Origin of the sequence: Microcoleus sp. B4-D4, assembly GCF_036705185.1 — a bacterium.
In the GTDB taxonomy this organism is placed as follows: Bacteria; Cyanobacteriota; Cyanobacteriia; order Cyanobacteriales; family Microcoleaceae; genus Microcoleus.
In genome coordinates this window covers 1-46,234 of the sequence record NZ_JAUBTX010000051.1, presented here as the reverse complement: position 1 = coordinate 46,234, position 46,234 = coordinate 1, and the positions used below count along the sequence as shown (strand labels likewise).

Annotated in this window: 41 protein-coding genes and 3 pseudogenes; 18 read left to right on the top strand and 26 right to left on the bottom strand. The window is 46.1% G+C overall.

What is annotated here, in order from left to right:
* Positions 1–368: 368 nt before the first annotated feature.
* On the bottom strand, positions 369–1,409 hold the full coding sequence (locus QUB13_RS25800; protein WP_333386628.1) for a glucokinase: 1,041 nt from the start codon (positions 1,407–1,409) through the stop codon (positions 369–371).
* A gap of 443 nt (positions 1,410–1,852) precedes the next feature.
* On the opposite strand from QUB13_RS25800, the gene QUB13_RS25795 reads away from it, so the two are divergent.
* Positions 1,853–3,064, top strand: a complete 1,212-nt coding sequence (locus tag QUB13_RS25795; RefSeq protein ID WP_333386624.1) for an RNA-guided endonuclease InsQ/TnpB family protein — start codon at positions 1,853–1,855, stop codon at positions 3,062–3,064.
* Between the two features lies 1 nt (position 3,065).
* Here QUB13_RS25795 and QUB13_RS25790 read toward each other — a convergent pair whose 3' ends face one another.
* The gene (locus tag QUB13_RS25790) at positions 3,066–5,132 is read right to left on the bottom strand and encodes an amylo-alpha-1,6-glucosidase (RefSeq protein ID WP_333386622.1); all 2,067 of its coding nucleotides are present in this window, start codon (positions 5,130–5,132) and stop codon (positions 3,066–3,068) included.
* A 441-nt stretch (positions 5,133–5,573) separates the two neighbouring features.
* Here QUB13_RS25790 and treZ point away from each other — a divergent pair, with 441 nt between their 5' ends.
* Positions 5,574–7,400 carry a malto-oligosyltrehalose trehalohydrolase gene (treZ, locus tag QUB13_RS25785; RefSeq protein ID WP_333386619.1) on the top strand — a complete coding sequence of 609 codons (1,827 nt, stop codon included), beginning with the start codon at positions 5,574–5,576 and terminating at the stop codon, positions 7,398–7,400.
* A 54-nt stretch (positions 7,401–7,454) separates the two neighbouring features.
* Here the strand turns inward: treZ and QUB13_RS25780 are convergent, their stop codons facing one another.
* Positions 7,455–7,580: a hypothetical protein gene (locus tag QUB13_RS25780; protein WP_333386616.1), complete on the bottom strand. Its 126-nt coding sequence runs from the start codon at positions 7,578–7,580 to the stop codon at positions 7,455–7,457.
* A gap of 274 nt (positions 7,581–7,854) precedes the next feature.
* Between QUB13_RS25780 and treY the strand changes: the two genes are divergently transcribed.
* The 4 genes from treY (at position 7,855) to QUB13_RS25760 (ending at position 14,566) form a co-directional block, all read left to right on the top strand.
* Positions 7,855–10,647: a malto-oligosyltrehalose synthase gene (gene treY, locus QUB13_RS25775; RefSeq protein ID WP_333386613.1), complete on the top strand. Its 2,793-nt coding sequence runs from the start codon at positions 7,855–7,857 to the stop codon at positions 10,645–10,647.
* Positions 10,648–11,196: 549 nt separating this feature from the next.
* Positions 11,197–11,382, top strand: a complete 186-nt coding sequence (locus tag QUB13_RS25770; RefSeq protein WP_333218102.1) for a hypothetical protein — start codon at positions 11,197–11,199, stop codon at positions 11,380–11,382.
* 334 nt (positions 11,383–11,716) lie between these two features.
* On the top strand, positions 11,717–13,615 hold the full coding sequence (gene dnaK / locus QUB13_RS25765; protein WP_333093349.1) for a molecular chaperone DnaK: 1,899 nt from the start codon (positions 11,717–11,719) through the stop codon (positions 13,613–13,615).
* Between the two features lie 438 nt (positions 13,616–14,053).
* Positions 14,054–14,566: a DUF4112 domain-containing protein gene (locus QUB13_RS25760; RefSeq protein ID WP_333386608.1), complete on the top strand. Its 513-nt coding sequence runs from the start codon at positions 14,054–14,056 to the stop codon at positions 14,564–14,566.
* 236 nt (positions 14,567–14,802) lie between these two features.
* Here QUB13_RS25760 and QUB13_RS25755 read toward each other — a convergent pair whose 3' ends face one another.
* Together QUB13_RS25755 and tmk are read right to left on the bottom strand one after the other, a co-directional pair.
* A complete protein-coding gene (locus QUB13_RS25755) occupies positions 14,803–15,768 on the bottom strand; it encodes a DNA polymerase III subunit delta' (protein WP_333093347.1) in 966 nt (321 codons plus the stop codon).
* A gap of 218 nt (positions 15,769–15,986) precedes the next feature.
* Positions 15,987–16,655, bottom strand: coding sequence for a dTMP kinase (gene tmk, locus QUB13_RS25750; RefSeq protein WP_333386604.1), 669 nt, complete (start codon positions 16,653–16,655; stop codon positions 15,987–15,989).
* Positions 16,656–16,760: 105 nt separating this feature from the next.
* Between tmk and QUB13_RS25745 the strand changes: the two genes are divergently transcribed.
* Positions 16,761–17,108, top strand: coding sequence for a hypothetical protein (locus tag QUB13_RS25745; RefSeq protein WP_194012637.1), 348 nt, complete (start codon positions 16,761–16,763; stop codon positions 17,106–17,108).
* A gap of 211 nt (positions 17,109–17,319) precedes the next feature.
* On the opposite strand, the gene QUB13_RS25740 is transcribed toward QUB13_RS25745, so the two are convergent.
* Positions 17,320–19,851, bottom strand: coding sequence for a heavy metal translocating P-type ATPase (locus QUB13_RS25740; RefSeq protein ID WP_333386602.1), 2,532 nt, complete (start codon positions 19,849–19,851; stop codon positions 17,320–17,322).
* 222 nt (positions 19,852–20,073) lie between these two features.
* On the opposite strand from QUB13_RS25740, the gene QUB13_RS25735 reads away from it, so the two are divergent.
* On the top strand, positions 20,074–20,301 hold the full coding sequence (locus QUB13_RS25735) for a DDE transposase family protein (protein ID WP_333386599.1): 228 nt from the start codon (positions 20,074–20,076) through the stop codon (positions 20,299–20,301).
* Between the two features lie 93 nt (positions 20,302–20,394).
* Here the strand turns inward: QUB13_RS25735 and ctpC are convergent, their stop codons facing one another.
* Positions 20,395–21,750: a carboxyl-terminal processing protease CtpC gene (gene ctpC / locus QUB13_RS25730; RefSeq protein WP_333386596.1), complete on the bottom strand. Its 1,356-nt coding sequence runs from the start codon at positions 21,748–21,750 to the stop codon at positions 20,395–20,397.
* Positions 21,751–22,179: 429 nt separating this feature from the next.
* A complete protein-coding gene (ispG, locus tag QUB13_RS25725) occupies positions 22,180–23,403 on the bottom strand; it encodes a (E)-4-hydroxy-3-methylbut-2-enyl-diphosphate synthase (protein WP_333386593.1) in 1,224 nt (407 codons plus the stop codon).
* 79 nt (positions 23,404–23,482) lie between these two features.
* Here ispG and QUB13_RS25720 point away from each other — a divergent pair, with 79 nt between their 5' ends.
* Positions 23,483–23,623 (top strand): hypothetical protein, encoded by a 141-nt coding sequence (locus tag QUB13_RS25720; protein WP_333386590.1) that lies wholly within the window; start codon positions 23,483–23,485, stop codon positions 23,621–23,623.
* 74 nt (positions 23,624–23,697) lie between these two features.
* Entirely contained in the window at positions 23,698–25,086 is a 1,389-nt protein-coding gene (locus QUB13_RS25715) for a serine/threonine-protein kinase (RefSeq protein ID WP_333386587.1), read from the top strand.
* A 103-nt stretch (positions 25,087–25,189) separates the two neighbouring features.
* Here QUB13_RS25715 and QUB13_RS25710 read toward each other — a convergent pair.
* Both QUB13_RS25710 and QUB13_RS25705 read right to left on the bottom strand, forming a co-directional pair.
* Positions 25,190–25,459, bottom strand: a pseudogene (locus tag QUB13_RS25710) (type II toxin-antitoxin system VapC family toxin); the annotation flags it as partial.
* A 77-nt stretch (positions 25,460–25,536) separates the two neighbouring features.
* Positions 25,537–25,809, bottom strand: a complete 273-nt coding sequence (locus QUB13_RS25705) for a type II toxin-antitoxin system Phd/YefM family antitoxin (protein ID WP_333386584.1) — start codon at positions 25,807–25,809, stop codon at positions 25,537–25,539.
* Positions 25,810–26,961: 1,152 nt separating this feature from the next.
* On the opposite strand from QUB13_RS25705, the gene QUB13_RS25700 reads away from it, so the two are divergent.
* On the top strand, positions 26,962–27,849 hold the full coding sequence (locus tag QUB13_RS25700; protein ID WP_333386581.1) for a metallophosphoesterase: 888 nt from the start codon (positions 26,962–26,964) through the stop codon (positions 27,847–27,849).
* A 115-nt stretch (positions 27,850–27,964) separates the two neighbouring features.
* Here QUB13_RS25700 and rppA read toward each other — a convergent pair whose 3' ends face one another.
* From rppA to QUB13_RS25685, 3 genes are all read right to left on the bottom strand, one after another.
* The gene (rppA, locus tag QUB13_RS25695) at positions 27,965–28,651 is read right to left on the bottom strand and encodes a two-component system response regulator RppA (protein ID WP_333093613.1); all 687 of its coding nucleotides are present in this window, start codon (positions 28,649–28,651) and stop codon (positions 27,965–27,967) included.
* Between the two features lie 179 nt (positions 28,652–28,830).
* Positions 28,831–29,481 carry a glutathione S-transferase family protein gene (locus QUB13_RS25690; RefSeq protein WP_333093612.1) on the bottom strand — a complete coding sequence of 217 codons (651 nt, stop codon included), beginning with the start codon at positions 29,479–29,481 and terminating at the stop codon, positions 28,831–28,833.
* A 107-nt stretch (positions 29,482–29,588) separates the two neighbouring features.
* Positions 29,589–29,858 carry a hypothetical protein gene (locus QUB13_RS25685; protein WP_333093611.1) on the bottom strand — a complete coding sequence of 90 codons (270 nt, stop codon included), beginning with the start codon at positions 29,856–29,858 and terminating at the stop codon, positions 29,589–29,591.
* A gap of 197 nt (positions 29,859–30,055) precedes the next feature.
* Between QUB13_RS25685 and hisG the strand changes: the two genes are divergently transcribed.
* Entirely contained in the window at positions 30,056–30,700 is a 645-nt protein-coding gene (hisG, locus tag QUB13_RS25680; protein ID WP_333093610.1) for an ATP phosphoribosyltransferase, read from the top strand.
* A gap of 99 nt (positions 30,701–30,799) precedes the next feature.
* Here the strand turns inward: hisG and QUB13_RS25675 are convergent, their stop codons facing one another.
* From QUB13_RS25675 to QUB13_RS25665, 3 genes are all read right to left on the bottom strand, one after another.
* Positions 30,800–32,266 carry a response regulator gene (locus QUB13_RS25675; RefSeq protein WP_333093609.1) on the bottom strand — a complete coding sequence of 489 codons (1,467 nt, stop codon included), beginning with the start codon at positions 32,264–32,266 and terminating at the stop codon, positions 30,800–30,802.
* A gap of 539 nt (positions 32,267–32,805) precedes the next feature.
* Positions 32,806–35,019 carry an ATP-binding protein gene (locus tag QUB13_RS25670; protein ID WP_333386575.1) on the bottom strand — a complete coding sequence of 738 codons (2,214 nt, stop codon included), beginning with the start codon at positions 35,017–35,019 and terminating at the stop codon, positions 32,806–32,808.
* Between the two features lie 275 nt (positions 35,020–35,294).
* Positions 35,295–35,462: a transposase gene (locus QUB13_RS25665; RefSeq protein ID WP_373534591.1), complete on the bottom strand. Its 168-nt coding sequence runs from the start codon at positions 35,460–35,462 to the stop codon at positions 35,295–35,297.
* Positions 35,463–35,543: 81 nt separating this feature from the next.
* On the opposite strand from QUB13_RS25665, the pseudogene QUB13_RS25660 reads away from it, so the two are divergent.
* Positions 35,544–35,941: pseudogene (locus QUB13_RS25660) on the top strand (transposase); the annotation flags it as partial.
* Between the two features lie 138 nt (positions 35,942–36,079).
* On the opposite strand, the gene QUB13_RS25655 reads toward QUB13_RS25660, so the two are convergent.
* From QUB13_RS25655 to psbN, 9 genes are all read right to left on the bottom strand, one after another.
* Positions 36,080–36,724, bottom strand: a complete 645-nt coding sequence (locus QUB13_RS25655) for a hypothetical protein (RefSeq protein WP_333386572.1) — start codon at positions 36,722–36,724, stop codon at positions 36,080–36,082.
* Entirely contained in the window at positions 36,717–37,271 is a 555-nt protein-coding gene (locus QUB13_RS25650; protein WP_194010078.1) for an Npun_F5560 family protein, read from the bottom strand. The genes QUB13_RS25655 and QUB13_RS25650 overlap by 8 nt, the downstream gene beginning before the upstream one ends.
* Positions 37,272–37,549: 278 nt before the next feature.
* A complete protein-coding gene (locus QUB13_RS25645) occupies positions 37,550–38,155 on the bottom strand; it encodes a class II aldolase/adducin family protein (protein ID WP_333386569.1) in 606 nt (201 codons plus the stop codon).
* Between the two features lie 570 nt (positions 38,156–38,725).
* On the bottom strand, positions 38,726–39,721 hold the full coding sequence (locus QUB13_RS25640) for a hypothetical protein (RefSeq protein WP_333386566.1): 996 nt from the start codon (positions 39,719–39,721) through the stop codon (positions 38,726–38,728).
* Between the two features lie 368 nt (positions 39,722–40,089).
* On the bottom strand, positions 40,090–40,323 hold the full coding sequence (locus tag QUB13_RS25635; RefSeq protein ID WP_333386563.1) for a hypothetical protein: 234 nt from the start codon (positions 40,321–40,323) through the stop codon (positions 40,090–40,092).
* A 170-nt stretch (positions 40,324–40,493) separates the two neighbouring features.
* Complete coding sequence (locus QUB13_RS25630; protein WP_194010074.1) at positions 40,494–41,405, bottom strand: MBL fold metallo-hydrolase; 912 nt, start codon at positions 41,403–41,405, stop codon at positions 40,494–40,496.
* Position 41,406: 1 nt separating this feature from the next.
* Positions 41,407–42,507, bottom strand: coding sequence for a chorismate synthase (aroC, locus tag QUB13_RS25625; RefSeq protein ID WP_333386561.1), 1,101 nt, complete (start codon positions 42,505–42,507; stop codon positions 41,407–41,409).
* Positions 42,508–42,572: 65 nt separating this feature from the next.
* Positions 42,573–42,800, bottom strand: coding sequence for a hypothetical protein (locus QUB13_RS25620; protein WP_333386558.1), 228 nt, complete (start codon positions 42,798–42,800; stop codon positions 42,573–42,575).
* Positions 42,781–42,924 (bottom strand): photosystem II reaction center protein PsbN, encoded by a 144-nt coding sequence (psbN, locus tag QUB13_RS25615; protein WP_442922027.1) that lies wholly within the window; start codon positions 42,922–42,924, stop codon positions 42,781–42,783. Before psbN ends, QUB13_RS25620 begins: the two co-directional genes overlap by 20 nt.
* A gap of 222 nt (positions 42,925–43,146) precedes the next feature.
* Between psbN and psbH the strand changes: the two genes are divergently transcribed.
* The 4 genes from psbH (at position 43,147) to QUB13_RS25595 (ending at position 44,681) form a co-directional block, all read left to right on the top strand.
* A complete protein-coding gene (gene psbH / locus QUB13_RS25610) occupies positions 43,147–43,350 on the top strand; it encodes a photosystem II reaction center phosphoprotein PsbH (protein WP_006633692.1) in 204 nt (67 codons plus the stop codon).
* A gap of 150 nt (positions 43,351–43,500) precedes the next feature.
* Positions 43,501–43,755 carry a TatA/E family twin arginine-targeting protein translocase gene (locus QUB13_RS25605; RefSeq protein ID WP_194010071.1) on the top strand — a complete coding sequence of 85 codons (255 nt, stop codon included), beginning with the start codon at positions 43,501–43,503 and terminating at the stop codon, positions 43,753–43,755.
* On the top strand, positions 43,756–44,418 hold the full coding sequence (gene pth, locus QUB13_RS25600) for an aminoacyl-tRNA hydrolase (RefSeq protein ID WP_333386555.1): 663 nt from the start codon (positions 43,756–43,758) through the stop codon (positions 44,416–44,418). It abuts the gene before it with no gap.
* On the top strand, positions 44,415–44,681 hold the full coding sequence (locus tag QUB13_RS25595; RefSeq protein WP_194010069.1) for a DUF3146 family protein: 267 nt from the start codon (positions 44,415–44,417) through the stop codon (positions 44,679–44,681). Before pth ends, QUB13_RS25595 begins: the two co-directional genes overlap by 4 nt.
* Before the next feature lie 267 nt (positions 44,682–44,948).
* Here the strand turns inward: QUB13_RS25595 and QUB13_RS25590 are convergent, their stop codons facing one another.
* Positions 44,949–45,146 carry a hypothetical protein gene (locus QUB13_RS25590; RefSeq protein ID WP_333386552.1) on the bottom strand — a complete coding sequence of 66 codons (198 nt, stop codon included), beginning with the start codon at positions 45,144–45,146 and terminating at the stop codon, positions 44,949–44,951.
* 140 nt (positions 45,147–45,286) lie between these two features.
* Here QUB13_RS25590 and QUB13_RS25585 point away from each other — a divergent pair.
* Positions 45,287–46,234 (top strand): annotated as a pseudogene (locus tag QUB13_RS25585) (hypothetical protein); the annotation flags it as partial.

Genomic DNA, 46,234 nt, shown 5'->3' with positions numbered 1-46,234 from the left:
ATAGTCTTACCCGATGGTAATATCTGATTGCCTCTTCTATGATACATTATTGCGTTGACAATTAATCCACCCTGCTTCTTAAGGGGGTTTTAGGGGGATCTCCGGGGCATAAATATGTTAAGTGAACCGTATTGGGCGATAATTGGATTTTTGGGTAGATTCGGGCGATCTAATACCCGGCGGTTGGAAACCGCGTCTACACAAACGATGTCCGCCTCTGCGGACGAAGAGGGTATTCACCAGATGTGAAAAATCATCGGGTGAAATCTTCAACCCGCGCAGGCGCGTGAGTGTCTTTGTAGACGCGGTTTTAACCGCCGGGGTTTTTGGGTTTCGACTCGACAGGATAGCTTTCTCAGTTTCAATCCCTAAAGACCGGCCGCACAAACTGCAGCTCCCACTAACCCTACATTGTCATCCAAAACCAATCGCACCGGAATCATTTCTAACAGTGAATCCATCCGACCTTTGTGGGTAAAAGCTCGCATAAAACCGCCTTCTAAAATCAGCGGCAAAATCTTAGCAGCAATGCCGCCCGCTACGTACAAACCGCCGTAAGGTAAAAGTGAAACAGCCATATTTCCCGCCACCGCCCCGTAAGCTTCTACAAACATTTGCATTGTTTGTTCCGAAAGCCGATCGCACTTTTTGAGTGCCGCCTGAGCAATTGTCGCCCCCGGATCGACAGTCTTCTCGCTTTTACCAATTTCTGATTCCCATTGAGCGATCGCAGCCCCTACATCCGCAGATTCAGCAGCAAACTTGCGATCGCGCAAAAACTGGTAAATTGAAGCAATCCCCTGTCCCGAAACTACACGCTCGATCGATATTCGGGGAATATCATGTTTTGCTAACAAATATTTCAGCAAATCAAACTCCAACTCCGAGCGAGGTGCAAAATCAGCGTGTCCCCCTTCCGAAGAAAAAACCCTAATACCATTTGCTTCGGGAATTGCAAAACAATTTCCCAAACCAGTACCCGCACCAATCACAGCAATTGGATCGTTTTGGCAGGGTTTTCCAACTTGCAAAACGTGCAAATCTCGATCGTCCAAACCCCACACGCCGTAACCAACCGCAACAAAATCATTAATTAAACTAACGCGGGATATTCCTAAATCCTGTTCCAAGCGCTTTGCATCCAGTCGCCAAGGTAAATTAGTCAATTTTGCGGTGTTGTTGACTACCGGGCCCGCGATCGCAAAACAAGCTTTTTCAGGCTCAGGTACAAAATCCAGTTTTGCAGCAGCCTCCGTCAAAAACTGCCGTACAATCGGCACTAAATCGGGAAACTCCCCGCTCGGATAGCGAAACTCGTAAAGAGCATTCATTTCACCCTTAACAGTCCTTTCCACCAAGCGCAAAATCGTCTTAGTCCCGCCAATATCGCCCGCTAACAATAATGCCATAAACCTCCTATTCAATCAAAGATGGGGAGCATCTGTGTTTTGCATTATTATAGTGCGAGCGTCCCCGAAGAGCGTATTGTACTCGCGAGCGATCAACCTCGCGAGCGGGGACGCTCGCACTCTAGCAATCCTAAATCATTATCAAGACTATAGCAGTCCGTTCATTAGTGTAATTCTTGTAGGGGCAACCCCCCGTGGTTGCCCTCTTTACTTCCGATCACATTCCCCATTTAACTAGACAGGCGGGAATTCCCCCCACCATAGCGTTACTCCGCTTGGTGGTGGGATGAAAGACGAGCGAAGCGACGATCTATCGCCTATCCCACGAAACTCGACATCTTGATGATCGAGGGAAATGGGATAGGCGTGACCAGACGAGCAAATTCCTGGGATTTTCCGGCGTATCCTTGGTACCATATTATCAGAGATGTCGATCGCCAATAATGTATCAAGCCTATAAATTCAGAATCTATCCTACTGCCCAACAGCAAACGTACTTTGCGGGTGCTTTCGGCTGTTGTCGTTGGTTTTGGAATTATAGTTTGAATCTGTGTCAGCAAACCTACAAAGATACTGGTAAAGGGCTGAGTAGAAGTGCGATTCAAGGATTACTCCCAAATCTAAAAAAGGAATATCCTTGGTTGAAAAATGCTTATTCTCAATCACTTCAAGTAGTCGCATTGAACCTGTCTACTGCTTATAAAAATTTCTTTGATAAACGTGGCGGTTTTCCTAGCTTCAAGTCGAAGCATGGAAAACAATCTATTAGTTATCCTCAGAATGTTAAAGTAGGTGATAACTCGATCAAATTGCCGATAATCGGTGAAGTGCATTGCATAATTCATCGAACACTCAATGGCCAGGTTAAAACTGTTACTATTTCCCAAAATACTGATGGTAAACACTATGCTTCGATCTTGGTTAATGATGGACGAGAGACACCGGAAAAAGATGCTAACGGCAAAGCTATCGGCTTAGATGTTGGGTTAATTGACTTTGTTGTAACCAGTGATGGCAGCAAGTATGCAAACCCTAAGCATCTCAGGAAACACAGTCGCAATCTCAAGCGTAAGCAGCAAAAACTAAGTCGCAAACAGAAAGGGAGCAATACTAGGCATAAGGCTAAAAGATTAGTAGCCAGAGTTCATTCGAGAATCAAAAGAGTCCGGGTCGATTTTCTGCACAAGCTATCCCGCAAGATAGTAGACGAAAACCAAGTTATTGCAGTAGAAAATCTAAATATCAAAGGTATGGTGCGTAACCATTGTCTAGCTAAAGCGATTAGCGATGCTGGATGGGGGATGTTTGGGACAATGCTCAAGTACAAAGCAGAAAAAAGTGGAAAAACCTATGTAGAGGTTGACCGATTTTTCCCTAGCTCTAAGACTTGTAATAATTGTCTTCACAAAGTATCAGAAATGCCTTTGAACCTGCGTTATTGGGATTGCCCTAAGTGTCACAGCCGTAATGATAGAGATATCAATGCCGCGAAAAATATTAGGGATGAAGCCTTGCGGTTTTTGGCATTAGGAACGAGTGCTGCAGCCAGTGGAGGGAGTGTAAGTCAACCTGGAAAGATTTCGGTCTTGATAGATGCGATTCCCCTTGAAACTGGAAGCCCCCGTCATAGCGGTACTCCGCTTGACGGTGGGTAGTTCACACACCCACAGTATTAATTGCCAACCAAGCCCGCAGCACCTCAGCCACAGTCCAAGCTTGAGCAGTGCAGCCCCTAGGCGAGTGAGGAGCGTCGCCCTCAAAAATCTCGCTGAGACTTCCAACCCCTGCGCTTTTTATATGATGTGCCATCGGTGCTAGGAATTCGCGAGCTTGTGCTGGGTCTTTGTATACGTGCAAGTGAGCCAAGACAAAGGGGCCCATCAGCCAGCCCCAAACCGTGCCTTGGTGGTAGGCGCTATCGCGCTGCAATTGGTCGCCTGCATAGACTCCACAATACTGCGGGTGCTGCGGTGAGAGGCTTCGCAGGCCGTGGGAAGTCAGAAGCCCTTGAGCGCAAGCGTCCACTACGCAGCGCCGCTGGATTGGTGTGAGTAACGGTGTATAGCGGGGAGTTTCCTTGCCCCGCACCCCCGGTAACAAGGAGGTGGCGGAGCGAGGCCCAATCGAGTCTAGGGGCAGGGAAACGGCGAATATTTGGTTGGGCCGCAGGGATCTGTCGTTGCCGTCCGGCCCGTCTAAAACGTCGTAGCAGTAACTGGTTGAGTCGTTCCAGAAGCGGGTGAATCCGGCGCTGGTGCGATCGCCCAACCGATCGTATTCGTGGTGAGACTTGCCCAATCTGCGAGCAAAACTTGCCATAGCTTGCAGGGCGTTGTACCAAAGGGCGCTGAGTTCGATCGGCTTACCAATCCGAGGAGTCACCACCCAATCGCCGATTTTCGCATCCATCCAAGTTAGTTGGACGCCGGTTTCGCCCGCGTAGACTAAACCGTCATCGGGATCGACGCGGATGTTATACCGAGTTCCCCAAATGTGCCAGTCCACAATCTCACATAGTGTCGGCCAGAGTTCGGTCAAAAGTTCGTCGTCTCCGGTGCAGTCGCAGTAAGCGCGAATTGCCTCAAAGTACCACAGCGTCGCGTCTGCAGTGTTGTATTCCGGTGCGCCGCCGGCATCCGGGAAGCGGTTCGGGAGCATTCCCCGATCGACATACCGCGCAAAAGTCCGCAAAATCGATCGGGCAATGTCCCACCGCCCGGTACAGATTGTGAGGCCGGGCAGGGCGATCGTGGTATCGCGCCCCCAGTCGCTAAACCAGGGATATCCGGCGATAATCGTTTTACCTTCGGGTTCCTCCGGTAGCGGGCGGTTGACGATAAATTGGTCTGCTGCTAGCACTAGGCGATCGATCCAGTCGGGAGATTCTCTGGCGGGCGAGAAGTTTTGCAGCAATTGTCGATCGTAAGTGCGACGCATTTCTAAAGCTTTAGCGCCGTTGAGTTCGGGATTTTTCTCGGTACTCGCTATCAATGTGACAGAATTTCCCGGTGCGATCGTCAAGTGAAAAGTCGCCGCGTGCAAGTGATCCTCACAATACTCCAATCCGCGCCGTTTTTCGGCAGCGAGGTCAAATCCGTAGTACCAATTGTATAAAGGAGCGGAGACTCGGAATTGAGCCTCTGGTTCGGCATCTGTCAGCAGATAAAGCGGTGCGGCTCCCTTAAAAGCCGTGACGCAAACCCCCTCTCTCAAGGTTTCTAGCCTCACCTGCCAGTCGCCCGCCCTTGTCGTGTGGTGGTAGTCGCGGTAGTTGACTAGGGCTTTGACAGCGAGGGAGACTGGCTTTGAGGCGCGGTGCAAGCGATATTGAATATATGTTGTGTTAGCACCTTGCTGCATCCAAATCCGCTTGGACAAAATAGCGTCGCCTAGGGCAAACCTCCAAACAGGCGTAGTTTCTTGGAGGTAGAAGCTTTCGATGAAGTTGTAGCCGTGGGGTTCGATCGTACTGTCGGCCCAGCGGTTTGTATAAAGCGGATAAGGGCGATCGGCATACACCGCCGTCTCGTCGAGCTTGGCGAGCATCAAAGTGCGTGCCAGCGGGGGTTTGAGGGCGGCTACCAGCAGCCCGTGATAGCGCCTGGTGAGGAGATTGGCGATCGTCCCGCTAGCGTAACCGCCGATCCCGTTTGTGACCAACCACTCGCGAGACTCCGCCGAGTCAAGATTGCAGCAAATTTCCCGTCCAAAATCAATAACCATAAAACAAACACTCGCGCTAATTTGTAATCTATCTTTAGGTATATTTCAAACCAATTTTTAACAACAAATATTAACCTGTTGTGCATTTAAATTGTATATTTCCACGCTATCTCAAAAATCCTCTCCCCCCCTCTCCCCCTCTCCCCCTCTCCCCCTCTCCCTCTCTCTCCCTCTCTCTCCCTCTCCCCATCAATCACCACAGACAATTGGGATGAACAACAGCTTAGCAGATTCATGCTTTAATTTAAATATAACCAACCGCTACTTTTACTTTTTCCCAGTCGCGACTCTAGCCTTTAATCGCTCTGTCTAAGGTTAGTTGTTTCTTATTTTAAGCCATATTACCCTCTAAATAGAGATCGAACAGTCACGACAAAGAATTTGAGATCGCCCCTAGGGATATCGCACCACCAACCTATTTTATAAGGAGAACAACTAAAAGTGAAGATAGGAGCCAATTACCTCGGCAACAATCAATGTGAATTTACAGTTTGGGCCCCCACAATCAAACAAATATCCCTCCAAATCATTTCCCCAAACAAACGCCAAATCCCCATGCAGCAATCCGCAGAAGGTTACTGGCAAACCACAGCTACAGACATCCAACCAGGAACCCTTTACACTTACAAACTCGCAGAAAAAACCGACCTACCAGACCCAGCCTCAAAATATCAACCCCAAGGAGTCCACGCCCCATCCCAAGTAATAGATGAAAACTCCTTTACTTGGACAGACACAAATTGGCAAGGCGTGCCAATAGCCGAAATGATTATCTACGAACTGCACGTAGGCACATTCACCCAAGCCGGAACCTTTGCAGCCATAATTCCCCAACTCAAACAACTTCAAGAACTCGGAATCAACGCCATCGAAATCATGCCAGTCGCCCAATTCCCAGGCGACAGAAACTGGGGATACGACGGCGTATATCCCTACGCCGTCCAAAACTCCTACGGCGGCCCCGAAGAGTTCAAAAAACTCGTCAACGCCTGCCACGAATACGGCATTTCAGTAATTCTTGATGTCGTTTACAACCACCTAGGCCCCGAAGGAAACTACCTCCCCGAATTCGGCCCCTACTTCACATCAAAATACCGACCTATTTGGGGAGAAGCCCTCAACTTCGACGACGCTTACAGCGATGGAGTCCGCAATTACTTTGTTGAAAACGCCCTCTACTGGTTTCGAGACTATCACATCGACGCTTTGAGACTAGACGCAATTCAAGCAATATTTGAAGTGGGTGCCAGACCGTTTTTGCAACAACTATCCGATGCCACAGCGGATTTTTCCGAAGAGGTAGGAAGGAAAATTTATTTAATCGCAGAAAGTGACTTAAACGATGTCCGCACTACACGCCCCAAAGAACTAGGTGGCATGGGATTAGATGCCCAGTGGTGCGACGATTTCCACCACGCACTCCACGCCTTGCTTACCGGAGAAAATGACCGATATTACCAAGACTTCGGCAAGTGCGAACATTTAGAAAAATCCTTCAAAGAAAGCTTTGTTTACTCAGGCCAGTACGCCCCCCACAGAAAGCGAAAACACGGCAGTTCTGTCAAAGATGAACCGGGCGAAAAATTTGTAGTATTTTCCCAAACCCACGACCAAATCGGCAACCGCATTTTGGGAGACAGACTGTCGCAAATAGTTGACTTTGAAGCACTGAAACTCGCAGCAGGTACGGTTTTTATTTCTCCTTATATTCCCTTCTTATTTATGGGAGAAGAATACGCAGAAACAGCACCGTTTTTGTACTTTGTTTCCCACTCAGATACTGACTTAATTGAAGCTATTCGCAAAGACAAACAACAAGAATTTAAGATTTTTGAAGGTCGAGGCGAGTTTCAAGACCCCCAGAGTCCTGAAAGCTTCCAAAAGTGCAAATTAAACTGGGAAAAACAAACAGAAGGGAAACACAAAATCCTCTGGGAATGGCACCAACACTTGATTCAACTGCGGCGGACAATACCGGCACTTAAAAAACTCGACAAAAACAATCTAGAAGTGTCCAGCATTGAAGCCGATAAAATATTATTTCTACGTCGCTGGACAGATGACAGCGATATCTACTGCATTTTAAACTTCAACAAGCAAGAGGTCGCTTTTACTGCTGCACTTCCCGCAGGCAAAGGTCACAAAATTTTAGACTCTACTGATGTAAAATGGATGGGTTCGGGTTCTAGCTTGCCTGACAATATCGAATCAGAGCAAGAATTGATTGTTAAACCGCAGAGTTTCGCACTCTACGAATTAGTGAAATAGTAGGTTGGTTTGGGCGATCGCTCATTGGTGTCAAAAACCAAATCAAACTTAGTATCAGTCTAGTGTTTGATGTCCTAGTTTTCGCGATCGCCCCGTAATGAGGGCGGCACGCACCATCCACCGCCCCGTAATGAGGGCGGGCACGCACCATCCACCGCCCCTACTTGTCATTATCCACATTTTTGATTTTTCGTTTACCGACTAGCCAGCCTTCGGTTAAAACAAACTCAAACAACCATAAACTGGGTTAGTTTTAACCGACTTACACGCATTAGTCAAGGAATTAATTCCCTGGCGGCTCGCAGCGGATTGAGGATTTCACCAGATATGGGTAATGACAAATAGTTGTTAGGCTATTGTCGAGCCGAATGCGCTACCGCTAAACCCAACCCACTATTTCTAATTTTAAACAAAAAACCCGACAAACTAATTAAATAGGACTCAAATTAACATAATGAGAATTCCCACAGCAACTTATCGGATTCAATTTCATGGAGGTTTTAAATTTGAAGCCGCCAAACAAATTGTGAGTTATTTGGAAGAATTAGGCATTACCGACCTTTACGCATCACCGATATTTAAAGCCAGAAAAGGCAGCACTCACGGCTACGATGTCGTTGACTCAAATCTGCTCAATCCCGAATTGGGAAACTCAGAAGATTTTGAATCGCTTACCTACGAAATCAAACAGCGAAAAATGGGATGGCTGCAAGATATTGTCCCGAACCACATGGCCTACGACACTCAAAACTTGTTGCTGTCAGACGTATTAGAAAACGGGCCAGATTCCGACTATTTCGATTACTTTGATATTGAATGGAATCACGCTTACGAAAATCTCAGGGGTCGAGTTTTGGCTCCGCTGCTGGGCAATTTTTATGGAGAGTGTCTGGAAAATGGCGAGATTCAACTTCAATACAGGGAAAAAGGGCTTACTATCAATTACTACGATTTAAAATTGCCCGTCAAAATTGACTCTTACGGTAAGTTTATTACTCATAATTTAGGACATTTAGGCAGGGAATTAGGCAGGCGACATCCAGATTTCATTAAACTTTTAGGAATAATTTACCTAATCAAAAATACCTCTTCCGAAGTTAAAGGTAAGGCCCGATACGATCAGATAGCTTTTGTCAAAGGATTGCTGTGGGAACTCTACAATCAAAATCCCGTAGTGCATGAATTTATAGATGAAAATATCAATGTTTTTAACGGAGAAAAGGGTAATGCTGAAAGCTTTAATTTGCTGGACGATTTGCTTTCCGATCAGTTTTACCGCCTATCTTTCTGGAAAGTGGGAGCTGAAGAAATTAACTACCGCAGGTTTTTTACAGTCAACGAACTGATGTCGGTAAAAGTTGAAGAAATTAAAGTTTTTCACAAAAACCATGCTTTGATATTCGACATGGTTGAAGAGGGAAAGTTTACCGGATTGAGAATCGACCACATCGACGGACTTTACGATCCAACCGAATATTTGAAACGGCTGCGGGAAAAAATCGGAGAAACTTACCTTACTGTTGAAAAAATTCTGGAACACGAAGAAGATTTGCCACCATATTGGCCGATAGAGGGGACGAGCGGCTACGAGTTTTTGAATTATCTAAACGGCGTTTTTTGTCGGTGCGATCGCGAAGAGCAATTTAGCGAAATCTATCACAGATTTACTCGACTGACCGTTCCCTACGAACAGTTGTTTTTAGAGAAAAAAGGGCTCATAGTTGAGAAAAATTTGGCGGGAGATGTTGACAATCTGGCTCAACTTTTGAAAAATATTTCCGGTCACTCCAGACAGGGAAATGACTTTACTCGTTCCGGTTTGGAAAAAGCACTGTCAGCAGTTTTAACAGTTTTTCCGGTGTACCGAACTTACATAAATCAAGAGGGTTTGCGAGAGTCCGATCGCACTTACGTAAAATATGCGATCGCCCATGCGAAAGAACTGGTACCGCGACTCCTCAAAGAACTTAAATTTATCGAAACGCTGCTGCTGCTGGAAGAAGAAGAAACTCTCACAGTCGAACAAAAAGAGGAGCGGCGCCACTTTGTCATGAAACTGCAGCAATTGACAGGCCCTTTGATGGCGAAAGGAGTTGAAGACACGCTTTTATACGTCTACTACCGGCTTTTATCCCTCAACGAAGTAGGAGGAAACCCCAGTCAGTTCGGTGTTTCGCTGGCAGATTTTCACGACTTCAACAAACAGCAGCAAATAGCTTGGCCGCACAAAATGAATGCTACAGCTACCCACGATACCAAACGGGGCGAAGATGTGCGAGCCAGAATTAACGTTTTGTCAGAAATTCCCGAAGAATGGGAACAGCAAGTCAGGTCGTGGAGAGAGCTAAATTCTTCTAAAAAAATCAACTTTGTGAATCGAATGGTTCCCGATACTAACGACGAATACTTCTTGTACCAAACTATTCTCGGCAGTTTTCCCTTTGAAGGAATTGAAAACACCGATTATGTCGATCGCCTCAAAGATTATGCAATCAAAGCCGTCCGGGAAGCTAAAGTTTATACGGCTTGGCTGAGAGCCGACAACGACTACGAAACTGGTTTTATGACATTTATCGAGAGCGTTCTCGAAAATTCAGAAAACAATCAATTTTTGAAGAACTTTCTGCCTTTCTGGAAAAAAGTAGCTGATTACGGAATTTTCAATTCTTTATCTCAAACGCTGCTAAAAATCACCGCTCCTGGTGTTCCCGACATTTATCAAGGAACAGAATTCTGGGATTTAAGCCACGTCGATCCCGACAACCGCCGTCCGGTTGATTTTGACCGCAGAATTCAAGTTTTGCAGGAAATTAAACAGCAAGCTAAGACAGATATTTTGCAACTGGTAGAAGATTTGATTGCGACGCGGGAAGATGCTAGAATCAAGCTGTTTTTGACGGCAAGATTGCTAGAAGCGAGAAAAGAATACTTGGAAGTGTTTAAGTCGGGCGACTATCAATCATTGCAAGTAGTTGGCACGTTTAAGGATAATGTGGTTGCCTTTGCGCGAAGCTTTGGAGATACTACAGTTATTGTCGTTGCTCCTCGGTTTTTGACGGGAGTTGTCAAACCGGCAGAAATACCGATCGGCAAACAAGTCTGGAAAGATACTAATCTGGTATTGTCCGAGCAAATGCCGTCGGTTTGGAAGGATGCGATTACCAACCAGCTAGTAGAAAGTAACGGTACGCTGGAAATTGGTGATGCTCTCGGTTATTTTCCCGCAGCTTTGCTGATTAGTCAGTAGTCATTGGTCAGTAGTCATTAGTCATTGGTTAGTAGTTAGTAGTTAGTAGTCATTTTGCCCGATCGCGACTTGTCGGCTGGCGAAGCCGAAGCAAGTCGAAGGGTAGTCGGTAGTCATATCGTGTATCGTGTGCGATCGATTGATAACGATCAAATCAATACGGTTCACTTAACATATTTATGCCCCGGAGATCCCCCTCGCATCCCCCTTAAAAAGGGGAGTAGGGGGGGACTTTGAGGGGATTCTTGTTCCCCCCTTTTTAAGGGGTGTGCCAGGGAGATCGTCTTAAGTAAACCGTATTGACGATCAAATTGGTTCGTAGTACGGACTAAATTCCGCACTACGAGCCATTTTTGTTAGGGTAATCGACTGGACGTGGTATCATATCAAATGCGGTAGCATTGGAATTATATAGTGCGAGTTTCCCTGCTCGCGAAGTCGATCGCTCTTCGGGGAAGCTCGCACTATCAATGATTAAAATATATAATTTCGATGCTATCGGAAACGATATCAGTAGGCGAAGACGAACTGGTTTTTTGTAGTGGCAAAATGATACATGACAGGGATATTAATGCGGCGGCGAGCAATATCAGAGATGAAGGTTTACAACTTTTGGCAGGAGGGCATCTCGCTACCGCTTCTGGAGAAAAAGTCAGACCCAGTAAAGGCACTGTTTTTGCAAGGTGTTTTTATTTGAAGGAAGAATGCCCGTGCGTGATAGCTGGGGAGTTGTAAAATACATAAGACGGCAAATACAACACAACATATACGGTTTGCCACAATGCCACTAGCGATCGCACGCCGTACATTAGGAAGAGTAAACAAAAGCAGTCAGCAACTGTAGCGGTGCAAGCCTCACGGATGCAACCGTCCCTCAACAGGTTCGGTAAATACCCCTTCATCGCAAGGTCTACCGCCCGCAGTATAGAGATCAGCACCCTATCGAAGACTGTATTAAAGCAGGACTAACTACCCGTAAACCGCGAGGTAATATCGCAGTCCTGAATAACCAGACTATCGCACAGATAGAAAACCAAAATTTTGTAGAGATTGGAGCCGGAACACCCCTATGGGAAAAGTAGTTGGAATTGACTTAGGTACCACAAACTCCTGCGTCGCAGTTATGGAAGGCGGCAAACCCACCGTCATAGCCAACGCCGAAGGGGGTCGTACCACACCTTCGGTAGTAGCATACGCTAAAAACGGCGACCAGCTTGTCGGACAAATCGCCAAGCGCCAAGCCGTGATGAACCCCGAAAACACCTTTTACTCAGTAAAACGGTTTATCGGACGCAGAAATGAGGAAGTAGCCAACGAAACCACCGAAGTTTCGTATCAAGTGCTCAACGTCGGCGGTAACGTCAAACTCGACTGTCCCGCCCGCGGCAAACAATTTGCTCCCGAAGAAATTTCCGCGCAAGTTTTGCGGAAACTCGTAGAAGATGCCAGCAAATACCTCGGCGAAACTGTTACCCAAGCGGTAATTACAGTGCCCGCCTACTTCAACGATTCCCAGCGCCAAGCTACGAAAGACGCTGGCAAAATTGCCGGGATAGAAGTTCTGCGGATTATTAACGAACCTACAGCGGCAGCTTTAGCTTACGGATTAGATAAAAAAAGCAACGAAACCATCCTGGTATTTGACTTGGGCGGCGGTACTTTCGACGTATCGATTCTCGAAGTCGGCGATGGCGTATTTGAAGTGCTCGCAACGAGTGGAGACACTCACCTCGGCGGTGACGACTTCGACAAAAAAATCGTCGATTTCATTGCTAATGACTTCCAAAAAGCCGAAGGAATTGACCTCCGCAAAGACAAGCAAGCACTGCAACGCCTGACGGAAGCTGCAGAAAAAGCCAAGATTGAACTGTCGAGTGTTACTCAAGCAGAAATCAACTTGCCGTTTATTACTGCGACTCAAGACGGGCCAAAACACTTGGACACGACTTTGACGCGGGCCAAGTTTGAAGAACTCTGTTCCGATTTGATCGATCGCTCTCGCATTCCCGTAGAAAACGCAATCCGCGACGCGAAATTAGACAAATCTGCAATTAATGAAGTTGTCTTGGTCGGCGGTTCTACGCGGATTCCTGCGGTGCAAGAACTGGTCAAAAAAATCCTCGGCAAAGACCCCAACCAAACAGTAAACCCGGACGAAGTGGTTGCTGTAGGTGCAGCAATTCAAGCCGGCGTGCTCTCCGGTGAAGTCAAAGACATCTTGTTGCTCGACGTTACCCCGCTGTCTCTGGGTGTCGAAACCTTGGGCGGCGTGATGACCAAAATCATTCCTCGCAACACCACAATTCCTACTAAGAAGTCGGAAACTTTCTCGACTGCTGTAGATGGCCAAACAAACGTGGAAATTCACGTTTTGCAAGGCGAACGCGAAATGTCGGTTGACAACAAAGGTTTGGGAACTTTCCGCTTAGATGGAGTTCCGCCGGCTCCCCGTGGCGTACCGCAAATTGAAGTTACTTTCGATATCGACGCTAACGGTATTTTGAATGTAGCTGCCAAGGATAAAGGTACTGGCAAGGAACAATCGATTAGCATTACTGGTGCTTCTACATTGCCCAGCAATGAAGTCGAGAAGATGGTGAAGGAAGCCGAAGCAAATGCGACTGCTGATAAGGAACGTCGCGAAAAGATCGATCGCAAAAACCAAGGCGACTCTTTAGCCTATCAAATTGAGAAACAGTTGGCAGAATTGGGCGATAAAGTCCCAGATGCTGACAAGACTAAAGTTGAAGGGTTGATTAAAGACTTGCGGGAGGCGATCGCCAAAGAAGACGACACAGCCATCAACACACTGACAACCGAGTTGCAGCAAGCGTTCTACGCTGTCAGCAGCAACCTGTACCAGCAAGCTGACGGTTCCACTGGCGGCCCGACTGGCGGCCCGACTGGCGGCCCGACTGACGGCGGTGACGACGTGATTGATGCCGACTTCACTGAAGGCAACAAATAGACATTTCCCATAATTCCTGTGTAGCAGGCTGGAAGAGTCTGCTATTTACAGGCTGGTGAGGATTCGTCTAATTCAGAACAAGTGCGATCGGGCTTTCCCGATTAAACTGAGAACAGACAGCTAAAAGCCAGAAACCCGGTTTTGAAGAAAAACCGGGTTTTTTGGGTGATGAATTACCCACAAATCGGCTTTTTCCACAAAAACCGGATTTCTGAGGCTGAGACGATCCTGACATCTTGCACCATTTTCAATCAACCCTAGGGGCCGATTAGCTAAGGGAATTAAACCTGCAGATAGCTGAAATAAACCCGCCCCACCCCAGCAGATAACCCTTGATTGACATTGCTGCAAGATATCAGATGTTCCCGACAATAAACTTCAGACTGGTTGAATAAATATCATAAACTAGCTATCAGATCGCAACCAGGAGTAAATTAAATGTCTCGTCCTCCCCTACAAAACTCTACTGCAAATAGCCCAAATAAATCCCATACTGCATCCTTGCGACGAATCCGCCAAATCAGCCACTTACTAGATAATGCAATTCCAATTCCCGGCACCCGTTACCGCATCGGACTCGATCCGATCTTGGGACTGATACCGGGTGGTGGCGATTTAGTTGGTTCGATTTTTGCAGGCTATGTTGTCTTCAAATCCGCTCAAATGGGAGTGCCGCAAGAAACTTTAGTAAAAATGGCAGCTAACATCGTATTTGATACAGTTGCCGGTACAGTACCTGTTGCTGGAGACTTGCTTGATGTTGCTTGGAAAGCTAATGTCAAAAATATAGAATTGCTGGACGCTCATTTAGGTTCCCCCGAACCAGGTAAAAAAGCCGATTGGTTATTTGTGGCGGCTTTACTGTTAGGTTTGACGTTAATTATTGGAGGCGTTATTTTTTTGAGTGTCATGCTTTTAGGGTGGCTATTTCAAGTATTTACTGGACGGTAATATAGCCTTTCAAGCGAAAGATGAGATACTGTCGGGAATAGGGAATAGGGAATAGGGAATAGGGCATAGCGCATACCTCACTTTTTTGAGAAAGGCTATATGAGATTTTAGGGTAAGAATGATGAATGGGCGATCGCAACCAACAATTTACTATAGCAATCCTAAATCATTATCTAGTGATTTCTCCAAAATCATCAGGACACGGCACTGCCGTGTCTGAGCGAAGCCGAAGTATTTCAAAGGGATTGACAAATTCCCATAAGCGTGCATTCCCAAACTAATCGCGGCTGTACGTAGTTTAGCAAATATTGTCGCGCTTTTTCCAAAGGTTCTAAGGGCGATCGACCAATTCCCCCGGTCAAAAACTGCTGCCAATAACAATGCTGTAAATAATCGATCAACCACAACTGAGATTCAGTATCCAAAGTTTTATCAATTTCCTTGGCCAATTCCAAAGCACACCGCAGATTTTGAGGCAACTGTTTCACCTTTTGTAGGAAATCATCGGGGATTGATTGCAGTTGCTGCCAAATAGCAATTGCCTCGCCAGGGCTTCCCTGAGCCATCCCCATTACCTCGGGATGCGATAAAATCTCCGCGAATCCGGCTTGCTGCAAAACTTGTGCCATTGCTTCGGAATTCAGCCGCGAAAACTGGATTTTTTGACAGCGAGAAATCAAAGTCGGCAGCAAAACGTCCACAGTGGGAGCAATTAAAATTAAGGCTGCTTTTCCCGGTTCTTCCAAAGTTTTTAACAAGCCGTTAGCGGCTCCCTCGCCCATTGTTTCTGCTTGCTGCAAAACTACAACTGAACGCCCAGCTTCTAGAGGCGGTCTGCTCAAAAACTCACTGATTTCTCGAATTTGTTCTAAGCGGATTTGGGGCGGTGCTTTCCGCTTTAAACCTGCTTCCTCTGCTTCCTTTGCCGAAAGCCGTTTGCCTTGGTTCATGTAAGTTGGTTCTACCCAGAGCAAGTCTGGATGATTTCGCTGCCGGACGCGATTTTGCAGGGAGCTGATCGATTGTTTTTCGGGAAGATTGACTGAGAATAAAAGCTCGATGAAACACTGAACGGCTAAACTTTTGCCGATGCCGTTAGAACCTACAAATAAATAACCGGGAGCAATTCGGTTGCGATCGACTGCTTGGGTTAGTAATTCTACGGCTCCATTTTGTCCGATTAATGATGTGAAATAATCCATGTGATAGTTGACAGTTGACAGTTGATAGTTGACAGTTGACAGCCCCCTGATATCAATTCCGTTACGGAATTATTCATTTCTCTCTAATCTCTCTGTGTTCTCTGTGTTCTCTGTGGTTAAATCATTCCGATCTTAACGGATTTGATATAAGTTGCGAGATAATAAGGAGGCAGAGCGAAAGTAACGAGTAATCGCTTAAGTTATTAAATTTTCATTCCTTACTTTTCGGAATTGGGGTTATTTGAATATCCCCAATCTTCTAACCTGCGAGTTACAATGGTTTGGATTTCCTGGGCGACTTCATCTTCAGACCGATCGCCATTTATGCGAACAATGCGAGATTTATGTTCCTCCGCTAACTCCCCAAAACCTTGCTGCACGAGGCGGTGAAAGTTCAAATCAGCTTGCTCCATCCGATCGCGCTCTCCCCGAGCCCTTACCCTCGCCAAACCCGCCTCCACATCAATATCCAGCCACAAAGTCAGATCGCTTTGCAAGCCACCCGTGGCAATTTCATTCAACTGCTTAATTAAATTTAACTTAAGACCCCGGCCGTAGCCCTGATAAGCAATCGTAGAGTCAGTAAAGCGATCGCACAAGACAATCGTTCCCTTGGATAACTCTGGTTTCAGAAAAGTTTCGACGTGCTGAGCGCGATCGGCCGCATACATCAGTAATTCTGCCATCTCTGATACCAATTCTCCCGAATCTTGTTTGAGCAACAAATGTCGCAGTTGCTTTCCGAGCTCAGTTCCCCCCGGTTCGCGAGTAGCCGCCAACCCGACTTTCAAAAAGCAACTTGCTTGCAGCCAATGTATCAACCGCTGCATTTGAGTAGTTTTACCCGCACCTTCGCCGCCCTCAAACACAATAAATTTACCCTTCATGACCCTAACTTTCCATTTAAATAAAATAAATCCATATTGTTCTGTCGATCTCTTCTAGGTTCGGTATGATAATAAAGTCTAAATGCCTCACGGCTGGAGTTTTCTATGGCTCGCTATACTGGTTTTTTTATCGTTGCCGTTCCGATCGACCGTCTCCGTCAGTCTCTGATTGAAATTTTAGAGTCATGCAATCTTGATATTATCTACAATACAGGAGATTCCCTCATGGCTCGCGAAATTCCCGGTCAAGTTTCGATTCCCAAACTTGTCACAGCAGAAGTTCTAATCGAAAAAAACACGGCCAGCGATTCAGAGGTTCGCATGAACTTCGTGATTAAAAACGAGGAACTACCGCTGCAAACCAATAACCACTGCCGTCAAATGTTCGAGCTAGTCAGTCATTCAATTATGAAAAACAATAATTGGCGGCTCTTGGAAAGTATGGCACTGTAGCCATCAGTCAGTCGATTTTAGATTTTAGATTTTAGATTTTAGATTGACTCCACAGATGAATCTGGGGCCTCGAACTAACGTCGAAACTTCTTGGATCTCGACTCCTGGTGTGAGGGGCTTGTATCCGTCTTGGGATGAGGTCATCAGTCATTAGTTTGTGGCTAATGACCGATGACTGATGACTGAGGACTTTTATCTGCAAGCCCTACATTTAAGCTCGAAAGTTCCGGCGTAGCAACAAAGAATTTGTCACAACGCTAACAGAACTAAAGGCCATAAATGCACCGGCCGCCGCAGGAGTGAGTAGAATTCCGGTTGCGGGTAGCAAGATACCGGCTGCAACTGGAATTCCCAAAGTATTGTAAACAAAAGCCCAGAATAAGTTTTGGCGAATCTTATTAAAAGTAGCGCGACCGAGGTCGATCGACTCAACAACATCCATCAAAGCATTTCGCATCAGCACAATTTGAGCCGTCTCAACTGCCACATCAGTGCCGCAGTGCAAACCGATACCGACATCAGCTTGAGCCAAAGCCGGCGCATCATTGATGCCATCCCCCACCACAGCCACTTTACAGCCTTGAGCTTGCAAACTGGCGATCGCCCTAGCCTTTCCATCCGGCCGCACCTTGGCCAAAACATCAGCCGCCGCCAAACCTAGCTGCTGCTGCGCCACCGCCGCCGCCTCCTCCGTATCCCCCGTCAGCATCATCACCCGCAATCCCATTTCCCGCAAACGTTCCACCGCCGCCTTAGCATCCGGTCTCAGAGTATCTTTTAGCCCGATTACCCCAAGCAAAACGCCCCCAGAAGCCACGAAAACCGCCGTTTTGCCTTTGCAAGACTCCAAAAATTCCGCAGCCACAGCCACGCCCTGCTCGCTCATCCACGCGGCATTCCCCGCGAACACCCGCCGCCCCTCAACCAAAGCAGAAACCCCCAATCCCGGTTCCGTGTAGAAATCCTCAGCAGGTAGCAGCGGCAAACCTTGCTGTTGCGCTTCCAGCAAAATCGCTGCGGCGATGGGATGACAAGCGCCCCTTTCCACCGCTGCGGCAATTTGCAGCAGTTTTGAGTCAATTGTGGCAATTGTGGAAGCAACATCTTGCCTGTTTTCCAAATTAATATCCGAGTTCAAATCCCAATCCGAATTCTGGAAAATCGGCAAATAATCAGTGAGTGTAAGATTGCCGGTTGTGAGAGTACCCGTTTTGTCAAAAACCACCGTATCTAATTGATGTACCCGTTCTAAAACATCGCCGCCGCGAATTAAAAGTCCGCGCTCCGCGCCGATACCAGAACCGACTAAAATTGCAGTTGGGGTAGCAAGTCCCAAAGCGCAAGGACAAGCGACAACTAAAACTGCGATCGCCAATTTCAGACTTAACAACACAGAAGATTGATAATGGATAATAGGCAATTGGTAATTGGTAATTGGTAATTGGTTTACCATGCCCCATGCCCCATGCCCCATGCCCGATGCCCCATGCCCCATATCGTGTTCTAAAAGCACAGAAGGCCAAATATGAGTTCCGGCAAAATACCAAAATAGGAAAGTTAAAGCCGATATCGCCATTACCCCATATACAAAATATCCGGCGACAGTATCAGCTAAATTTTGAATCGGCGCTTTGCGAGTTTGGGCAGCTTGCACCAAAGCCACCATTTGAGCTACAGTTGTTTCTTGACCGGTGCGAGTTGCCCGCATCACAATTGCGCCGGATTGGTTGATAGTTCCCGCCGCGACTGTATCTCCTGGTTGTTTCAAAACAGGCATCGATTCGCCAGTCAACATCGATTCATCTGCGGTTGTTTTACCTTCGCAGACTTCGCCGTCTACGGGAATTTTTTCCCCTGGCAAAACTTGCAGCCATTCTCCGACTCGGACGCGATCGGCTGGAATTTCAATGTATTGTGGATTGTAGAGTTCAGATGTCAAGTTTAAAGGCAATTCTTCCGAGTCTGAATCTAAAATCGGCAGTTTAAAATCAACTAAGCGGGCTGTTGCCGGCTGCAATGCGATTAAAGCTTGCAAAGCTGATGCAGCGCGCCGTCTGGCTTGCTGTTCGAGAGTTTTGCCCAACAAAATAAAGCCCAGCAGCATCACTGGTTCGTCAAAAAAGCACTCCCATCCCATCCGTGGAAACAGCAGCGCCGCGTTGCTAGCGGTGTAAGCGGTGACAGCGCCTAAAGCTACTAAAGTATTCATGTTGGGTGCGTTTCGCCACAAACTGCGGCAGCCGTCAAGGATAATCGCGCGCCCCGGTAGCAGCAATGCGAGGGTGGCGAGTCCCCAGTGAAACCAGATGTTGCTGAGAATTGGGGCTTTGGTGCCGAGTATGTGACCTAAACCGGATAGAATAATTAGGATAAGGGCGATCGACAATTGATTGATTTGCTGTCGAATTTCTTGCCGCCGCCGTTCAACTGTTGCCGCTTCGGCTTCTTGCTGATTTCCACCTAACCGAGACACAGAGGGAAATCCGTTATCAGTCAACTTTTTTGCTAAAGCTTCTGCATCGACAGCCCCCGGTTGGCACTCAACCGTTGCGACTTCTACAGCTAAGTTAACGCAAGCTGAAATTACACCTGAATGCTGCATGAGTTGGCGTTCAACTGCTTTGGCGCAGCCGGCACATTTCATCCCGCTGACGTCGAAAGTCACAAGTTCTGGCGGCGGGGATTCTTTAATTGGGATGATTTCTGGTTGATTTTCGGAGATTGTTTTGGGGACAAATTGCATTGTTTTTTTGTATAGATGAGTAGGTTTTTGTATTTCGGAAATATTTGGATGCAGTGTTCAGACAAATGCTTGTATTTTGATAATAGATAATTTTTCTGGCATCTTCCGAAAGTGTTAGTTTTTTTTAATTCTTATTAATTGCCCGGTTGAAAGCGGATCTTTATTTGATACAATCAGTGAATTGCTTCGTTAGTATCCAGCTTTTGTCTGACGAATTTAGCTATGACACCAACACCAAAATATTATATTGTCAAACGTCTGGCCGGTAATTGCGAGATTTTGCCGTTGGCGGAGCCCGCCCCTACGGGGGCTACGCCAACGCAGAGGATCGCCCAAATCGAAGAACAAGACCCTACTATTATAGACAAGTGGGGCCCTTACGATTCTGCAGAAGATGCGATCGCCCGACGCATCGGTTTAATTCGCGCGGGAAAATGTCAGCCGCAATAAATAAACTTGAAGGACTAAAGTCCTCACTACGAACCAGGTTTGTAGTGAGGACTTTAGTCCTTCTTTGATGGAGTTTTTGTTGGTGACTAAAAACTACTTAGATTTAGAAGGTGCTGCACTCGGTTTTGCCTGCGCGGTAGTCGGTTTTGGTGATGCAGAATTGGGTTTCACCTGAGCTTTGTCGTTCCCTGTTTTGCCAGTAACTTCTTTTGTCAAAACTTCTAAAGCCTTCGCGTATTGCGGATCTGCCGTCGTAGCAATTTTATCGCGATCGCGCCTCAACTCCTGTTTTTGAGCGTCGGTGAGTTCAATCACAAAATCCGGTTTAATTCCCATGTGATTGATATCAGTGCCGTTGGGAGTAAAATATTTGGCAATTGTCACCGCCAAACCCGAACCATTTCCCACGCCGCGTACCGACTGCACCAAACCCTTACCAAAAGTCTTTGTGCCCACCAAAACCGCGCGTTTGTTGTCTTGCAAAGCGCCGGATAGAATCTCGCTAGCACTGGCTGAACCGCCATCTACGAGTACAACCAAGGGTTTGTCAGTAATCTCTCCCTTGTTTGCAGTTTGTCTGTCGGCCTCGCCGATTCGATCGACCGTCGAGACGATCGTACCTTCCTTGAGCCACATCCGAGCAATTTCAATACTTCCGTACAGCAACCCGCCCGGATTGGAACGCAAGTCTAGGATATAGCCTGTCACCTTTTTCTGTTCCAAATCCTTCATTGCCGATCGCATTTCCGATGCAGCATTCGCACTAAACTGATTTAAGCGAATGTAGCCGATTTCGCCGATCGGGCTTTTCTGCACCGAATGTCGCACCGGATGAATTTCAATTTTAGCGCGTTTGAGCTTAAAATCTATTTCCTTTTTGTCCCGCAAAATAGTCAGCGTCACCTCAGTATTCACCTTACCCCGAATCAAAGTTACCGCTTGATTCGTATCCATGCCTTCAGTAGTTTTGCCGTCAATCTTGGTAATGATGTCTTTTGCCAGAATACCGGCGGTAAAAGCCGGGGTATCCTCGATCGGCGAAATCACCACCAACTTTTTAGTTTCCTCATCTTGAGTCAACTGAATCCCAACTCCTGTCAATTCCCCAGAAGTTTCCACCTGCATATTTTTGAACTCTTGAGGATCCATAAACCGCGTATAAGGATCGTCCAGCTTCTTCAGCATTTCCCGAATTGCTTTGTAAGCTTCATCGTCGCTGGTATAAGTGCGGTTCAAATAATCATTTCGCACCGCTTTCCAGTCAACCTGGTTAAACGTGCCATCAACATAACTTTTGTCAATAATCTGCCAAACTTCATCAACCAATTCTTTAGGACTTCCCCGAAAAGAAGCCAGAGATTTAGAACTGCAACCAGTGTTGACAAGAGTTACAGCAGTGAGTGCAACTGCTGCAGCACTTAGAATAAGCCCTCGTTTTGTTATAACCATTTGTCTGACACGCCGGAGCAAAAGATTTCAGAATAATCACGCCCAATCTAACACAGGCAAGGCTTGGTCGGATTTTGGATACATATTTATTCAACTTTGCGGAGTTGTATTCCCGAAGCGGAGGCTGCCGCGCCTGAATAGGGACGCGGGTTTAGGAAGTTGATTTACCAATGCCTAGAATCCTTTGTATATCTGCTGCACAAGTCTCGATCCCCCTAAATCCCCCTTAAGAAGGGGGACTTTGAGAAGACTTTCTTGTCCCCCCCTCTTCTTAAAGGGGGCTAGGGGGACTTCGATCGCTCTTGTCCCCCCCTTCTTAAGGGGGAGTAGGGGGCAAGCTAAGGGGGGATCTGGCCTCAGATAGAAGCGAGATTTTTCAAAAGTTGCAGTCTCTGTGTTGACACCAATCCCATTGTGTCGGCCCCAAACCTACTCAGGTTCAACCCAGCGATCGTCCGACTTAATCAAATCAATCAATTCTGCCACACCTTGAGACTCAGGAACCTTCTTAATCTCATCCCGGCCGCGGTACAGAGAAATATAACCCGGTTGCTTCCCGACATAGCCGTAGTCAGCATCAGCCATTTCTCCAGGCCCATTGACAATACAGCCCATAACTGCTATATCCAAACCCGTGAGGTGCTTCGTCGCCTCTCTCACTTTGTGCAAGACTTCCTCTAAATTAAACAAAGTGCGGCCGCAGGAAGGACAAGCGACATATTCAACCATCGTTTTCCGCAATCCCAAGGCTTGCAGAATGCTGTAGCAAACGGGAATTTCCTTTTCTGGGGCCTCTGTCAGCGAGACGCGGATAGTGTCGCCGATGCCGTCAGCCAACAGCGGGGCGATGCCAGCCGTGGATTTAATGCGGCCGTATTCGCCATCGCCAGCTTCCGTGACACCCAAATGTAGCGGGTAATCCATGCCCAATTCGTCCATCCGGTGCGCCATCAAGCGGTAAGCAGCCACCATCACCGGCGCGCGGGAGGCTTTCAGCGAAATCACGATGTTGCGGAAGTCGAGGGATTCGCAAATTCTGATAAATTCCAGGGCCGATTCTACCATGCCTTCGGGGGTGTCGCCGTAGGTAAACAGCATCCGTTCGGCGAGGGAACCGTGATTAACCCCGATTCGCAAAGCTTTACCTTGATCGCGCAGGGAAATCACCAGAGGTTCCAGGGTTTCGCGGATTTTTGCGCCAATTTCCGCGAATTCCGCGTCAGTGTATTCGCTTCTGTCGGCTTTCGGCTTCTCGAACACGTAAAGTCCGGGATTGATTCTCACTTTGTCTACGTGTTTGGCGACTTCCAGGGCAATTTTCATCCCGTTGTGGTGGACATCGGCGACGAGGGGCACGGCTTGGTAGGTGGCGTGCAATTTTTGCTTGATTTCGGCTAAAGCTTTGGCGTGGGCCATGCTGGGCACGGTGACGCGGACGATTTCGCAGCCAATCTCGTGCAAGCGCCGAATTCCGGCGACTGAACCGTCGATGTCGAGGGTGTCTTCGTTAATCATTGATTGTACGACGACTGGGTTGCCTCCGCCGATCGTGATGCTGCCGACTTTGACGGGACGGGTTTTGCGGCGTTTGATGCTGGTGTCGAAAATCGGCTGAGGGTTGGGGGTTTTAGTTGGATTCGGCAGAGTTTGCATAGTTGATTGGTAGAGTTTTGTTACGAAGGTCTATAAAATTGTGTCTGCTGTTTTTTAGGTTGCCATAGAAAGGGTCTGTTTGGGTAAAGAGGTTTTGGGATTTAGGATTCTTAATGAGATTGCTGCGAATTTGTCGATCGAATTATGTCGGAAAAGGGCGATCGAACTAAAAGCCAACCATCACCGGGAAGGCGAACTGAAGTTGGGCCCGTGGAACTAAACCGCACTTACAAAATACAGTTAAAATACAGGCTAGGCCGAGATAAAAATTAATATTGGTTGGCGGTGAGGAGAATGGTTTGGACACCGGGGCAGCGGTTAAATGGCGATCGGTATATTATTGAGCGCAAGATAGACAAGGGCGAGGGCGGTTTTGGGGCCACGTACCTAGCACAGAAGGCGCAAAACAGCCAGCGGGTTGTCATCAAAACGCTGAAAGACGACTTATTGAGCGATCCAAATTTTGGCTGGTATCGGGACAAATTCCGGGATGAGGCGCTACTGCTATCTTTGTGCAAACATCCCAATATTGTGCAAATAGACAACTATTTCATTGATGGTGATTTGCCTTGCATTGCGATGGAATATGTGGCAGGAGAAGATTTGTGGAAATTGGTGGAAAGGCGCGGTATTCTGTCAGAAACAGAAGCTTTGAACTACATCCGCAAAGTGGGAGAAGCGGTAATAGTAGTTCACGAAAAAGGTTTGCTACATCGGGATATCAAGCCACAAAACATTATGGTGCGTGACAATCAAGATGCAGTTTTGATTGATTTTGGTTTGGCGCGGGGTTTTATTCCAGATCGCACTCAGCAAATGACTTTTGGATTAACACATGGTTTTGCGCCTCTCGAACAGTATGCGGAAAGTGGCAGATTTGCTGAGTACACTGATGTTTATGCTCTGGCGGCAACGCTATACTATCTGCTAACGAGAACACCACCAACTGCTGCATTCTTGAGGGCTTCAAATCATCCTTTAAAGCCGCCGTTTCAGATTAATCCTAATATTAGCGATGCGGTGCATCGGGCAATTATGAAAGGGATGGAAATGGATGCGACAAAGCGCCCTCAGTCGGTTCAGAAATGGTTGGATATGCTTTCTGAACCTACCCTTGGTAATGGGGGGCAAAGAGGGGGTGTTTCACCAACGATTCCTAGCCCGCAGCCACCGCCACAACCTGTAAAATTGATTTCAGTTGATTATAGTCAACTCGCGCGGCTGTTGGCTAGCAAAAAATGGAAAGAGGCGGATGAGGAAACGGCCAATAAGATGCTGGAAGCAGTAGGGAGAACAGAGGATGGGTGGCTGAGAAGGGAAGATATCGATCGATTCCCCTGTGAAGACTTACGAACTATTGACCAACTTTGGGTAAAATACAGTAACGGACGTTTCGGCTTTTCGGTGCAGAAACGCATCTATGAAAGTCTGGGGGGAAGCAGAGAATATGATCGGAAAATTTGGGCCGCTTTTGGCGATCGGGTAGGCTGGAGAAAAAATAACAACTGGCTGTACTACCAAGACCTCACTTATTCAGAGAAATCACCAGAAGCTCACCTCCCTTTTGGGCAGGCTTGTATAAGAGATTACGATATAGATTGGGCACCAAAAAACCAGCCTAGAACTGTCTCTTCTGAAGGTTATAAGGGAGTTTGGTATCTTCTCTCGCGTCGATACTTGTAGACTTTAAAATCTAAGGGTTACAGGATTTCGTAAAAATTTATAACGGGCAATAAAACCACGAAACCACGCCCGTTATACGTTTCCGATACCGGGCACATTCAATTTACCAACTTACTAAAGAGTAGAAATTAGCTATTTTTTGATCTGCTGTAATAATAGCAGCTTGACTTCTTTTGGCAACGGCTACAACCACTCTATCTGCTGGATCTCGGTGTTCCCATTCTAATTTGACACTTTCTAGCCAAATGTCCTCATCAATTGGAACGATCCGAATAACATTAGACTTTTTTAAAGTAGCGATATAGTCATCAATACTTACTCCTAAATCTAACTTATGATTTTTGATCTTGATAGCTATTTCCCAGATGGCCGTTGATGGAACTAAACCATTTTTTTATTGTTCCATCTGCTGACAAGCATCTTTTGCCGGTTGAGAAAGTTTCTCTGGATCTAAACTCTACCAGATGAGAGCGCAGGTATCAAGGACAACTGTCCTACTTCCTGCCATTCTTCAGTTGTTGGCGTAGTTAAATCTTCAAAATATTTTACTTTCCCCCGCATATCCTTAAATAATTCTTCAGTTGAAACAGACTTTTCATACTGAGAAATTATCACAACTGGTTTATTGTCATCCATCACTAAAATTTCTTCGCCTTCAAGCTCGACAAGTCGCAAAAATTCTAGTAATTGAGCTGTTAATTGACTTTTGTCTATGGTTTTCATAGGACAATGATTGGTGTTGTGTTCAAAAGACCTCTTGCAAAAGTCAAATTTACCCCCCTTAGTCCCCCCTTCCGCGGGGAGAAACAAGAATAATCTTGCTCCCTCCCCTTAATAAGGGGAGGGTTGGGGTGGGGTGCTTTGGATTTTTGCAAGAGTTCTAAACTACATTATATCTCAATACCCTTCACTGAGCAAAGGATGTCATTGCGATTCAAGAAAGCAATCGCAGGGACTATGAAGCTTTTGAATTAAAGGAGATGCGAGGCGAGCAATTCTTTTTTTCCTGATTAACTTTTACCCAATCGTACCTCATCTTTATGAGAAAAACTATACTTAATCTATGGTGAAAGCTTTAGAGGCGATTTATCTGCCAGATGCGAATCGATGGATTAATTGGATACAAAGAGGCATTTAAGCCACATTCGATATCATAGCAAATCCTGCTTTAATATCGGGTTGATTCTTCAGTCCCCCTCTGCTAAAACTTCGTTTGACAAGAAACAATTTCAATCGCCGATCGCCTAAAATCAAAAATCAGCTACAATAAAAAATTAAAAAGCAATCAAAAAACATCGCCATGAGCGTAATTGCAGCCAAATGGACGATCGCCCAACCCACCCGCCACACCAGTAAGCTATCGCGCAAATAAACATTGCATATTCAGGGCGGGCGGGACACCCCCACAAAAGTTAGATTTTTTTGACATTCAATTTAAATGCCACAACAGCTTAACCGCCATTATATAGTTTTTTTTCTCCCGCGCAGCCGATCGCCTAAAATGATGTCCGGTCAATGAATCGCAATAAAAATGTTTGTAGTGAGGACTTTAGTTATTAATATCGTGCTTAGGTTGCACCTTGCCGCTCAGTCATATCGTTTCCGGTGGCATTGGAATAATGAAATTGAGTCAACAGTTAATACTCAACCATTCAGTTTTTAGACCCGAATCAACAGTCAACAGTCAACAGTCAACAGTCAACAGTCAACAATTCCGGTATGAGGGCAACCGGAATTGATATCATTAGCTAGTATTCAGCACTTAGTAGTTATTAGTCAGATGGCAAAAGAAAGAAGGAATAATATCTACTTTTGCAGTCTTGCCTGTTTATTTGCTAAACTAGAGGTTGCGCTCTGTCAATAAACGTTAGATTTATGCACAGGTTATTCACTGGGAAACTGCAGGTAGACTGTTTAACAATACCGATCGCAAATTTTCCAGCAAATCTATCGGGTACTAAAATAGTACAGCTTACTGACTTTCACTATGACGGGGTGCGACTGTCGGAATGGTTGCTAGAAGAGGCGATTGCGGCGGCTAATGAAGCCGAACCAGACCTAATTTTTTTAACGGGGGATTTTATTACCTTCGATCCGGCACCTATTCACGACTTAGTGCAGCGATTGAAAAACTTGCAAAGTCGGATGGGAATTTACGCGGTTTTGGGGAATCACGACCACTATTGGCCGGGGGCAAAAATTGAGGTTGCTAATGCTTTGAATAACGCAGGTATTCGGGTGTTATACAACGAAGCCATTTATCCTTTGGGGGCTGAGTTGGCTTTAGTTGGGTTGGCAGATTTTTGGTCTGGCGATTTTAAGCCTGAACCTGTAATGACATCAATAAATCCGGGGATTTCTCGGATTGTATTGTCTCACAATCCTGATACTGCTGAAAAGCTGCAAAAATGGCGGATTGATTTGCAGTTTTCCGGGCACACTCACGGCGGTCAAATTGTGATTCCCGGTATCGGGCCTTTGTATGCTTGGGTGAGAAAAATTGGCTATTTGATTCCTGAACCAATCCGAAAGTGGATTCCTCTTCTGTCGGCTTGCGATAGAGTAGTTAGTCACTGGGAATGGGCTAGCGGTTTGCATCGGGTTGGGAGTAATTTGCTGTACGTGAATCGCGGTTTGGGAACTTATGCGCCAGGGAGGCTATTTTGTCGGCCGGAGGTGTCAGTAATTACTTTGGTTTGTCAAGAACAGGGGGCGGTTGAAACGGCTTCTACGCGAGACTTGCACTCGACAGGAAGGGGTTGAAGGCTGACGGTTAAATTTAGGTTGTTTTCTTGTGTCTGCGGAGGCGGAGGAAAGTTTGACTTTTGCGGAGTTTCAACCGCCGCCTGCATCTACGAGATTTTTTGGGCAATTATTATTAACTGCCTTCTCCAAAGCGATAGCCTCTACCGTAGACTGTGTTAATTAGGGTGGATTCGCCTGGGGCTTCTATTTTACGTCGCAGCAGGCGAATTTGAGCGGCTAATACGTTGCTGCTGGGTTTTTCTGTTTCACTCCACAAGTATTGGTGGATTTGTTCGTGTGTTAGCAATTGACCGGGATGGCGCATTAAGTATTCTAATAACTGACATTCTTTTTCTGATAGGTCAATTGTCCGATCGCCCCGATAAGCAATTTGATTGTCGTAGTCTAGCTGTAAGTCTGCAACTTGCAGCCGCCCGACAGCCACCTCGGCATCAAAAGTAGGGGGGCGTCGCAGCAAGGCGCGGACTCTGGCTAGCAGTTCTCGCAGTTCAAAGGGTTTAACTATATAGTCGTCTGCGCCGGCATCGAGTCCTTTGACGCGATCGTCTAGGGTATCTTTGGCGGTGAGAAATAGCACTGGTGTATTCCGTCCTTGCGATCGCAATTGCTGACAAATTGCCAGTCCGGTTTGTCGGGGCAGCATCCAATCTAAGATTAGCAAATCGTAAGATTTCTGCATTGCTAAATTGCTGCCTGTCGCGCCGTCAATTGCCACATCAACTGTATAACCTTCGCGGCTTAAAACTCGACTCAAAGGGTCAGTCAACTCAACTTCATCATCAACTAAAAGAATCCGCATCTTGATTTTACATTTTAGTTTTTTCGACTTAGCTCAAAACAAGTTTTAGATGTTAGATTTAAGCATGAATTACAGGAAGCTTGCAGATAAGTAGGTTTTGTAGGGATTTCCCCCCTGCGGTTGCTTTGTCTGCCGTGAGGTTAAGTTTAGAAATGCTTAGGTTAAGCAAACTGATTTTGCTATATTTTAAAATGTGGAATATTTTCTGATTCGCTGTAAGCTGCTGCTAGCCATTCCTGGATTGCAGGAATTGCTAAAATCGCATCAGCATAAGCTTTTCCCTCTGCATTGAATTTGACTCCGTAGGTGACAAAACGCAGGACGATGGGAGCAAACATAGCGTCAACAATTGTAAATTTTCCGAACAACATAGGGCCACCTGTTCCGAATTTTTGACGGCATTCGTGCCACATGGTAAAGATGCGGTAGATCTCTGCTTCAACACTGGGAGTCATTCCTTCTCCGGGATAGCGGTTGCGACAGTCCATCGGCATATTTTGGCGCAGATTTTGGAACCCCGCGTGCATTTCGGCGCAGATGGAACGGGCGATCGCCCTTTGGGCGATATCTGCAGGCCACAAATGATGCGCGTAGCGATCGGCAACATACTCGCAAATTGCTAAAGATTCCCACACTTTCAAGTCGCCGTCGATTAAAACAGGCACTTTTCCCGAGGGAGAATAGCGCCGAATTTCCGCGTGGCTTGTCGGCCCGTCTAGGGGGATTCTCACTTCCGTAAATTCCAGTCCAGCTTGTTTCATCACCAGCCAAGCACGCAGCGACCAAGAGGAATAATTTTTGTTGCCAATAACAAGAGTCAATTCGGTCATAGTTTAGCTGTGAGTTATTTGCGATCGCCCGTTCAATTTCCAGTTTTAGAGTTGAATACACAAAGGATAGTCCAGTTCTGTGCAACAGCCTCTGCAAGCATCTTACATTAACAACCTCCCAGCGTTCCGCGTTTTTCGGCAAACTTCGATCGGGTGGTGTCATCGAACACGCTTAATTTCAACTGAGATGAGAAACCTCTGAGCCTGGGGATTCTGGGGTGGTTAGCGGTAGGTACGGCTACTGTATAATCCATTTCCTCTGCCTCTAGACCCCCGCCTGAGAGAATTTCATCTACTGTAACTTTCAGGGAATCCGGGTCTACACTGTGAAATTCTTCGTCAAATTCTTGACTGTCAAACTCTTGATTATTTTCCATACTGACCGCCCTTTAAAAAAGTGAGTCTATAAAAACTTACTAAATATAATATATACCAAAACAAAGGATCGAGCAATAGCGTAAATTTATTTTTAACTGTGAACTATATGTGTTATTCTGAGTTTGGCAAAAGCTGTTTCTGCTTGTGCCGCGATCGCCCCTTCCCAAATTGAGCAATTTACACTTTAAAAATTGACATGATTACTGTTGCACTTCCCAAAGGCGGATTGTTAGGAGATAGTATTCGGCTGTTTAAATCGGTTGGATTAGACTTCAGCGCTTTTCTAGATTCCTCTAACCGACAACTTCAAATTTATGACCCCACCGGAACAGCAAAAGCTTTGCTAGTCAGGACGCACGACGTGCCTGTTTATGTGGAATACGGTCAAGCTGATTTGGGGATTGCCGGTTATGATGTTTTGCGGGAAAAAAAACCGAAAGTTGCTAATTTAATTGATTTACAATTTGGCAAGTGCCGGCTGTCGGTGGCGGTGAAGGAATCTAGTTCCTATCGGCGAAGTGTGGATTTGCCACCTCACGGTAGAGTTGCTTCTAAGTTCGTCAACTGTGCGAGGGAATATTTTCACAATTTGAACTTGCCGGTGGAAATTGTGCCGCTTTACGGTTCTGTGGAGTTGGGGCCGATTACGGGTATGTCGGAGGCTATTGTGGATTTGGTTTCGACTGGGAAAACTTTGCGGGAAAATGGTTTGGTGGAGATTGATGTTTTGTTTGAAAGTTCGGCTTATTTGATCGGTCATCCTTTGAGTTACCGTTTGAATTCTGGGGGAGTTAATGAGTTGATTGGGAAGTTGAGGGAGCAAGTTTTGACAGCGGTTTGATGTGGGTTTAAGTTAGAAAATCTTTATCGGTTCGCAGTAAGGAACTTAGTCATTATTGTTAAATATGAGGACTGAAGTCCTTACTAGGAACGGTTTTATTTAGTTCATTTCTGAGCTGCTATTGGCAGGTATAAGACCTAGTTTTTCCCGGCATTTATCTATATAAAAACTGACGACTGTATCTGCAGGGTTTTGTTCGATTAGTTGCTGAAAGTATCCTAGGGCGGCGACAAATTTTTTGGCTTGCCATCCTTGAATTCCTTTGTCAAATAAAGCCTGGGTAAGCTGCTTGGCCTGGGAGTCTGGACTGGATGCGGGCCAGATTTCGTAGATTTCAATAGCTTGCTGCTTGCCACGCGGGGTTACTCTATCGATCCACCGATAGTAATAATTGTTGCTGGCTGAATGGCTGTCGGCTGCTGTCGCGTGAGAATTTGAAATCATACTCTCCCCTATTTTGGCTTCCAAGTCACACTTTAATAATAGACTTTCTTTTGAGTTTGAATTCGGACTTATGTTATTTAGAAATTCTCTGGCATGAACGATCGCATTTTCGCTAACAATAATTTGGCAGCCATATATTTTAGTTAAATTTTCTAAGCGAGAAGCTGTATTTACTACATCGCCGATGACTGTAGAGTCCATCCGGCGATCGGAACCCAAGGTGCCGATCATGCCGATCCCGGTGTTAATTCCTGTACCGATGTTGACGGGATATTCTAAATTGTATTTATGGCGATCGGCATTAAATTCCTGCAAACTTTCTTGCATGGCTACTGCGGCTTCGATCGCATTTATAGCGTGAGAAGTCGGCAGATCGAATACTGCCATGATGGCATCGCCTAGGTATTTGTCAATAAACCCGCCGTGGGACGTGATGCAATCGTTCATTTTAGTAAAAAAAGCGTTCAACCATTCAAAGGTTTCGTGTGCTGGTTGAGATTCTGCGATCGTCGTAAACCCGCGAATGTCGCAAAATAGAATAGTCAGCTCTTCTTCTGTGACATTTCCCAATTGAATCGATTCTATGCCTTTTGGGGCAATTCGTGTGAGAATCTGCTCCGGTACAAATAGCTGAAATTTTTCAGCAATATATTCGCTGGCCTCCCAAGCTGCGGCGATTTGGCGCTGGCTTTTTTCTGTGACTTGCTGGTTGAATTGGGAAGTTACAACTTGCGATCGCATTTGGCTCAACTGCAAAATATTTTTAATTTTTGCCAGCAGCAAGCAACTGTTAAAAGGCTTTGTTAAATAATCATCTGCCATCCTTTCTAACCCTTTGAGGCGAGAGGTGTCGTCACTGAGGGCAGTCAAAAAAATCACCGGTACAGTTTGTAAAGCCGTATCCTTACGCAGGATGTCGCAGACATCAAAACCGTCCATATCCGGCATCATAATATCAAGTAAAATTAAATCTGGTCGAAATGTGCGGGCGAGGGAGAGCGCTTCATCGCCAGATAGCGCTGATACTGTGGTGTATCCTTCGACTTGCAATAACTCTTGGAGTAAAGTCAGATTATCTGGCTCGTCATCAACCAACATGATGCAGGGCGACTTGTTTGACATGGAATCTGATAGGTAAAGTTTGTCACCGACCGGCAAGGACGAAAAATTGAGGTATTTAGCAAGGATTGACGGACGATCGCCTAGAAATCGGATTTTTTTTGATAATACTGCATCCAGATTTTTAATCGGGTAAAAAACCCAATTTTTTTAGTTTAATAGCGTCCAGAACAGATTGTGTTGTATTCTTGACCTTTTCCTCTGGTTCCTGAAAAAAGATGCCCCCGCTCGATCGCCGAAATAGTTGAGTTCGGTTCAGATAAATTGATTTTACATTCAATTTAAAATTTCTCTACTATTGAGTTTAGCCTTTCGCACGATCAAATGTAATAAATTACACCTTGGTGGCAGTGAATCCAAGGCAAAACACTGTGAAAAACAGATATTTCGATTGCGTTGCTGCGCTCAAAATGACAAAAAAACGCCGAACTTGGTATTATGCACTCTGCCAAAGAAACCGGGTTTTTTACCCGATTTGTGCGCTACAACGCGCGTATTTTCGCAAAAAACCCGGTTTCTGACCACCGGTGCGTAAATGCTTTTTAAGAGAGAAAAGAACGGATAGTCGCGATCGCCAAATTAAGATCCAGCGGCTTGCTCAAATAACCAGAAGCGCCAGCTTCAAAACATCGATCGCGATCGCCAGCCATCGCCATCGCCGTCACCGCAATCATCGGTACCGAGTCCCATACAGGATCTGCCTTAACTCGCCGCATCAACTCAAAGCCGTCAACATCCGGCAATTGAATGTCCATCAAAATCAAATCCGGCAGTAACTCCGGCGCAGTAGAAGCGGCCAAAATTCGATCGACCATCGCCTTCCCATCCGCGATAATCTCTACCCCGTAGCCCTCCAATTCCATCACCTCCGAAATTAACATTTGGTTAAAAGGCTGGTCTTCCACAACCAAAATCCGCTTGCTACCAATTGGCAAAGCGATCGCAGAAGCAGGGATTAACTTAGAATCCAAGGCACAAGCAGCAAAGCTTCCCGACTCTTGACGCATCTCCGTCAAAGGCAGCCAAACGCGGAACACACTGCCGACATCGCAAACAGATTGAAAAGAAACAGTCCCCCCGTGCAGTTCGGCCAAACGCTTAGTCAAAGCCAAACCCAAACCGGTGCCTTCGTGCCGCCTAGTCAGGGAAGAATCAACCTGTTGAAAAGGTCGAAATAGCAAGTTCCAACGGTCTTGAGGAATGCCGATGCCGGAGTCTTTCACTTCCAAACAAAAATAAGGAGTGCTGTCATTTACAGGAGAACAATCCGGTCGATAATCGCCTTTGATTTCGCTGCCGTAGGCCAAACGCCCGCTGAGTTTAACTTGTCCTTGTTCCGGTGTAAATTTGATGGCATTGGAAAGTAAATTAATCACAATTTGTCGCACTCGTCGTTCGTCTATCAAAACTTTATTAATGCGGTAATCTAGTTCTGAAGACAAAGCAATCCGCTTTTTGTCTGCCCTCGGCTGAATCATTTTTAGACAATCTGTAGCGAGTTCGTGAACGCGCACTGGCAGCAAATTTAGTTCTACTTTCCCCGCTTCAATTTTAGAAAGATCGAGAATATCGTTGATTAGTTGCAACAAGTGCTGGCCGCTTTTTTCGATCAGTTCTACATAGTTGATTTGTCGAGTGCTCAACTGTCCGGCTGTTTGACGCAGCAGCAAGTCAGAAAATCCGAGAATGCTGTTGAGAGGTGTCCGCAATTCGTGGGACATCGAAGCTAAAAACTCAGATTTCAATTGAGAAGAATACTCTAATTGTTCGTTAACTTGGCGGAGGTTTTCTTGTGTCTGAGCCCGCTCGATCGCCGTACCCAGCGTCCGACAAGCCGCTGTGAGCACTTCTTGATGGAGGGAGGCTTGCAATTTTTTGACGTTGCGGGACTCCAGCGTCAACACTCCGATGATGGTGCCGTCGGTAGAGGCGATCGGAAAAATCCCCAATTGTCCGATTCCCGGATGTCGAAATTGTGGCACAGCATTGGGATGTTGGGCATAGTCATCGATCAACAAAGGTTGACCGGTTTCCACCACTTTCCACAGCAAACCGATGCCGTAGGGAATGCCTTTGTCGAGCAATTCTTGCATTCCGGCGGCGACTGGTTCCCCGTAACTAGCCAAAAATTGACCAGAAACTTGGTTGGAAATTGCCGCCGCTTGTCTGTCATTTCCCGAACCGCTAATTACTTTGACGTCTCCGAAAGCAGCATTCGTCGCCTCTACCAAATAGCTAAGGGCAAACCTACCTATTTCTTGCAAACTATGAGAGTTTTGCAGGCGTTCTGTTAAACCTAAAAGAAAGCTCAGCCTTCTGACTTCTGCGTTCAGGCTAGCTTGGGATGTTCGGTATACAGTAACGTCTCGAAAGGTAAACAGTCTCCCGCCGCTGTTGGTAATTGTGGCGAAGACTTCCAAACAAATGCCGTTGGATTGCTCGAAATAAAATGATAAATTTTGTTCCTGAGATGTTTTCAGTGCTTCCTGAAACTGTTCCCACTGCTGAAGCGACAAGTAACCGCGATCGACAATTTCGGCAAATAGCAACTCGCACTTGGGCTTTGTGGCCAGCCATTCTGGGGACAGTTCCCAAGTGTCTGCCAATTTTTTGTTAAACAAAACTAAGCACTCAGACGAGTCGAACAGAGCGATGGCATTGTCTACTTGATTGAGAATCAGTTCTTGGTCTGCGCTCAACTGCTGCAAGTCTGTGTCCATTTTTTTTGTGTCTGTAGCTCTTAGTTTTGCGGTCATAACTGTCTGCAGGTCTGCCAATAGTTATTTTATAACTCTTTACTTAATTTGACATAATTTTACGTTTGTTGGGGTTGAGGGCGATCTGCGGGCTTTGTGATCTGAGGCACTTGCTGGTTGTGGAGGACGATCGCGCGATCGACTTGAAGTGTCTCAAAGTGCGATCGACCCTACAATTAAATCATTATATTCAGCAAAAATCGCTTTTAAATCCCTGATTATTGTGAATAAACATTAATTTTTGGTGTCTTCGGGGTTTGCGGTGCTCATAAAAACTAATTAGAAAAGCCAGCTAATAGTCGAACTCGAAAATTGTCAAAATCAACAAATCCATAGGCTTGACGCTTAATCACTTTGAGACGATTGTTGATTTCTGACCTACAACCACTCGTTGTTCGGTTCAATAAATAGTTACAAATTCCATCGATATGATTGCGAAGCATTGTATATTTTGATGACAATTAAAAATAGTCAAATCCTCTCCCTCTCTCCCCCTCAATCGCTATAGACAATCTATATGAGCAACAGCTTACTATCTCGAATCAATTCATGTATATCGCATATATCGAACGCAGTCAAATCGAGCTTGGTGCAAAGAAATCGGGATTAGGATGAGTGGCGTTCCTCTAGAAATACCCCTAAAAATATCAGCGAGTCAAAGAAGAAGCAAGCTAAGTCTGACAAAAGAATTCGTAACTTGATTGAGGAAAAATTTGGAGCAGGTAAAAGAAGATTTAGCCTTGGTAGAGTCATGGCTAAATTTTCTAATACTTCTGAAACAGCCATCGCCATAATTTTTCTGGTGATGAATATTTCCGCCTGGGTACGGCCGGCTTTTTGGCTTTTTTTATGTCTATTTCACAACACAAACCTTTTTTCAGGTTTTGAGTCTCGGATAATTAGCAAAAGTTATATTTTATAAAAAAAAGATGAGCAAAATCTATTGATTTAAGGTCATCGCAAATTCAATCAACTTTCTAAATGCTGTTTTCTGACTTTTTCAGCAAGCCCTAATTAAGACTTGAGCAGTGCCATTGGACTAGAGTCCTCATTAGGAACATCAAGAAGTAATTTGCATATCATAAATCGGTTGATTTGTCAAGCAATTCCAGTGGCAGATAAATAAATCTGGCACTTGAAGGCAGACAGAGGCGATCGCAGGTGCAGCCGGAAAAGGCCAAAGTCGATCGAACAAAATCTTCTCCCCTACAAACCCAAACTGCATCAAATAAGTCGCCGGAGGCGCATTTAAAATATCCACCAACAAGCGGTAAGCCAACTGGTACAACTGCTGCCGCCAAACATCCGACAAATGCAGCGGTTGACGGTAACTCAACTCGCCTGACAATTTATCGGATTCTGCGGCGATCGCCTCAGCATAAAGCGGCCCCTTTGCTGTGTGCACCACAGGGAGCCAAAAACTGCCCTCGCCGACGGGAAAAAGCAGTTCCTCAGCCACTCGATCGCGCGCCACCGCAACATTGCGGCAAAATTTAAACACATCTTGACCCGGAAAAACCAGATCGGACGGCACATCCAGCGTCATAGGACAAACGATCGCCCCAGCGGAGGCGATCGATCCAGAATTGAGTGCAGAAATTCCACAGATATTGACTTCGGTTAAAGGATGAGATCGAGCGATCGCCTCAAGGAGACTTGCTGCTACTTTTTGCCCGTCACCCGTCACAATCAAAACCTCAGACATTGCCAAAGCTCGGCATTTGAATCCCGCGATCGTCATCAGGATCGACACTAGGCAGATCCAAGCCCTTAGCCTTGCGATTGCGAACCGCCAGACGGTAAGTCACGCTTTGCAACTCTGTATGCAATTGGCGGTTTTCCTTTTGCAGTTGATCCAGCTTTTCCTTAATCGGCTCGATCCGTTCGGCAAACTTCTGGCGGTAAACCCCTGGCAATTCCTGAACAACTTGTTCGAGCATCCGAGAGCGATCGGTCAATTCTTGCACTGACTGCCGCAGTTGGTAAACCTCAGCATCCCGATCGGCGATTTGTTCTTGATAAAAACCCACCTGTTCTTCAACAGCTTGCAGTTGTTCGCGCATCGCCTGCATTTGAGCTTGGTGGCGATCGGAAACTTCCGGCGCAGGAACAAAACTCGTATTTCCCTTCACCAGTCTGAAAAGTTCTTGAGACAACTGCTGCACCAATTGGTCGCGCATTTGCAGCTCTTCGGTGAGACGAGATACCTCTGATTGCAGTTCTTTTGAGCTTACAAGTTTAGTTAGATTCACGATGACTCTCAGCTTTTGCTATAAAATGTGTTTCTCTTTAAAAATATCTTTCCCTTACCGAAGAGGCAAGAGGCACTGTCAAAGTTTTTAAGCTGTGTCGGCGCGTTGGAGCGATCGACCATCAGCCAAGGGTAAAGCTCAGTTTAACGCAGATCTGGTCTAACCGATCGCAGTCGAGAACACGAGAGCATCTGGTGTTTTGCAACGCCGCATTTTTTTATTGAGCGTGCGAGCGTCCCCGAAGAGCATATTGTACTACTTGCGAGATCGCGACAGCACTATGAAATGTAAAACTGAGATGCTGCCGAGAGCACTTTCCCAGCTTCGTCCAAAGTGCTGCCAAAACAGATAATTCCGTCCTCGTGACCGGCCATCGCCAGAATTTTTCGATCGGCGAGATTCTCCTCCTCAAAAAGTCTAAACATTTCTAAGGCCATTTGAGGAGTGCCGTAAGGTATTTCTTTTCTAGTAGTAGGAATTTTAAACAGCAGTTGTTGCCAGAGTTGAGGATTGTGGATGTGAATAATCGCCCCCACATCGCCAGCATGAAGGTAAAGTGCTGCGTGAGTCAGGGACTCCGACGAAGCTGGTACCGGGCCCCGGCAGCAGAGGAAATTTTGTTCTAAGTTAAATTCAGTAACAGTACAGTAGGATTCTGGCCCTAGCTGCGGCAAGTGTGCTGTCTGGGTGCCGGAAATCACGAACTGGCAAGAATTGCCAATCCTGACGCTGACGTTCCCAAACCCGATGCCATTTTCGTAGACGGCAATTAGTCCCCAAGAGTGGAGTCGATCGCGCCAGTCCATCAAATCTGCTATGTCCCCGGCAGCTACAGGGTCTGCCTCTTTCCAGTCACAGCGGTACTTAACGACTCCTTCATCCATTCATTTTCCTGCAAATTGCGGACACGACAGACACGGCTGGGTCAAATACTTCACCGAATTTGTCAAACTGCTTTTTTGCCGGCTGGGTCTAGTCTACATTCCAGTGTCGCCGTAATTGGCGATCGACATCAACAAAAAGTAAGCTACGAAAGAAGAGCCAATTATTCCAAATATCATAGGTTTAGCCTCAATTGGTGATTGCAAAAGTTAAATGTAAAAAGTACGCTTTCAGGCTGGGAGTTTGATTCCAGGCTCTGGCCCGAGCTAATTTCTTCTGTGAAACTATGTAACACCCCGAACAACTTATAGCTTTAGACTACAGCATTTATACTGAGCTGAGTTACTCCCTAAGGAATATTTAACGAAAAACCATGCCTTTATAGGTAACTCAAGTAAAAAGCAACCGTATATTTACGTATTTTTTTCATTATACATACAGGGAAGCAAGCGGAACACCCAAATTACATATCTTAAAGATTTTTTAACTAATTACCCAAAAAGCAAACCGATCGAGCAGTGAATGCCCGATCGGCTCTGGGTTTTCTGTGGAGCGAGCGCGCCTGCCACCTTTTAAATGTGGAAGTGATACAAGATACTGCCGTCGTCTTTAATTTCGCAATTGGCATTAAAGATTTCAGCTTGTTCGTTCAAAAAACGCTGGGCGACATCCGGCGACAGCCGCGTCTCCATCGCAAACCGCACCAAAGTGATTTCGCCGCGGTTTTCTTTGATCAGTCGGTACAAAGCACTTTGGAGCCTTTCGCTCTCTTCTCGCTGAAAAGCTGTTTTGTGCTGCCAATCCGCCACCGAAGGAATCAAACCGCGACTTACCAAAATCGCCAACAGCAAGCCAACTCCCAAAATCAGAGGCACAGTCGGATCGCTCGTGGGCGTGGCCACAATTTGCGGCGCTGCTGCGGCAGCCAAACTGCTCACCATTTCTTTTTCCGACGCTTGCGTATCCGCCATCGCGAGCTGAGTTTTGTTGTAAAAGTCTTGCTGAAGCTTCATTTGCTGCAACAGGCGAGCGCGCTCTCTTTCGTATTGGTCGAGTTGTTGTTGAGCTTGTTTGAGGTCTTGAGTGACTTTTGCCAAGCGTTGGTTGAGCGACTGATTGACTGATTGCCACCGATATCTGTTAATCAGGCGGCTTTTTTCAACCATGCCTTTCATCAACATATCCGCCGTTTGCACTGCTTGATCCCGATCGAGCGAGCGATACCCAACAGCAATCTGTAGAGGTTCTTCCGGCTTAGAAATCTTGACGCTAGCATTTTGTCGAACTTGCTGAGGCGACAGCTTAACTGCATCTGCGACTGCTTTGACAACATTATCTGCCAGCAGAACATCGGGAGTCAGTTGCTCTCCCTGCTTGAGAATTGTCGCGCCCGTGCTCGAAAATTTTACTGGCGGATTATTAGAAGCCAGAGTTCCTTGAGCCAGGAATCCCGGCAGCGGAGCTAGGCGGTAGGCTAATGCCCCTGAAATACCCATAATTACAGCAAAACTGCCTAGGGCAATCCATCTGTACTGATTTGCTGAAGATCTAAAACGTAAATTTCCCATTTTGATAGTCAAGTCATAACATTCACTTTGCTGTTGCAGCTAGTCCCAAACCAAAGAGCGATCGTCTCTTTCTTTTGAATGAAATTGACTGCGGAAAAATCACTCAGATTGTAGCGAAAAGCTCTCAGATCGGCTTTTCAGAGTTGCAAATATTCATGTTTCTAAAAAAGCACCGTACCTGTGTTTTTTCCTAACTATAACCTCAGCTTTTTTGTTTGGGAATTACTCAAAAAATTGCAGGTATGACGATGATAAAGTCAAGTTTGTTGCCAATTGGGGAGCCTCGTGCGAGAGTGAAATCTTGCGGAGCCTCGCCGTGTTTGTTGACACTTAAAACTTTCACTTTTTCGCCTGCTGCAATCCTCCAATTATTTTACTTCTTGGTGTGCGTTTTGTGGAAGCGATCGCGCGGGTGGGTTGTTGCTCGATCCTGCGATCGCCCGCAGGTTGTACGGCACTTCGTTCTCATCTGAGATGCCCTCAAACTCGATACTTCTTGTCACGGCACATTCACAGCGATCGCAATTACGATCCACCCGCGCGATCGCGATTAACAAACTGCTAATTTTGCCGAGCTTCTCAAATAAGAGCGAGTAAAACAATCAAAAAAAACTTAAATATTCTTCCTAAAAAGTTACTAGCCCAGAATTATACCACGCACTAACAGTATTTGCTAAAAATAAAAAGTTGTGGAGCGGGCCACAAGACCTGCTCCACATCAAAAAACGATCGTAGGATAAAATTATGAGCGATCGACCGTACCGACGAAAGTTCAGAAGCCGATCGGCAAAATAAGACCCTCGCGGGCCATGACAGCCTTGGGGAAAGCGATTTGCACATCTTCGGCGATGCGATCGAGAAAATCGTCAGTATGAGCCGGATCGTGGTGAAAAATCACCACTCGTTTCACCCTTGCTTCCTTAGCCATTCTCACCGCTTCCTGCCAAGTCGAGTGTCCCCACCCCACCTTCGGAGACTTGGGATTGTGATATTCCTCGTCGGTGTACATCGCATCGTAGATCAGCACGTCAGCGTCGAGGGCCAAATTGTAGACATTCTCATCTAGTCGATCGGGAAAATGCTCCGTATCAGAACAGTAAACCACCGAACGTCCCTGCCAACTCACCCGATATCCCATAGCAGTATTCGGGTGATTCAGAGAACCAGTCCTAATCTCAATATCGTCCAGCATCATCGTCTGGTTGTGATTGAGTTCGTAGAAATTCAAATCTGCTGGCAAACCCATCAGCGGCACCGGCGAATTCGAGTGCAGAATCCGTTCCACAAAATGCCTTTTGAGACAATCGCCATCCGGCGGAATCGCCCCATAAATATCAAACCTATTGCCGCGGATAAAAGCTGGGGCGAACAGCGGGAAACCTTGAATGTGATCCCAGTGATAGTGAGTAAAAAACATATAAGCTTGCACCGGCATTTCTTGCATCAACTGGTCTCCCAGCATCCGCAAGCCTGTTCCGCCGTCAAAAATCAAGCGTTTGCCAGCTACTCGCATTTCCAAACAAGAAGTATTTCCGCCGTAGCGAACAGTTTCCGATCCTGGTGTCGGAACACTGCCCCGCACGCCCCAGAACTGTACGACAAAATCATCCATACCTTTTATTGATTCCGAGGGTTGAGGGCAATCAACGGGAGTTGCCGCTACAGAGGACAAGCTGATTTCCATTTTAAAATTCAGACTTTAAGGTTCCACATTGTCCGTGATGGCGCAGCAGATGGTCGCACAACACTAAAGCTACCATTGCTTCCACCATTGGCACAGCTCTTGGCAAAACGCAAGGGTCGTGCCGTCCTTTGGCCGCTAGCAGCGTTGCTTCACCCTCTCGGGTAACTGTGCGCTGCTGCTGGCGAATTGTCGCAGTTGGTTTGAAGGCCGCCCGCAGAATGATATTTTCACCGTTAGCAATGCCACCCTGAATTCCGCCGGAACGATTCGTCACTGTACGAATTGCCCCTTGTTCATCAGTATAGTATTCATCATTGTGTTCGCTGCCCAAAAGCATAGTCCCGGCAAAGCCAGAACCAATTTCAAAACCTTTGCTGGCGGGTAAGGACATGATAGCTTTTGCCAAGTCGGCTTCGAGTTTGTCGAATACGGGCATTCCCAAGCCTTTGGGTACGTTGCGGGCGACGCATTCGACTACACCGCCGATCGAATCTCCGTTGTCGCGAACTTTTTCGATTAGTTCAATCATTCTTTCGGCGCAGTCGGCATCGGGACAGCGGACGATGTTGCTTTCTACTTGTTCTAAGGTAACAGTGTCCGGGTCGGCGACGCATTCTAAGTGTTTGATGCGTTTGACGTAGCCAACGATTTCGACTCCAGCGGATTGAGAGAGAATTTTTTTGGCGATCGCCCCTGCTGCTACTCTACCAATAGTTTCCCTCGCCGAACTTCGACCTCCGCCTTGCCAGTTCCGAATTCCGTACTTAGCATCGTAGGTAGCGTCGGCGTGGGAAGGGCGGTAAGTTGTCGCCATTTCGCCGTAATCTTGAGGGCGAGTGTCTTGATTGCGGACTAAAATTGCGATCGGAGTTCCCAGAGTTTTGCCTTCAAACACCCCCGACAGAATTTCGCAGGTATCTGCTTCTTTGCGGGGCGTCGTAATTTTGCTTTGGCCTGGGCGGCGGCGATCGAGTTCCGCTTGAATTTCCGATGCGTCTAGCGACACCAGGGGCGGACAACCGTCTATTACTACTCCCACACCGCCGCCGTGAGATTCCCCAAATGTCGATATCCGAAATAAATGCCCGAAGGTATTGCCCATAGTGCTTTCGCCTGAAACCTGATAATTTTTACTTTAACTGGAAGATATATTTTTCCAATAGAGATTTACTGTATTTTTGCAGAATATAGCATTGACTGGGGAGGCGAAAGGTCGATCGGGCACTGCAGAAGTTCGATCGCTGCGGAGAAGGGGAGAGGGAGAGAGGGCGAGAGGGGGAAAATTGGGCAAACCTTCCTTCTTCCTTCTTCCCTCTTCCTTCTTCCTTCTTCCCTCTTCCTTCTTCCTTCTTCCTTCTTCCTTCTTCCTTCATCTCTAATCTTCGTGTTCTTCAAAAGGATCTCTCAATTGCTTGGCGGGAGGGCCGAAAGCCGTATAAATCGTGAAGCCGGTGATTGCCACCAGACACACACCGAGAGAAATACCTAGAAATGCTGCTGGTTCCATATTGGGGAGCAATTATGAGTTATCCACTCTATAATATTACAAAAAATAACAATCCGTCTCAAAGTCTAGTGATTTTAGGCTGGGTAGGGTATGGCAGCATCCGGGGGAGACGGGGAGACGGGGAGAGTCGGAGACTGCGGGAGAGTCGGAGACTGCGGGGTCTAAAAAATTGCGATCGCAATTAGCGGTGGAAGTATGTCAAACTTTTCTGTAGAGATTCATTGTAGGTGACTTATGGCACAGCGGACTTGGTTAGGAGATATACTCAAACCCCTTAACTCAGAATACGGCAAGGTAGCCCCTGGTTGGGGAACCACCCTGTTGATGAGCGTTTTCATCGGACTGTTTTTCGTGTTCTTGTTGATTATTTTGCAAATCTACAACTCTTCACTGATTCTGGAGAATGTGGATGTCGATTGGTCGAGTCTCGGCCGCTAAAATTTGAGCGCGAAACAGTCAGGCTAACAGTAAAAGCTGAGGGTAGAGGAGAAAGGGTAAAAGCTAAATTTTCCCATTTTCCCTTGCCCTTTCCCGTTAGTGGCTCGTAATTTAATGCTAACTAATTAAACAAAATACCGGAGAAAAAACATGAATATTTTTGGAATTGGCTTGCCGGAAATGGCAGTAATTTTTACCATCGCCCTGTTGGTATTCGGCCCGAAAAAGTTACCGGAAATCGGTCGGAGTTTCGGAAAAGCACTGCGGGGATTTCAAGACGCTTCGCGGGATTTTGAGTCGGAGTTTACGCGGGAAGCCAAGCAGTTAGAAGAAGCAGTCGCAACTACCAAAAAGCCCGAACCCGAAAAAATCGCGGCAGCAAAGGAAGATACCGCCAACAGTTAGATGAATAACACTCATAAGTCGGAAAAACCAGCGGAGTTAATAATTCCCCAGCTAATAGTGGGCTTGGGAAATCCAGAACCAAAGTACGATCGCACGCGACACAACATCGGCTTTAATGCAGTCGATACCTTGGCTAAATCTTGGCAAATTTCCCTGTCAGAAAACCGCAAATTTCAAGGCATATTTGGCGAGGGAAATCGGCCGCGAGGACAGAAAATCCGCTTGCTGAAACCGTTGACGTACATGAACCTGTCCGGCCAATCGATTCGGGCGGCCACAGATTGGTACAAAATACCTCCAGAGTCCGTATTAGTAGTATATGACGATATGGATTTGCCGATCGGCAAACTCAGAATGCGAGTAGCAGGTTCAGCCGGCGGCCACAACGGCATGAAATCAACAATTTCTCATTTAGGTACAGACAAATTTCCCCGCTTGCGGATTGGCATCGGCAAACCTCAAAACGATCCTGCTAAAAATGACAAAGATACGATTTCCTTCGTATTAGGAAAATTTTCCTCAGAGGAAAGTCAATTAGTAGAGAAAGTGCTTAAATTAGTTGTAGAAGCTGTGGAACTTAGCCTCCACCAAGGAGTAGAAAAAGCCATGAGTCTTTACAACAATCGTACCATTGCAGAAACAAACGCGGAAACAAAAAGGTGAGTTCGAGACGTTTGCCCGAAACAACTGCATATGTCCGAGTGACTGGCCAATCTTGGCTAAAAGGCACCATTGAGGGTGAAGTAAGTGCCGGCAATTTTGAGTGGCAGTTTCAGTGGCGTTTCACCGCAGAAAAAACACTGATACTGGAACCATCTCGGGGTAGGGCATTGATTCAAGAACCGCTGCACCGTTTTCTGGAAAAATGGGATTATCAGCTTGAACCGGGCGGGGATTATTCCTTTACCGTTCGGGCTCAGTTTTGATACTCAGAAACCGGGTTTTTACGAAATACTTCGTTACCACACCCTAAAACTCTCAAAAACCCGGTTTCTTTGGCCTGGAAACACCTTGAGTCAGAAACCGAGTTTTTACGACAATACCGCACTGCAGCACGCTAAAACTCTCAAAAACCCGGTTTCTTTGGCCTTGACGCTACGAACTAAGAAACCGGGTTTTTCCGAGATTTATGGTTTTCAACAAGTATTTTCGTAAAAAACCTGGTTTCTAGCCTCTGATGAAATGCGGGATAATCAATTGATTGGTGGTGATTGCAGTAATTCTTGAATTAAAGCAGGCGGGGTTGCTTCTCGGTAAGCGCCGCAATAATACATCGTCAAAACAGCTTTGTAAGCCCAGTGATTTGATGGCACATCGGTAAAAGGATTTGGCAAAGTTTCAGCCTGATTGAGCACGCAAGCATTGAGGATTTGTTCTCGCGTTGGCTGCACTTGAACTAAAGAATTATTTAGCTTGACTTGTGCGGTAGTTTGTGCTTTTACAGAAGCAGAAAAGGTATCCGCTCAATAAATCGGGGTAACAGAAAAAAAGAAGGTTCACAATCTAGGCACAGCATGGTAGAATATAAAGCATGACGCAAAAAACATCTAGTGACCAATTAGTAGAAACCTTACTGCAAAGCCTTGAGCCATCTGAGATTGCTGACGAATCATTGCGTCGTACAGTGTCCATATTGCTGAACCTTATAGAGCAATTACAAGCAGAAACCAGAGAATTACGGTCAGAAAATCAAAGATTAAAATCCGAAAATAATCGCCTGAAAGGAGAACAAGGCAAACCAGAGGTCAAAGCTAATGGAGCGAAAAAGTTAAAAGAGAACTACTCATCCGAAAAAGAGCGAAAAGCACCAAAAAAGCACATTAAAAGTAGTAAAAATGCTTTCGTCAAAGTTGACCGAGAAAAAATTCTGGAGTATCCTGAAGCAGAACTACCATTCGATTCAGAATTTAAGGGTTATGAAGAGGTAATAGTTCAAGACATTTTACTAAAAACAGATAACGTGTTATTCCGGAAACAGAAGTATTACTCACCTTCAGAAAAGAAAACATACGTTTCACCGTTACCATCCGGATATGATGGGGAGTTTGGGCCCGGAGTAAAAGCCTTAGTTATCAGCCTTTACTACGGAGGCAACATGACTCAAGGAAAGCTGTTAGATTTTTTAAGCAATATTGGGATTTCGATGTCAGCCGGTTATTTATCAAATCTAGTGGTGAAAAAATCATTAAATTTTGAATCGGAATTTAGCGAAGTGTATGTATCCGGATTAGCGAGTAGCCCTTGGCAACACTTAGATCAAACAAGTGCGCGTGTTAAAGGAATAAATCACACTACAAATATAATTTGCAACCCCTTATATACAGTTTATTGTACAACTTTAAGAAAAGACCGATTAAGCGTACTTGGAGTATTACAGAACAACCCAGAACTTGAGTTTATTCTATCTCCACTTACTTACCAGCTATTAGATAAGTTCAATGTACCCCAGAAGTGGAGCCATCAAATTAAAGGATTGCCT

Excerpts from the sequence above, each read along its gene's own strand:
- QUB13_RS25800 (WP_333386628.1), bottom strand. The coding sequence starts at position 1,409 with ATGGCATTATTGTTAGCGGGCGATATTGGCGGGACTAAGACGATTTTG.
- QUB13_RS25795 (WP_333386624.1), top strand. The coding sequence starts at position 1,853 with ATGTATCAAGCCTATAAATTCAGAATCTATCCTACTGCCCAACAGCAA.
- QUB13_RS25790 (WP_333386622.1), bottom strand. The coding sequence starts at position 5,132 with ATGGTTATTGATTTTGGACGGGAAATTTGCTGCAATCTTGACTCGGCG.
- QUB13_RS25780 (WP_333386616.1), bottom strand. The coding sequence starts at position 7,580 with ATGTGGATAATGACAAGTAGGGGCGGTGGATGGTGCGTGCCCGCCCTC.
- treY (WP_333386613.1), top strand. The coding sequence starts at position 7,855 with ATGAGAATTCCCACAGCAACTTATCGGATTCAATTTCATGGAGGTTTT.
- QUB13_RS25770 (WP_333218102.1), top strand. The coding sequence starts at position 11,197 with ATGATACATGACAGGGATATTAATGCGGCGGCGAGCAATATCAGAGAT.
- dnaK (WP_333093349.1), top strand. The coding sequence starts at position 11,717 with ATGGGAAAAGTAGTTGGAATTGACTTAGGTACCACAAACTCCTGCGTC.
- QUB13_RS25760 (WP_333386608.1), top strand. The coding sequence starts at position 14,054 with ATGTCTCGTCCTCCCCTACAAAACTCTACTGCAAATAGCCCAAATAAA.
- QUB13_RS25755 (WP_333093347.1), bottom strand. The coding sequence starts at position 15,768 with ATGGATTATTTCACATCATTAATCGGACAAAATGGAGCCGTAGAATTA.
- tmk (WP_333386604.1), bottom strand. The coding sequence starts at position 16,655 with ATGAAGGGTAAATTTATTGTGTTTGAGGGCGGCGAAGGTGCGGGTAAA.
- QUB13_RS25745 (WP_194012637.1), top strand. The coding sequence starts at position 16,761 with ATGGCTCGCTATACTGGTTTTTTTATCGTTGCCGTTCCGATCGACCGT.
- QUB13_RS25740 (WP_333386602.1), bottom strand. The coding sequence starts at position 19,851 with ATGCAATTTGTCCCCAAAACAATCTCCGAAAATCAACCAGAAATCATC.
- QUB13_RS25735 (WP_333386599.1), top strand. The coding sequence starts at position 20,074 with ATGACACCAACACCAAAATATTATATTGTCAAACGTCTGGCCGGTAAT.
- ctpC (WP_333386596.1), bottom strand. The coding sequence starts at position 21,750 with ATGGTTATAACAAAACGAGGGCTTATTCTAAGTGCTGCAGCAGTTGCA.
- ispG (WP_333386593.1), bottom strand. The coding sequence starts at position 23,403 with ATGCAAACTCTGCCGAATCCAACTAAAACCCCCAACCCTCAGCCGATT.
- QUB13_RS25715 (WP_333386587.1), top strand. The coding sequence starts at position 23,698 with ATGGTTTGGACACCGGGGCAGCGGTTAAATGGCGATCGGTATATTATT.
- QUB13_RS25705 (WP_333386584.1), bottom strand. The coding sequence starts at position 25,809 with ATGAAAACCATAGACAAAAGTCAATTAACAGCTCAATTACTAGAATTT.
- QUB13_RS25700 (WP_333386581.1), top strand. The coding sequence starts at position 26,962 with ATGCACAGGTTATTCACTGGGAAACTGCAGGTAGACTGTTTAACAATA.
- rppA (WP_333093613.1), bottom strand. The coding sequence starts at position 28,651 with ATGCGGATTCTTTTAGTTGATGATGAAGTTGAGTTGACTGACCCTTTG.
- QUB13_RS25690 (WP_333093612.1), bottom strand. The coding sequence starts at position 29,481 with ATGACCGAATTGACTCTTGTTATTGGCAACAAAAATTATTCCTCTTGG.
- QUB13_RS25685 (WP_333093611.1), bottom strand. The coding sequence starts at position 29,858 with ATGGAAAATAATCAAGAGTTTGACAGTCAAGAATTTGACGAAGAATTT.
- hisG (WP_333093610.1), top strand. The coding sequence starts at position 30,056 with ATGATTACTGTTGCACTTCCCAAAGGCGGATTGTTAGGAGATAGTATT.
- QUB13_RS25675 (WP_333093609.1), bottom strand. The coding sequence starts at position 32,266 with ATGTCAAACAAGTCGCCCTGCATCATGTTGGTTGATGACGAGCCAGAT.
- QUB13_RS25670 (WP_333386575.1), bottom strand. The coding sequence starts at position 35,019 with ATGACCGCAAAACTAAGAGCTACAGACACAAAAAAAATGGACACAGAC.
- QUB13_RS25665 (WP_373534591.1), bottom strand. The coding sequence starts at position 35,462 with ATGCTTCGCAATCATATCGATGGAATTTGTAACTATTTATTGAACCGA.
- QUB13_RS25655 (WP_333386572.1), bottom strand. The coding sequence starts at position 36,724 with ATGTCTGAGGTTTTGATTGTGACGGGTGACGGGCAAAAAGTAGCAGCA.
- QUB13_RS25645 (WP_333386569.1), bottom strand. The coding sequence starts at position 38,155 with ATGGATGAAGGAGTCGTTAAGTACCGCTGTGACTGGAAAGAGGCAGAC.
- QUB13_RS25640 (WP_333386566.1), bottom strand. The coding sequence starts at position 39,721 with ATGGGAAATTTACGTTTTAGATCTTCAGCAAATCAGTACAGATGGATT.
- QUB13_RS25630 (WP_194010074.1), bottom strand. The coding sequence starts at position 41,405 with ATGGAAATCAGCTTGTCCTCTGTAGCGGCAACTCCCGTTGATTGCCCT.
- aroC (WP_333386561.1), bottom strand. The coding sequence starts at position 42,507 with ATGGGCAATACCTTCGGGCATTTATTTCGGATATCGACATTTGGGGAA.
- psbH (WP_006633692.1), top strand. The coding sequence starts at position 43,147 with ATGGCACAGCGGACTTGGTTAGGAGATATACTCAAACCCCTTAACTCA.
- QUB13_RS25605 (WP_194010071.1), top strand. The coding sequence starts at position 43,501 with ATGAATATTTTTGGAATTGGCTTGCCGGAAATGGCAGTAATTTTTACC.
- pth (WP_333386555.1), top strand. The coding sequence starts at position 43,756 with ATGAATAACACTCATAAGTCGGAAAAACCAGCGGAGTTAATAATTCCC.